General features: G+C 66.6%; 61 protein-coding genes and 1 pseudogene (1 of these 62 cut by a window edge). 20 read left to right on the plus strand and 42 right to left on the minus strand.

The genetic code is table 11. The features are described 5' to 3' along the window. Positions 1-792: 792 nt before the first annotated feature. The 3 genes from ON20_RS29265 (at position 793) to ON20_RS29275 (ending at position 1948) form a co-directional block, all read left to right on the plus strand. Positions 793-1002 (plus strand): hypothetical protein, encoded by a 210-nt coding sequence (locus ON20_RS29265; RefSeq protein ID WP_040841113.1) that lies wholly within the window; start codon positions 793-795, stop codon positions 1000-1002. After that, on the plus strand, positions 999-1406 hold the full coding sequence (locus ON20_RS29270) for a type II toxin-antitoxin system VapC family toxin (protein ID WP_040841115.1): 408 nt from the start codon (positions 999-1001) through the stop codon (positions 1404-1406). Before ON20_RS29265 ends, ON20_RS29270 begins: the two co-directional genes overlap by 4 nt. 326 nt (positions 1407-1732) lie before the next feature. Beyond that, positions 1733-1948, plus strand: coding sequence for a DUF4287 domain-containing protein (locus ON20_RS29275; RefSeq protein ID WP_040841117.1), 216 nt, complete (start codon positions 1733-1735; stop codon positions 1946-1948). On the opposite strand, the gene ON20_RS33645 is transcribed toward ON20_RS29275, so the two are convergent. Next, positions 1908-2510, minus strand: coding sequence for a TetR/AcrR family transcriptional regulator (locus ON20_RS33645; RefSeq protein ID WP_083865436.1), 603 nt, complete (start codon positions 2508-2510; stop codon positions 1908-1910). The genes ON20_RS29275 and ON20_RS33645 overlap by 41 nt on opposite strands. 57 nt (positions 2511-2567) lie before the next feature. Here ON20_RS33645 and ON20_RS29285 point away from each other — a divergent pair, with 57 nt between their 5' ends. Next, a complete protein-coding gene (locus ON20_RS29285; RefSeq protein WP_245547562.1) occupies positions 2568-3293 on the plus strand; it encodes a class I SAM-dependent methyltransferase in 726 nt (241 codons plus the stop codon). 35 nt (positions 3294-3328) lie between these two features. On the opposite strand, the gene ON20_RS29290 is transcribed toward ON20_RS29285, so the two are convergent. The 7 genes from ON20_RS29290 to ON20_RS29320 form a co-directional block, all read right to left on the minus strand. Beyond that, on the minus strand, positions 3329-5497 hold the full coding sequence (locus ON20_RS29290; RefSeq protein ID WP_040841119.1) for an elongation factor G-like protein EF-G2: 2169 nt from the start codon (positions 5495-5497) through the stop codon (positions 3329-3331). 140 nt (positions 5498-5637) lie between these two features. Then, complete coding sequence (locus ON20_RS29295) at positions 5638-5895, minus strand: hypothetical protein (RefSeq protein ID WP_040841120.1); 258 nt, start codon at positions 5893-5895, stop codon at positions 5638-5640. 120 nt (positions 5896-6015) lie between these two features. Continuing rightward, on the minus strand, positions 6016-7323 hold the full coding sequence (locus tag ON20_RS29300) for an AAA domain-containing protein (RefSeq protein WP_040841122.1): 1308 nt from the start codon (positions 7321-7323) through the stop codon (positions 6016-6018). 61 nt (positions 7324-7384) lie between these two features. After that, positions 7385-8869, minus strand: coding sequence for a hypothetical protein (locus ON20_RS29305; RefSeq protein WP_040841124.1), 1485 nt, complete (start codon positions 8867-8869; stop codon positions 7385-7387). Beyond that, positions 8866-9954, minus strand: coding sequence for a hypothetical protein (locus ON20_RS29310; protein WP_040841126.1), 1089 nt, complete (start codon positions 9952-9954; stop codon positions 8866-8868). Before ON20_RS29310 ends, ON20_RS29305 begins: the two co-directional genes overlap by 4 nt. Then, complete coding sequence (locus ON20_RS29315) at positions 9951-10742, minus strand: hypothetical protein (RefSeq protein WP_040841128.1); 792 nt, start codon at positions 10740-10742, stop codon at positions 9951-9953. Before ON20_RS29315 ends, ON20_RS29310 begins: the two co-directional genes overlap by 4 nt. A 94-nt stretch (positions 10743-10836) precedes the next feature. After that, positions 10837-11886 (minus strand): EamA family transporter, encoded by a 1050-nt coding sequence (locus ON20_RS29320; protein WP_083865438.1) that lies wholly within the window; start codon positions 11884-11886, stop codon positions 10837-10839. 71 nt (positions 11887-11957) lie between these two features. Here ON20_RS29320 and ON20_RS29325 point away from each other — a divergent pair, with 71 nt between their 5' ends. Both ON20_RS29325 and ON20_RS29335 read left to right on the plus strand, forming a co-directional pair. Next, positions 11958-12854 (plus strand): LysR family transcriptional regulator, encoded by an 897-nt coding sequence (locus ON20_RS29325; protein ID WP_040841130.1) that lies wholly within the window; start codon positions 11958-11960, stop codon positions 12852-12854. Positions 12855-13962: 1108 nt separating this feature from the next. Continuing rightward, on the plus strand, positions 13963-14634 hold the full coding sequence (locus ON20_RS29335) for a formylglycine-generating enzyme family protein (protein ID WP_040841228.1): 672 nt from the start codon (positions 13963-13965) through the stop codon (positions 14632-14634). 90 nt (positions 14635-14724) lie between these two features. Here the strand turns inward: ON20_RS29335 and ON20_RS29340 are convergent, their stop codons facing one another. The 3 genes from ON20_RS29340 to ON20_RS29350 all read right to left on the minus strand — a co-directional run bounded on the left by ON20_RS29340 (position 14725) and on the right by ON20_RS29350 (position 16497). Beyond that, the gene (locus tag ON20_RS29340) at positions 14725-15378 is read right to left on the minus strand and encodes a Uma2 family endonuclease (protein WP_040841134.1); all 654 of its coding nucleotides are present in this window, start codon (positions 15376-15378) and stop codon (positions 14725-14727) included. Positions 15379-15514: 136 nt separating this feature from the next. Continuing rightward, the gene (locus ON20_RS29345) at positions 15515-16081 is read right to left on the minus strand and encodes a TetR/AcrR family transcriptional regulator (RefSeq protein WP_040841136.1); all 567 of its coding nucleotides are present in this window, start codon (positions 16079-16081) and stop codon (positions 15515-15517) included. Next, positions 16081-16497 (minus strand): VOC family protein, encoded by a 417-nt coding sequence (locus ON20_RS29350; protein WP_040841137.1) that lies wholly within the window; start codon positions 16495-16497, stop codon positions 16081-16083. The genes ON20_RS29345 and ON20_RS29350 overlap by 1 nt, the downstream gene beginning before the upstream one ends. Positions 16498-16817: 320 nt before the next feature. Between ON20_RS29350 and ON20_RS37700 the strand changes: the two genes are divergently transcribed. Together ON20_RS37700 and ON20_RS29360 are read left to right on the plus strand one after the other, a co-directional pair. Continuing rightward, positions 16818-17183 (plus strand): hypothetical protein, encoded by a 366-nt coding sequence (locus ON20_RS37700; RefSeq protein ID WP_040841139.1) that lies wholly within the window; start codon positions 16818-16820, stop codon positions 17181-17183. A gap of 140 nt (positions 17184-17323) precedes the next feature. Then, the gene (locus tag ON20_RS29360; RefSeq protein WP_040841230.1) at positions 17324-17836 is read left to right on the plus strand and encodes a mycothiol transferase; all 513 of its coding nucleotides are present in this window, start codon (positions 17324-17326) and stop codon (positions 17834-17836) included. A 600-nt stretch (positions 17837-18436) separates the two neighbouring features. On the opposite strand, the gene ON20_RS37040 is transcribed toward ON20_RS29360, so the two are convergent. After that, entirely contained in the window at positions 18437-18865 is a 429-nt protein-coding gene (locus ON20_RS37040) for a YbaB/EbfC family nucleoid-associated protein (RefSeq protein WP_040841144.1), read from the minus strand. 368 nt (positions 18866-19233) lie between these two features. Between ON20_RS37040 and ON20_RS29375 the strand changes: the two genes are divergently transcribed. The 3 genes from ON20_RS29375 to sigJ all read left to right on the plus strand — a co-directional run bounded on the left by ON20_RS29375 (position 19234) and on the right by sigJ (position 21822). Beyond that, a complete protein-coding gene (locus tag ON20_RS29375; RefSeq protein WP_051163606.1) occupies positions 19234-19734 on the plus strand; it encodes a DUF6973 domain-containing protein in 501 nt (166 codons plus the stop codon). Positions 19735-19786: 52 nt separating this feature from the next. After that, on the plus strand, positions 19787-20296 hold the full coding sequence (locus tag ON20_RS29380; protein WP_157229106.1) for a hypothetical protein: 510 nt from the start codon (positions 19787-19789) through the stop codon (positions 20294-20296). Between the two features lie 635 nt (positions 20297-20931). Further along, on the plus strand, positions 20932-21822 hold the full coding sequence (gene sigJ, locus ON20_RS29385) for an RNA polymerase sigma factor SigJ (RefSeq protein ID WP_040841148.1): 891 nt from the start codon (positions 20932-20934) through the stop codon (positions 21820-21822). Between the two features lie 243 nt (positions 21823-22065). Here the strand turns inward: sigJ and ON20_RS38280 are convergent, their stop codons facing one another. From ON20_RS38280 to ON20_RS29455, 15 genes and pseudogenes are all read right to left on the minus strand, one after another. Then, complete coding sequence (locus ON20_RS38280; protein ID WP_218002688.1) at positions 22066-22287, minus strand: hypothetical protein; 222 nt, start codon at positions 22285-22287, stop codon at positions 22066-22068. Further along, positions 22284-23933 (minus strand): cytochrome bc1 complex cytochrome b subunit, encoded by a 1650-nt coding sequence (gene qcrB, locus ON20_RS29390; RefSeq protein WP_040841149.1) that lies wholly within the window; start codon positions 23931-23933, stop codon positions 22284-22286. Before qcrB ends, ON20_RS38280 begins: the two co-directional genes overlap by 4 nt. Next, positions 23930-24250, minus strand: a complete 321-nt coding sequence (locus ON20_RS29395; protein WP_083865444.1) for an antibiotic biosynthesis monooxygenase family protein — start codon at positions 24248-24250, stop codon at positions 23930-23932. Before ON20_RS29395 ends, qcrB begins: the two co-directional genes overlap by 4 nt. Before the next feature lie 806 nt (positions 24251-25056). Further along, positions 25057-26215, minus strand: a pseudogene (locus ON20_RS29400) (FIST signal transduction protein). Between the two features lie 141 nt (positions 26216-26356). Next, positions 26357-26662, minus strand: coding sequence for a gas vesicle protein K (locus ON20_RS29405; protein ID WP_040841153.1), 306 nt, complete (start codon positions 26660-26662; stop codon positions 26357-26359). Then, positions 26659-26874, minus strand: coding sequence for a gas vesicle protein (locus tag ON20_RS29410; protein WP_040841155.1), 216 nt, complete (start codon positions 26872-26874; stop codon positions 26659-26661). The genes ON20_RS29405 and ON20_RS29410 overlap by 4 nt, the downstream gene beginning before the upstream one ends. After that, positions 26871-27662: a GvpL/GvpF family gas vesicle protein gene (locus ON20_RS29415; RefSeq protein ID WP_040841158.1), complete on the minus strand. Its 792-nt coding sequence runs from the start codon at positions 27660-27662 to the stop codon at positions 26871-26873. The genes ON20_RS29410 and ON20_RS29415 overlap by 4 nt, the downstream gene beginning before the upstream one ends. Further along, positions 27655-28047 (minus strand): gas vesicle protein, encoded by a 393-nt coding sequence (locus ON20_RS29420; protein ID WP_040841160.1) that lies wholly within the window; start codon positions 28045-28047, stop codon positions 27655-27657. Before ON20_RS29420 ends, ON20_RS29415 begins: the two co-directional genes overlap by 8 nt. Continuing rightward, positions 28044-28379 carry a gas vesicle protein GvpO gene (locus ON20_RS29425; protein WP_051163607.1) on the minus strand — a complete coding sequence of 112 codons (336 nt, stop codon included), beginning with the start codon at positions 28377-28379 and terminating at the stop codon, positions 28044-28046. Before ON20_RS29425 ends, ON20_RS29420 begins: the two co-directional genes overlap by 4 nt. 26 nt (positions 28380-28405) lie before the next feature. After that, positions 28406-28642, minus strand: coding sequence for a gas vesicle protein GvpG (locus ON20_RS29430; RefSeq protein WP_040841161.1), 237 nt, complete (start codon positions 28640-28642; stop codon positions 28406-28408). Between the two features lie 4 nt (positions 28643-28646). After that, positions 28647-29438 (minus strand): GvpL/GvpF family gas vesicle protein, encoded by a 792-nt coding sequence (locus ON20_RS29435; RefSeq protein WP_040841163.1) that lies wholly within the window; start codon positions 29436-29438, stop codon positions 28647-28649. Beyond that, a complete protein-coding gene (gene gvpJ / locus ON20_RS29440) occupies positions 29438-29839 on the minus strand; it encodes a gas vesicle protein GvpJ (RefSeq protein ID WP_040841165.1) in 402 nt (133 codons plus the stop codon). Before gvpJ ends, ON20_RS29435 begins: the two co-directional genes overlap by 1 nt. Continuing rightward, positions 29836-31137 carry an SRPBCC family protein gene (locus tag ON20_RS29445; RefSeq protein ID WP_040841167.1) on the minus strand — a complete coding sequence of 434 codons (1302 nt, stop codon included), beginning with the start codon at positions 31135-31137 and terminating at the stop codon, positions 29836-29838. Before ON20_RS29445 ends, gvpJ begins: the two co-directional genes overlap by 4 nt. A 5-nt stretch (positions 31138-31142) precedes the next feature. Continuing rightward, complete coding sequence (locus ON20_RS29450) at positions 31143-31766, minus strand: hypothetical protein (protein ID WP_040841235.1); 624 nt, start codon at positions 31764-31766, stop codon at positions 31143-31145. 596 nt (positions 31767-32362) lie between these two features. Next, the gene (locus tag ON20_RS29455; protein ID WP_040841170.1) at positions 32363-33061 is read right to left on the minus strand and encodes an NUDIX hydrolase; all 699 of its coding nucleotides are present in this window, start codon (positions 33059-33061) and stop codon (positions 32363-32365) included. Positions 33062-33187: 126 nt separating this feature from the next. On the opposite strand from ON20_RS29455, the gene ON20_RS29460 reads away from it, so the two are divergent. Continuing rightward, the gene (locus tag ON20_RS29460; protein ID WP_040841237.1) at positions 33188-33934 is read left to right on the plus strand and encodes a maleylpyruvate isomerase family mycothiol-dependent enzyme; all 747 of its coding nucleotides are present in this window, start codon (positions 33188-33190) and stop codon (positions 33932-33934) included. Between the two features lie 156 nt (positions 33935-34090). On the opposite strand, the gene ON20_RS29465 is transcribed toward ON20_RS29460, so the two are convergent. The 7 genes from ON20_RS29465 to ON20_RS37510 form a co-directional block, all read right to left on the minus strand. Then, complete coding sequence (locus ON20_RS29465; RefSeq protein WP_040841172.1) at positions 34091-34852, minus strand: ESX secretion-associated protein EspG; 762 nt, start codon at positions 34850-34852, stop codon at positions 34091-34093. Continuing rightward, a complete protein-coding gene (locus ON20_RS33650) occupies positions 34849-36180 on the minus strand; it encodes a hypothetical protein (RefSeq protein WP_157229107.1) in 1332 nt (443 codons plus the stop codon). The genes ON20_RS29465 and ON20_RS33650 overlap by 4 nt, the downstream gene beginning before the upstream one ends. Then, entirely contained in the window at positions 36180-36581 is a 402-nt protein-coding gene (locus ON20_RS33655; protein ID WP_051163610.1) for a hypothetical protein, read from the minus strand. The genes ON20_RS33650 and ON20_RS33655 overlap by 1 nt, the downstream gene beginning before the upstream one ends. A gap of 35 nt (positions 36582-36616) precedes the next feature. After that, a complete protein-coding gene (locus ON20_RS29480; RefSeq protein WP_051163611.1) occupies positions 36617-37174 on the minus strand; it encodes a DUF3558 domain-containing protein in 558 nt (185 codons plus the stop codon). A 245-nt stretch (positions 37175-37419) separates the two neighbouring features. Continuing rightward, the gene (locus ON20_RS29485) at positions 37420-37785 is read right to left on the minus strand and encodes a hypothetical protein (RefSeq protein WP_040841174.1); all 366 of its coding nucleotides are present in this window, start codon (positions 37783-37785) and stop codon (positions 37420-37422) included. A gap of 79 nt (positions 37786-37864) precedes the next feature. Continuing rightward, entirely contained in the window at positions 37865-38071 is a 207-nt protein-coding gene (locus ON20_RS29490; protein ID WP_157229108.1) for a hypothetical protein, read from the minus strand. After that, positions 38068-38508, minus strand: a complete 441-nt coding sequence (locus ON20_RS37510; protein ID WP_169332401.1) for a hypothetical protein — start codon at positions 38506-38508, stop codon at positions 38068-38070. Before ON20_RS37510 ends, ON20_RS29490 begins: the two co-directional genes overlap by 4 nt. 17 nt (positions 38509-38525) lie before the next feature. Here ON20_RS37510 and ON20_RS29500 point away from each other — a divergent pair, with 17 nt between their 5' ends. The 3 genes from ON20_RS29500 to ON20_RS35235 are packed head-to-tail and all read left to right on the plus strand — an operon-like array spanning position 38526 to position 40049. Beyond that, a complete protein-coding gene (locus tag ON20_RS29500) occupies positions 38526-39638 on the plus strand; it encodes a helix-turn-helix domain-containing protein (protein ID WP_306306883.1) in 1113 nt (370 codons plus the stop codon). Beyond that, entirely contained in the window at positions 39635-39856 is a 222-nt protein-coding gene (locus ON20_RS29505) for a DUF397 domain-containing protein (protein WP_040841182.1), read from the plus strand. Before ON20_RS29500 ends, ON20_RS29505 begins: the two co-directional genes overlap by 4 nt. Continuing rightward, entirely contained in the window at positions 39846-40049 is a 204-nt protein-coding gene (locus tag ON20_RS35235) for a DUF397 domain-containing protein (protein WP_083865447.1), read from the plus strand. The genes ON20_RS29505 and ON20_RS35235 overlap by 11 nt, the downstream gene beginning before the upstream one ends. Before the next feature lie 104 nt (positions 40050-40153). Here the strand turns inward: ON20_RS35235 and ON20_RS29510 are convergent, their stop codons facing one another. Together ON20_RS29510 and ON20_RS40080 are read right to left on the minus strand one after the other, a co-directional pair. After that, the gene (locus ON20_RS29510; protein ID WP_040841184.1) at positions 40154-40774 is read right to left on the minus strand and encodes a hypothetical protein; all 621 of its coding nucleotides are present in this window, start codon (positions 40772-40774) and stop codon (positions 40154-40156) included. Between the two features lie 410 nt (positions 40775-41184). Further along, the gene (locus ON20_RS40080) at positions 41185-41313 is read right to left on the minus strand and encodes a hypothetical protein (RefSeq protein ID WP_281032931.1); all 129 of its coding nucleotides are present in this window, start codon (positions 41311-41313) and stop codon (positions 41185-41187) included. A gap of 200 nt (positions 41314-41513) precedes the next feature. Here ON20_RS40080 and ON20_RS29520 point away from each other — a divergent pair, with 200 nt between their 5' ends. Continuing rightward, on the plus strand, positions 41514-42251 hold the full coding sequence (locus tag ON20_RS29520) for a histidine phosphatase family protein (RefSeq protein ID WP_218002689.1): 738 nt from the start codon (positions 41514-41516) through the stop codon (positions 42249-42251). A 9-nt stretch (positions 42252-42260) separates the two neighbouring features. Here ON20_RS29520 and ON20_RS29525 read toward each other — a convergent pair whose 3' ends face one another. After that, positions 42261-42824, minus strand: a complete 564-nt coding sequence (locus ON20_RS29525; protein WP_157229110.1) for a hypothetical protein — start codon at positions 42822-42824, stop codon at positions 42261-42263. A 128-nt stretch (positions 42825-42952) separates the two neighbouring features. Here ON20_RS29525 and ON20_RS33660 point away from each other — a divergent pair, with 128 nt between their 5' ends. The 4 genes from ON20_RS33660 (at position 42953) to ON20_RS29545 (ending at position 45853) form a co-directional block, all read left to right on the plus strand. Further along, positions 42953-43684, plus strand: coding sequence for an SAM-dependent methyltransferase (locus ON20_RS33660; protein ID WP_051163612.1), 732 nt, complete (start codon positions 42953-42955; stop codon positions 43682-43684). Positions 43685-43737: 53 nt separating this feature from the next. Next, entirely contained in the window at positions 43738-44310 is a 573-nt protein-coding gene (locus tag ON20_RS29535; RefSeq protein ID WP_040841190.1) for a TetR/AcrR family transcriptional regulator, read from the plus strand. A 125-nt stretch (positions 44311-44435) separates the two neighbouring features. Continuing rightward, positions 44436-45632 (plus strand): Cmx/CmrA family chloramphenicol efflux MFS transporter, encoded by a 1197-nt coding sequence (locus ON20_RS29540; protein WP_051163613.1) that lies wholly within the window; start codon positions 44436-44438, stop codon positions 45630-45632. Between the two features lie 41 nt (positions 45633-45673). After that, a complete protein-coding gene (locus ON20_RS29545; RefSeq protein ID WP_040841193.1) occupies positions 45674-45853 on the plus strand; it encodes a hypothetical protein in 180 nt (59 codons plus the stop codon). Between the two features lie 878 nt (positions 45854-46731). Here ON20_RS29545 and ON20_RS37045 read toward each other — a convergent pair. The 5 genes from ON20_RS37045 to ON20_RS29580 all read right to left on the minus strand — a co-directional run. Further along, the gene (locus ON20_RS37045; protein ID WP_157229111.1) at positions 46732-47691 is read right to left on the minus strand and encodes a hypothetical protein; all 960 of its coding nucleotides are present in this window, start codon (positions 47689-47691) and stop codon (positions 46732-46734) included. A 312-nt stretch (positions 47692-48003) separates the two neighbouring features. After that, entirely contained in the window at positions 48004-51039 is a 3036-nt protein-coding gene (gene fxsT, locus ON20_RS29565; protein ID WP_169332402.1) for an FxSxx-COOH system tetratricopeptide repeat protein, read from the minus strand. Positions 51040-51053: 14 nt separating this feature from the next. Further along, positions 51054-52343, minus strand: a complete 1290-nt coding sequence (locus ON20_RS29570) for an HEXXH motif domain-containing protein (protein WP_040841203.1) — start codon at positions 52341-52343, stop codon at positions 51054-51056. A gap of 41 nt (positions 52344-52384) precedes the next feature. Then, the gene (locus tag ON20_RS29575; protein WP_040841204.1) at positions 52385-53992 is read right to left on the minus strand and encodes a chloride channel protein; all 1608 of its coding nucleotides are present in this window, start codon (positions 53990-53992) and stop codon (positions 52385-52387) included. Beyond that, positions 53989-55195, minus strand: partial view of an SAV_2336 N-terminal domain-related protein gene (locus ON20_RS29580; RefSeq protein ID WP_040841206.1) — the 3' portion only. It continues 1178 nt past the right edge of the window; the window shows 1207 of its 2385 coding nt (coding positions 1179-2385); its start codon lies off the right edge, out of view; it ends in the stop codon at positions 53989-53991. Before ON20_RS29580 ends, ON20_RS29575 begins: the two co-directional genes overlap by 4 nt.

Raw genomic sequence — 55195 nt, forward strand, 5'->3', positions numbered from 1 at the left:
CGAGTGTTTGGATCGAAGTGCGATGTGGGCGTCCGGGCTCAAGAGCTCTTCCCGGACCAGCGACGGCATTGGACCTACCGAATCCCGGTCGCCAAATCAGGTGAGGTGATCCATCTACTCGTTGCTGCTGAGGGACCGCCGATTCGTGGTGACGAGGCCATCATCGTCAGCTGGTCGCCATCGCCCCGGAGGTGGTTCCGCCGAACGCAGCGCTTCCGACTGGCAGACATGGGTGCCGAGGAGCTCTTCCCTCCAGGAGTCGCGCCGGTAGCCTCCATCCCTTGGTATGTGAGGCGCACACGCTCGCTTGAGAAACGATCACCTCGCGCAGTCCGATACGGCTCACTCGGCCTGCCGGACCACGACGAGTCTGAACAGCTCGAGGAGACTCGGTAGATCGCTCTCGGCCGTCCGCAATCCGTCCGCAGTGCATCCCCCCACTCTGACCAACGGTGCCAGCGTTCGAACGTGCTGGTAGGAACACTGAGTCAACGATTCCAAACGGCTGCAAACGACCAGCAGATAGTTCGAGCTGTGCTTCGACGTGTAAGCCTGCCCGCGGGGTGGGTGGAGTGACCCTGTGCAGGCAAGGCCATACGAACAAAACCGCTGGTGGGTGGAGGAAACGGGTGTGCACTGCTCGGCCGGATTCCGTTCCACCTCCACCAGTCCGCACTTTCCGGCCCTTCGGTGAGTACTTTTGGCCGTTTCAACGGCTTGATTCTCGGCCACTGGTCGTGGTCGCGTACCTGGCCAAGAGGCGGTTCTGTCCGCTCGGCATACACTGGATTCATGAGCGCGACTCACGAGGAACTTCTCCGGCTGGCTGAGGCCGTGCCCGAGGAACAGATACCGGCGGCAACGGCGTTGCTTCGCCAATTTGTGCGGCCGGTGGCTCGTCGGGAGTTCAGTTGCGCCGGCACGCTCAGCGCGGAACCCGACCTGGCGGAGCGGGCGAAGGACATCGTTCGGGAAGAACTCGACCGGAACGTGGCTGAGTGATCGTCGTGGATACAGGGCCGCTCGTGGCCCTGATGAACAATCGGGACAATCGCCACGCCGAATGCCGGGAGTTGCTGGAGAATGCGCCCGGGCCGCTGCTCGTTCCCGCGCCCGTGTTCACGGAGGTCTGTCTTCTGCTCGAAAGCCGTCGCGGCACGGTCACCGAGCGCCAGTTCGTCCACGATGTGGCGAAAGGGTTGTTCACGATCGTGGACATGACGAGCGCCGACCTCGAACGGATATGTGAACTCCTGGACAAGTACGCCGACCTCCCCCTCGGCACCGTGGATGCATCCGTCATCGCCGTGGCCGAGCGGTTCCCGATCACGGCTGTTGCCACGCTCGACCGTAAACACTTCTCCATCGTCCGGTCGACAGCGGGGCAGCTGCTGCTCGTACCGTGACCGATCAGACGGACCGGGTACGCAGAGAGTACGCAGCAGCGTCGTACGCGGCCATGATCGGCCAACGCCACCAATAGAGAATCCGCAGGTCAGGCAACTACGCCAACACGACTCACCATGACAAACGCCCTGATAGCAGTCCGAGCTGTACTTCGACGTGTAAGCCGATAGGGCACGTGTAGCCCTCGAAGCCCCGCCTGTCTCACACGGGTGGGGCTTCGGCCTTTACGTATCCGAGTTCGTTGCGGACCGACGCGGGGCGCCGATGAATGTGTGGTCTTCGCTCCGTCATCATGAGGAGTAACGCAGGAGCAAGGAGAACGATCATGGCGACCAAGCCGCAGGGACCCGCGTCCTACTTTCCGTCCATCGAGGCCAAGTACGGGCGGTCGATCGCGGAATGGAAGACCGCCATGGCCGAGTCCGGTCTGACCGGGCACAAAGATCTGGTGGAGTGGCTGAAGCGTGAGCACGGGTTCGGCCACGGGCATGCGAACGCCATCACCCAGCACTATCTGCATCCGGAGAAGTGGGGCGCCTGAGCGGGTCTTCGGCTGTTGCGAGGGCCGGTCCGAGGCCGGTGCGGCAGAAGGCTTCGAAGCGGCGCCACGCGACGGCCGGTGAGGTGGGGGCGGTGCGGTCGAGGACCGTGCCGAGGACGCCGATCAAGGCCCACGACAGGACGGCGACGGTGTCGGCGAGTTCGTCGGCCGGTATCCGGAGCCGGTCGGTGAGATGTTCTTCGAGGATGGTGGCGACACTACGCCGGTAGCCGCGTAGGGCGGTGGCGCTGCTCTTGGGGCCGACCAGGGCCTGGTAGACGTCGGGGTAGCCGGCGGCCAGGCCGATCATGACCCGTACGGGGGCCAGTAGGGAACGGTCCGGGGAGTCGGCGATCTCGCGGCGCAGGAATTCGGTGCAGCTCACCACCAGCAGATCGTCCTTGTCCCGGTAGTGGGCGTAGAAGGTGGAGCGGCCGACATCGGCGCGGGCGATGATATCACTGACGGTGACGCGCTCGTAGCCGCGTTCCATCATCAGTTCGATCAATGCCAGGTGGAGGGCGTCTCGGGTGCGGCGGATCCGGCGGTCGGGGACGGTCATCGGTGTCTTTCGTCGGTGGACAGTTTCGGCGGACCTGTTCGGAAACGGACGGTTTCGGTGGTTTTGATTCTGGTCGACGTCGGGCGGGCCGCCGACTATGAAGCCATGACTGCTATTCGATCGGCTCGCACCCCCATGTTCGTCGACCACGCCGATACCGGTCTCGTCATCGAGGGGATGCGGCGCTACAACCTGTTCACCACCGTGTTCTTCATCGGCCGGCACCGTCTGCTCCTCGACGAGCTGGTGCGGGCGAGCGGGGCGCGACCCGGCGACGACGCCGTCGATATCGGCTGTGGCCCCGGCAAACTCGTGCGAGCACTGGGCGCGCGGGTCGGATCGCGGGGCAGCGCGGTCGGTGTCGACCCGTCCGCGTCGGCGGTGGCCTACAACAGTTGTCGCGACCACCGGCCGAATCACCGGTACATCCAGGCCCCGGCGCAGGACCTGCCGTTTCCCGACGCTGCCTTCGACGTGGTGACCTGCACTTTTGTCATGCATCATATTCCCGAGCCGCATCGGGAGGCGGCCCTCGTCGAGATGTGGCGGGTGCTGCGCCCGGGTGGACGGCTGCTGCTCGCCGACGCCTACCCCACCACGTGGATGCGCATGCTGTTCACTCGCGGCGGGCATCGGCACGGGGACGCGGGCGATCCCTTCGACGCGGTCGATATCCGCCGCTACACGCAGGCCCTGCGCGCGCTCGGCTTCACCGAACCCGAATACACCCGCAGCCGCTATATGACCGGGATATCGACGGCGACCAAGCCGTCCCAGGGGTGAGGTCCGGGTAGGGCACGGTTCGGACCGCGGCCGGTTCAGGTCAACGCCTCGGCGCTCTCCTTGCGTGCCCGTTCGGCGACGGTGGCGGGCATCGGTTCGTGGCGTAGGTATCCGCGGGCGAACGATCCCGCGCCGTGGGTGAGCGAGCGAAGATCCATGACATACCTGCTCAACTCGAGTTCGGGTACCTCGGCGCGGATATGGGTGCGGCCGGCGTCCGCCGGTTCGGTGCCGAGGATGCGGCCGCGTCGGGTGGACAGGTCGCCGAGGACGGCGCCCAGATGCTCGTCGAGGACGGTGACCCGCACCGCGGCGACCGGTTCGAGCAGCCGCGTTCCGGCCGTGGTCGCCGCGTCCCGGAGGGCGAGCGCGCCCGCGGTTTGGAAGGCGGCGTCGGAGGAGTCCACCGAATGCGCCTTCCCGTCCACCAGTGTCACCCGCACATCCACCAGCGGATAGCCGGGTGTGACGCCGCGCGCCGCCTGCGCGCGGACCCCTTTCTCCACCGACCCGATGAACTGCCGCGGCACCGCCCCGCCGACCACCCGGTCGACGAATTCGATTCCGGCCCCTTCCGGCAGCGGTTCCACCTCGATCTGGCATACCGCGTACTGTCCGTGCCCGCCGGACTGTTTCACATGCCTGCCGCGCCCCTCGGCCGCCGCGGCGAGCGTCTCCCGCAACGCCACCCGGTGCGATTCCCCGTCCACCTGCACCCCGAACCGCCCGCGCAACCGTTCCAGCGCCACATCCCGGTGGGCTTCCCCCAGGCACCACAGCACCAGTTGATGGGTGTGCTCGTTGTGTTCCAGCCGCAGTGTCGGGTCTTCGGCGACGAGCCGGGTCAGGCTTTGGGAGAGTTTGTCCTCATCGGCCTTCCCGTGCGCCCGGATCGCCACGGGCAGCAGGGGCTCGGGCAGCTGCCACGGTTCGATCAGCAGCGGTTTCCCGGTGCCGGACAGGGTGTCGCCGGTTTCCGCGTGACCGAGTTTGCTCACGAACGCGATATCCCCGGCGACGGCCTCGCTCAGTGTCCGCTGCTGTTTTCCGACCGGGGAGGTGATTCCGCCGACCCGGTCGTCGGCGTCGTGCTCATGTCCGACGGCGTGCCCGCAGACGTGCACGGTGTCGTCGGCGTGCAGGGTGCCGGAGTACACCCGTACCAGCGATACCCGCCCCACGTACGGGTGCGATGTGGTCCGGATGACCTCCGCGGCCAGCTCCCCCGTCGGATCGCAGCGCAGTGGGGCGGGTGCGGCGCCGTCGCCCAGCGGCACCGCCGACAGCGGGTGTTCGACCGGTGTGGGAAACCCGGCGGTGACCAGTTCCAGCAGTTCGAGCGTGCCCAGTCCCTGCTCCGCGTCCTCGGCGGCCGGCGCCGCGAACAGCACCGGGTGGAAACTGCCCCGCGCCACCGCCCGCTCCAGGTCCTGGACCAGGGTGGTGAGTTCGATGGATTCACCGTCGAGGTAGCGGTCCATCAGTGTCTCGTCTTCGCTCTCGGCGATGATCGCCTCGATCAGCCGGTTGCGGGCCGGTTCGATCACCGCGAGATCCTCCGCGGACGGTGCGGTCCGCGCCCGTTTCCCGTCGCGATAGTCCGCGACCCGCTGCTCGAGCAGTTCCAGCAGTCCCACCGCCGGACGATGACCGTCCGGACTCTTCTCCCCGTAGACCGGCAGATGCAGCGGCAGCACCGTATCGGTCGCCCCGTCCGTCAGCAGTGCCTGACAGGTCTGCACCAGTTCCGCGTACTCGGCCCGCGCCGTGTCCAGATGTGTCATCACGATCGCCCGGGGCATCCCCACCCGCGCGCATTCGGCCCACAGTTCCCGGGTCGCCCCCGCCACGCCTTCCACCCCGTCGGCCGCCGACACCACGAACAGCGCCGCGTCCGCGGCCCGCAATCCGGCCCGCAGCTCGCCCACGAAGTCGGGGCATCCGGGCGTGTCGACCAGGTTGACCTTCACTCCGTCCCACATCACCGGGACCACCGCCACCTGCACGGATCTGTGTTGTCGCCGCTCGATCTCGTCGTAGTCCGACAGTGATGTCCCGTCCTCCACCCGCCCGGCCCGGTTCACCGTCCCCGTCGTCAACGCCAGCGCCTCCACCAGTGTCGTCTTCCCCGCCCCACTGCTGCCCACCAACGCCACGTTCCGGATGCGCTCCGGTCGCTCCGCCCCATTCGTCCGATCCACCATGTCGCACGCTCCCTCGGGTTTGACACGCGGTTTCTTCGAGCTTCCCACCGCAGGTGGGGGCACGTCCACAGCGAAAGCGGCCGCATGGGGTATTCCGTCTCGGACAGGTTCGGCGAACCGCCCAAGACATGGGGGCCGCCCTAACTGCTTTCGCAGCCGATTCCGTTTCCGTCGCGGTCGAGGTCGTATTCGTCCGGTCCGATGACCCGTACTCGCCCTGTATAGGCCGGGCCGTTTCCGCTGCCGCCTTCGCAGTCCACATCGCTGGTTATCGGAACGCACGGATCGTAGGACGGGTGGCAGCCCGACGGTTGGGCGGCGGCCGTATGGGTGGGGGCGATCAGGGCGAATGCCGCCGCGGCCAAGGCGGCGGTGCCCAGCGTGGCGAATGACCTCATGTGGCTCCTGTCAAAAGGGGTTATGGGACATCGAAGCGGTGGTCGCCTCCGACGAGCGAGTGCGTCCGCACCGGCTGCCGACCGTAGGAGGCTCCGGCGAGGGTTCGGCCGCGCGCCCGGTCAAAACCGATGTGTCGCGGCGGAAACGCGGTGCACGGCGAGATGGTCGAGCACCGCCTGATTGGACTCCCAGCCATCCGGGAACTTCACCGGCACCCCCAGGTGTACCGGTTCTGCCGACGGGTGCGCGTCGAGCAGTTCGGGAATCCCCTGCCGGCCGACGACGATACAGGCGTGTCGATGCCGTGATATGAGAACACACAGGCGGCCCGCCTCGAGGTGGAAGGCGCCGGCGTCGCGGCGTCCCGACAGTGGATGCAGGACAATAGTGACGTCGTATTCGCGCCCCTGCAGCCGGTTGGCGGTGTCCACGGTGACCGTTTCGGCGGGGGTGCCGCGTAGGGCGGTGCGAACTGCTTCGGCCTGATCGCGGTGTGCGGTGCCGACGGCGACACGTGCGGCGGTAACCGGGCGTTCCCCGTGCTCGGAGTAGGCGGTGGCGCCGCGCTCGAGAAGTCGACGGACCACGGCCGCGATGGCGGCGACGGCCTCGCTGTCGGTGCGCAGCGTATGCCGCGCGGGAAGTTCGTACCAGCCCCACCCGCATGCGGCCGCTTCGTCGAGCACATTGTCCACCGGGCCGCGCAGCCCCCGGGTTGCGAACTCCAGACGCCGCTGCCCGGGCTCGGTGCCGGGGCGGAACGGGGCGAACGGATAGAACGCCGCCGACACCACGGCCGCGGCGCTCGGGGGCAGCCGCCACGACACCGGGAGCCGGTGCGGCACGATCTCGGGATTGTTGGCGAGCATGACGGCGACCGCGCTCATGGTGGGATCCCAACTCAGCCCGGCCCAGCGTTCGATATCGACGGTGGCGAAGGGGTCGAGCTGCCCGGGATCGCCCACGAACAGACCGCGGTCGAACCGGTTCGCGATGCGCAGCAACATATCCGAGCGCATCTGGTACGCCTCGTCGATGATCGCCCACGACCAGGTGCCGTCGTCGATGGTCGCCCATTTCGCGGCCGTGCCGATCACGAGAGCGCGGTCGGTAAGATCGGCGGTGCGGCCGGAGATCCGGACGTTCGGCCGCAGCACCCGGTCGCTGGGGATATACCCGCTGCCGGAGAGTCGGCCGATGCGCAGGCCCGGATCCGCGCCGGCGAGGCGTTCGATGAGGTCGTCGACCTGTTCGTTGGTCTGCGCGACGATCATGCGCTGTTCGCCGTCCTCGGCGAGCTGCCGGGCCGCGCGCACGACCAGCGTGGATTTCCCCGCGCCGGGCGGGGAATCGACGACCATGGCCCGATGCGTCGGGTCGCGGAGGTCGGCGAGGATATTGCGGACGGTTTCGTCGGCTGTCGTCACGACCGCTCCTCGGCGGTAACGGGAACGGATGTCGGCGCGGCCGGAGGTTCGCCGGGTGCCGTCACGACCACTCCTCCTCGAACTCGGCCTCCGGTGTCCACTCAGGTGGCGGCCCGCCGTGCGTCCACGGGGTTTCCTCGGGCTCCGGCAGTTTGGTCGGGGCGAAGGACGCGCTGGGGGAGAAGCGGGCGAAGCCGACCGTATCGCCCATGTCCGGGACGGTACCGGGCGGCGGCGTGCGCCCCCGGCCCATACCGCCGGAGAGTTCCAGCAGGAGCGCGTCGTCGTCGACGGCGATGACCTTCCCCTTCTGTTTGGGGCGTTCGATACTGTGCAGTTCCTCGTCCACCGCGGCCCGGAACGGATCGGTGGTCCGCACCCGGATGAGTGGCCGCAGGACGCTGCGTCCCTTCTCGGTGGTGCCGGTCCGGGTCGGGTCGCTGTCGAGAACCGTTCCCCGGAACGCCTCGCCGGTGAGCCGGTGTTCGAGGAGTACCCGCGGATCGTCGAAGGCCCGTTCGGCCTGGAAGGCGTCGAGCGCGCGTTCCCGGTTGAGCAACCGCCGCACCGCCGATACCGCCGAATCGCGGCGCGCCTGCGGCAGCCCCTCCGGGATCGAGGCGGCGAACCACGAGAACGCGGACCGGTCCTTGCCCCACCGCCGCTCCACGCTCGCCCCCTCCGGCAGTGCCCGCAGCAACCGCACCGCCCGCCACATGAGCCGCCAGGTCGGTTCGAGCTGGCCGCGCAGCGCCCGCTCCAGCCGTTCCATCGCGACGGTCACCGCCCGTTTGTCACCGGCATTGTCGTAGGCGGCGATCAGCGGGGCGAGTTCTTCGTTGTCGAATCCGGGGTCGGTGGCCGGCCCCGCGGGCGGGGACCGCAACGGGTCCTCGGCGAGCGCCGCGGCCTGCGGTCCGGTGAGCCCGTCGGGCGGATCTATCCACCCGAGCAGCGCGGCCAGGTTCCCGTCCTCCAGGGACGACTGCCCCGACGCCCAGTGCGCCGACAGCACGGAGGTCATCGGCAGCAGCACGTTCGACCCGGGATGTTCGGCGCGTTCGGCGAACCAGGTGAGCCACCGGCCCAGCAGCGGTAGCGTTTCCGGCACCGCGTTCGGACCGTCGGCGCGATGGAACCGCACCGAACGTCCCAGCATGCGCAGGAATTCCACCCCACCCGGGTTGGGCACCAGCAGTTGCGGCGCGTCGAGGAACAGCGGCCAGGTCTCCTCGGTCTTCTTCGAGGTCGTCTCCTCGGTCGCCGTGCACCGAGAGGCGATATACGGCAACACCAGATCGGCCAGTTCCCCGATGAACCGCAACCGCAGTACCCGGTCGCGGGGTTGCGCCACTATGAGCACGGTGGCATCGTCGGGCGCGGAGCCGACCATGATCGCCAGCGGCGCCGCCGACTCCCCGGCCAATCGCAGCGGTACCAGCACCAACGGCCGTTCGGACAGGTGGTAGTGCCGGAAATCGGCGAGCGGCTGCGCGCGCTGCGCCCGCACCGCCTCCACTCTGGCCAGCGCGGTCAGCACACTCATCCGGTGATCTCCACCCGCAGCCGGTGCGCGGTGCGCAGAACCTCGGCGATATCCGCGTGTTCCGGTGCGGGCGACAGCGTTCCGTCGGCCAGGCCGAGCACGGTGTCGATGTGCTCGATTCCGCCGAGGTCGTCGCAGATACCGCGTCCGAGACTGTCCACCGATCCGCAGGCCCGCGCCTCGGCCCGACACGCGAACGCCAGTTCGCAGCCGGACATACATTCCGGCGCGTACCGGGACGGGATTACGGCGAGGGTTTCCGACAGCCGCTGCCCGGGTTCGAACGAACCCCATTCCGGTACCAGGTCGATCAGTTCGCTGATGGAGGTGAGCCGCGACAGTTGCCGGGAGATCGCCGCCAACTGTTTGCGCAGGTCCACCTTCTCGGCCGTGGGGCGGTTCGTGAAGTCCTTGGCGCACACCAGGATCGCGTGGTGCGACACCAGCCGGTCGGGGTTCTCACCCAGCTCGCGCATCATCTCCCGCAGCGCCAGCACATACACCGCCGACTGCCGGGCCGCGGCCGCGACCTGCGCCGGATCGGCCTGTCCGTCGACCACCGGGAACGATTTGATCTCCACCACGTGGAACTGCCCGTCGATCTGCAGCGCCACTACGTCCGGCTCCAGATAGGCGGGGGCCCCGGCGATCTCCAAGCGCAGCATCGGATGGTCGAAGAGGGTGCCCTCCCCGGAGGCGATCGCATGTCCCAGCAGTTGTTTGGTGCGCTGATACCGCACCGAATTGCTCGTATTGTCGCCGACCGTCGCGAGGTCGTGGTAGCCGACCTCGGGAATGGTCAATCCCAGCTTTCCTCGCAGCAGCGCCAGCAATTCGGCGCACCCGTTCTCCTTCACCATCGCCTCGAAGGCGTTACCGCGGGTGATGGCGAACGACGACTGACCGAATTGCGGTGGGTAGCCGAGTATCCGCGCGATCGCCGCCTTGTCGACCGCCGCCGCGTCGAGTAGCGCGCGGCGGGCGCAGCCGGGATTCGCCGTCAGGGCCGCGATGGTGCGGGCATTGTGTCGGGTGGTCGGCGCCGCACCGCGCAGTTGGTCGAGTTGCGCCGATAAAGTGGTCATATCGCCTCGTTTCGTCGCCGGCCGGCCAGGCCGAGCCGGACACCGAACAGTTGCGCGGCGGGGTCGTCGAGCTGGTCGGCCGCGCGTCGGGCGGCCTGTTCCCGCTGCTGTATGTCTTCATATCTGTGCACGTCGAGTTCGCGTTCCGCGGCCTCGATCACCGTGGCCGGATCGAGTTTCTCCGCCCCACCCGTGGCGCCGGGGATGGACGAGGCCAACCGCCACAGCACGCGCCTGCCGGCGGGTGAGGGCTGCGCCGCGCCGGCCAGGTGGGTGGCCAGGCGGATGGCCGAGGTCAGCAGGTCGACCCGGGGACTCAATGGGCCCACCATACGCTGCGACAGTGGCCAGGTGCTCACCGCGAGCAGCCCACGGGCCGGGGCGAGCAGGTCGGTGGTGAGGGCCGAACAGATGTAGTAGGGACGGGAGTAGGGGGCGGCGCGGAAGGAGCGTTCCTCGTCGCGGCGGAGGCTGGTGAGTCGGGCGGGCACGAGTGTGCCGGAGAAGAACGCCTCGTGCACGGCCATCACCAGTTTCGGTGCCGAGGGAACCGCGAGCAGGGTCAGTGCGCGGTGCACATGTTCGCGGACCGGGACCACCGAGGGTGCCGGATCGGGTTCCGGCGTGCTCGGCGCACCGAGAACCGCTGTGTCCCAGGCGCTTTCCGTGCGACGGAGGTCGGCCCGCAGCCGCCGCGCCGCGGCCCGATCGCCGCCGGCGGCCGCGCGGCGGATTTCCGCGCGCAGGATGGCTATTCGTTCCTCCAGCTCTTCGGCCGCCTCGGTCACGGGAGTGAATGTAGAGCCATCTTCCAGCAAAGTCCAGTAAATGCCAGTAAATGCCGGATATCTCAGGGCCGCTTCGTCACGAACCGGTTATCGCTCAACCGGGTTCACGCTCGGACTTCCGGGCCGAAACACCGGGAGGCGCCGTGACCGCCGGGCGGCGATATCGAGGACCCTCGGACGCCGGAGAGGCGATGTCCATTCCCTGATACCTCAACGATCCGGCTCCTTCTGTGTGGACCGGCCGTGGTCCCTGTCGGCGCCCATGGGCCGACCGGTTGGGGCGGACGACGGTGGCGACCAGGACCCCGACCACCACCGCCGCGCCGCCGAGCAATTCCGGAACGCTCACGGTTTCGTCGAGCAGCACATAGGCGGCGCTCATCCCCACCACGGGCACCAGCATCGAGAACGGTGCGACCATCCCCGCCGGGTGGCGCGCCATCAGCCACGACCAGGCCCCCGACCCCGCGATGGTCCCGATCAGCGCGGTGTAGGCGAGTCCGAGCAACGCCGGGCCCATGGTCGGCCGGTCCCAGTCGGTGAGCGAGGCCCCGATCCGTTCCGGCCCCTCGATCACCAGCGAGAGCGCGAGCATCGGAACCGGTGGCACCACCGACATCCACAACGTGAAATGCAGCGGGTTCGGTGCTTTCGCCCGCGCATTGCACAGATTGCCCACCGCCCAGGCGAACGCTCCCGCGAGCACCAGCAGAAATGGCGCCGGCGCGGCAGACCCCTCGGCGCGCTGCCATCCCACCACCGCCAGTCCCACGCAGGCGAGCAGCACTCCGGCGACGGCCTGCGGGCGCAGTCGGTCGCGCAACAGCACCGCACCCAGGATCACCGTGAACGGCGCCGACGCCTGTAACACCAGCGATGCGAGACCCACCGGCATACCGGCCGCCAGACCCCAGTAGAGGAACAGGAACTGAAGTGTCCCGAATCCCAGCCCGTAGCCGAGCAGCCATTTCGTTTCGACCCGCGGCCGCGGCACCAGCAACACCGTCGGGATCGCGAGCACCGCGAACCGCAAGGCGACCAGGAAAAACGGTGGAAACTGGCCGAGCGAGGCGTCGATGGCGATGAAGTTCAGCCCCCACGAAACGGCGACGGCCGCAGCGAGAAGACGATGACGGTGTGGCATACCGCGATCCTCCGACCGCCTACCGTGAAGGACAAGCGAAATATCCTTCACCATCACTGTAGGTTGGCTTAATGGATCCGCGGCACCTGGAGCTACTCCGCGACCTCGACGAACGCGGCAGCGTCACCGCAGTGGCCCGCGCGACCCACCGCACCCCCTCCGCGGTCTCGCAGCAGTTGCGTAGCGCCGAACGCGCTTTCGGTACACCTCTGGCCGAACCCGTGGGCCGAGGCCTGCGCCTCACCGACGCGGGCCGCGTCCTCGCCGCCGCCGGTCGCGACCTCGCCGAGACGATGGCCCGCGCCCAGGCCAGCTGGGACGACTTCCGCGGCGAACCCACCGGCACCGTCACCGTCGCGGCACTCCCCAGCGCGGCAACCTTCCTGCTGCCGAGCGTGTTCCGTGACCTCGGCGCACTCCCCATCGACCTCCTCTGCGCCGATTTCGATATCGCCGAAGCGGAGTTTCCGCGCCTGGTGACCGACCACGACATCGTCATCGGCCACAGCCTCTCCCGTACCGTGTCGGGCACCGCGGGCCTGATCACCGTCGAACTGGTCCGCGAACCCCTCGATATCGCGATGGCCGAACACCACCCTCTCGCCACACAACCGGCGGTGACCGCCGCCGACGTGGCCGACCAACCGTGGATCGGCGTACCGCCCGGCTACCCGTTCGATGCGGTGCGTCTGGCGGTCGAGGAGACAGCCGGGTGTCGCCTCGATATCCGGCAGCGTGTACGGGACAACCGATTGGTCGAGGCGCTGATCGCCGACAGCGACCACGTCGCCGTCCTCCCACGCTTCACCACACCCCATGGAAGCGGTGTCGTGCTCCGACCGTTGACAGGTTTGGCGATCGGGCGCCACGTCTTCGCGATCCTGCGCCCGGACCGTGCCGAGCGGCGTGCGGTACAGCGGGTGCTCGATGCGTTCATCCGGGTGGGTGCGGGATTCGCCGGCGAATAGTGGCCGGATACGGGATTCGGCGCGACCGCTCTCTCGTGCCCTCGCCCGGTGGATCTGCCGTGGTATCGCGGGCTGAGTCACCGCCGGCCGTCCGATGCCCACTGTGCCCGCATGAGCGAGGGTGTTCCGTCTGCTCTGGCGAATCGACCGGGTGGGTGCTCGGGCCGAGTCGGCGACTTCACCGTGCGAGCGAACCGGTGCCTATGCGGCAATAACCTTCCCATGTATGGCGATACGTTATCGACCGGACCGCTACTCAACGGTACGTTATTCATTGTGTAATCGGTCGTCGGGAGGCATCGTGCCCGGACCTCGAGGAGTTCGCCATGACCAGCTTTCGCCGCCACCGCCATGGAATCCGTCTGTTACATCGCGCGGTACTCGTCACGGCATTGTCATTGACCCCCGCCGTCGCCGCGGGATATGCCATCGCCGCGGGCGGCGACTCACTCGCCGCGATCTCGCAGGGGCAAGCGATATCGGACGGGTCCTCGAGCGGAGCCGACGCCGGCGCTTCCGGCGCCGGAACCGATTCCGGGACGTCGAGCTCCGGAGCCGATGCGGGAATGTCGAGCTCGGGAACCGATGCCGGAAGCCCGGATGGGGCCACAGATCCGGGTGCGTCGAGCGCGGACCACGGCTCGACGCCATCAGTGGGAACCGACCCCGGCCCCGCGGCCCCGAGCGCCGACAGTCCTTCCGGTTCTCCGCACTCGAATACCGATGCGGACAACCCGCAGCCGGATGCCGGGCCGGACAGCGGCGTAAGCACCCACGTTCCGGACCGCCACGGCCCCGTCCTCCCGGTACCGAGCCCCGGGGACCGGGACTATTACCCCACCTATCCCGGCGAACCCGGCCACCCCCTCTATCCTGGATACCCGATCCCCAGCGGCGATTACCCGACCGACCACTCCTCGGACCACGACACCGATTCGCCCGGCCCTCGCCCGCGTCCGGCGGTGCCGCCCGCACCGCGCTGGTGCCCGCTGCCGTCAGCGACCGTCCTGTCACCGGCAATCACGGTGCCTCCGCTGTGCGTGTGGTGATCTCGCGCCGGCGCCATCGGTAGCATCGGCCCCTTGTGAACGCTGCTTCGGAAATCGAGATGGTCGCGATTCCGCCGGGCCCGGTGACCCTGTCGGATCGGCGCACCCAGCGCAGGTGGTCGGTGGAGGTCGGGCCCTGTCGGATATCGGCGTTTCCGGCCACCCAGGAGCAGTACGAACAGGTCACCGGCCTGCGGCCCAGCGCTTCCCAGGGTGCCCGTTTGCCCGTCGAGAGCGTGTCGTGGTGGGACGCGGTGCGATTCTGCAACGCCTTGTCCCGAGACGCGGGATTGGCGCCGGCCTATCGCATCGACGCCGACCTCGAAACGGTTGAATGGGATATGTCGTCGCGGGGGTATCGACTGCCGGCCGAGGCCGAATGGGAACACGCGTGCCGTGCCGGCACCACGGACGCGCGTTATGGCCCGCTCGACGAGATCGCCTGGTTCCGAGGGAATTCGGAAGGGCGGGCCCACGAAGTGGGCGGGAAGCGGCCCAATGCCTGGGGCCTGTACGACATGCTGGGCAACGTATGGAACTGGTGCTGGGAGATCTACGATGCCGAGGTGTACGGCACGTATCGGGTGCTCCGCGGCGGTGGGTGGTTCGACGAGCACTGGAGTTGCCGGGCCTCCGTGCGACGCCGCAGTCATCCGGCGGTCCGGCTCGACGATGTGGGATTTCGTGTCGCCCGCTCCGCGGCGGGTCCGGCTACGACCTCCGACGGATGACCGTGACCGGCGAACGGCTCGGAACCCGACCGGCCGCCGGTGATCGGATCAGGATCTTCGACGGTCGTGACAATGCCGTTTTCTCGGTGATCAGTATTCGAGGTCCGACCAGTCGATGGTGATCGGGAACGGGAAATCGATTCGCACACCGTTCTCGTCGGCCGGTATCCACTCACCGGCCATGAGGTAGTTGGCCGGATGCAAAGGCCGCACACCGTCGGGCAACCGGGCATGACCGGTTTCCAGCGCATACGCGCGGACCACGGCAATCGTGCTCGCATTACGTGCCAACGTGACCTCCCAGTACCAGGGGATACCGGCGCCCGCATACCGACTCTTCTTGGCTTCCATATCGGATTGCGTGTTCGACGGTGACAACACCTCGCCCACCAATAGTGTGTCGGCGGCCCGGACATCCTGGTAGGGGGACTCGAGACACTGATGTACCAGGAAGTCCGGAGTGAGGAAATCGGACTTTCCGCTACTACCGAGAAAGACGTTGGTTTCCACATTGACGCGCCAACAGGTCTCGGGTCGTTCCGACATGGCTTTCCGGGCACAGCGTTCGAGCTCGTTCCGCATACGAACGGTGAACATTTGATGCTCGGCGGGGCCACGGCGCACCCACACCACGCGACCGTCCCAGAGTTCGATCCGCTCGGCGATCTCCTCGGGCAGTTGTTCCAGTTCCTCCCAGGTCATTCGCTCGGGAAGGTTCGACTCCTCGATTCGTGGCATGGGCATGTCGTCATGATAGGCCGTGGACCGGGGCTTCGAGAGGAGTCGGATACCGGCAGGTGGGCAGCAACCGGCCCGAACGCAAATCTCTGGCGGCCGTTCTACGCCGCGCCTTCTGTGGCCGGCGCGGTCGTGCGGGCCTTTATCGAGTGATGATGCGCAGTACGGCGTCGACGGATTGGTCGGCCAGTTCGTCGTGCAACGGCAGGTGACCAAACAGCGCACGAAAGTAGATCGGCGCGGCGACCGCGTCGAGTACGAAATCCAGGTTTATATCCGGATCGACCTCGCCACGTGCCATCGCCGAGCGCAGGGCCGCGGCGGTGGTGGCGCGGCGGGGCTCGAACACGGTGGTCAGCAACCGGTCGCGCAGTGTCGGGTCGTCGGCCAGGTCCGCGACCAGCGCGGGCAGCACCCGGCTCAGGCAGGTGTCGCGCAGCGCCCGGACCAGGGCGCGCAGGGACACCGTCAGGTCGGCCCGCAGATCACCGGTATCCGGTGTCGGCGCTACACCGAGCAGGTCGGCGACCACGTCGACCACCAGGTGTCGTTTCGACGGCCAGCGCCGGTAGATGGCCGGACGGTGGATGCCCGCCATGGCGGCGACCTGCCCGAGGGACAGGTTGGCGTATCCGCCTGTGTCGAGCAGTTGCCGGGCGGCGGTCAGGACGGCGGCGTCGATCCGCTCGTCTCGGGTGCGGCCGGCCATCAGAACACCGGCCGTGGTACGAGCATGACCAGCCAACCGTCGGGGTCCGCGAAGGCCAGGCCCCCGTGTGCGGCCCAGAAGGGGTTGTCCACCGGTGTCGGTTCCGCGCCGTACTCGCCGAGCCGGTGTACCGCGTCGTACATCCGCGCCTCCTCGGTGAAGTACAGCACCAGCAGATTCTCCTTGCTGGGCGCGTCACCGGGACTGCCGTCGGCGTGGTGGGTGAACTCCAGGTGGTAGTCCGTGCCCGGCAGTCCCAGCATCACACCGTCGTAGCCCGCGTGGTTCTCGAACCGGTACAGCTCGCGTAGGCCCAGCCCGTCCACGTAGAACCGCACCACCTCGTCGAGTCGATCGGTGGGACGGGCCACCCGCACCTGGGCCACCCGCAGCGTGTCGGGCCAACTATCGCGCATTGTCGTCACACTGAAACAGTACAGTACGTACCGAATCGAAATAGCGTGCCCGTCTTCTCCGGGTGGACCATGGGCCGCCACACCGGCACCTGGGCGGAATCGCTGTACATGCTGATCCTCGGTCTCGGTATCGGCCTGACCATGCAGGTACTCGTTATCGTCGTCCAGAACACCGTCCCCTATGCCCAGATGGGCACCGCCACCTCCGGTGTCACATCCTTCCGCACTCTGGGCAGCGCGTTCGGCACCGCGGTATTCGACACGCTGTATTCCAACGAGCTCGAATCGAGCCTGGCGGACGCACTGGCCGGGTCCCCGGTGTGCCGGCCGCGGCGGCCGCCGATCCGGAAGCACCGCGGACCCTCCCACCGCAACTCGTCGCTCCGATCGTCGACGCATACGCGGCGGCCATCGATTACGTCTTCCGTTCGGTGGTGCCGGTCGCGTTGGTCGGATTCCTGGTCGCCTGGTTTCTTGAAGAGGTGCCGTTGCGCGATAGCGCACGAGCGAACGCCGGCGATATGGGGGATGGTTTCGCGATTCCGCATCCGGCCGACCGGATACTGCTCGAACAGGCACTGGAGAACATCGCCACCACATTGCTCGAGGCCAGGGCACAGGAGGTGCTGCCTTCCCGCCGGCCGAGTGGTTTGTTACCCGAGGATCTCCCGACCGCCGGAGGGTGATCCTCGTCGTCCCGTGGTCATATTCTCCTGTTCTTCCCGTCCCCGTATTCGCGGTCCTGTCCGGCCACTCGACGCGGCCGACTCTCGAAACCCGGTACTCGGTCCGGTCAACACCGGTCGCGATGTGCTTGCATGACACCATGACCAGTGCTGACCTGTTGGCGGATGCGTTCGGCCGGATCAAGGAGAGCGTGCACGGCGCGGTCGCCGGGCTCACGCAGGACGAGCTCGCGGCGCGCCTCGATCCGGAGTCCAATTCGATCGCCTGGCTGGTGTGGCACCTGACCCGGGTGCAGGACGACCATGTCGCCGACGTCGCCGGCGCCGAGCAGGTGTGGACCGAGCAGGGTTGGGCGCGGCGCTTCGATCTGTCGCTCGACGACGCGGACACCGGATACGGGCACGACTCGGACGATGTCGCCCGGCTCGGTGCGGTTCCGGCGGATCTGCTGCTCGGCTACCACGACGCCGTGCACGCCCGGACGGTCGAGTACGTTTCCGGGCTCACCGACGCCGATCTACCGCGCGTGGTCGACACCCGGTGGGATCCACCGGTCACCCTCGGTGTGCGATTGGTCAGCGTCATCGATGACGACGCCCAGCATTCCGGTCAGGCCGCCTTCATACGGGGGGCATTGCTGCGCCGCCGCTGAGCGCGGGGTCGAAACCGCCGTCGATACCTTCGAGTGTCCGCTCCGTGCCGAACTTCCCGAAAATCTGCCCACCGTTTCGGCACCGCCCGCGTGCTCGGCGACAACGTGGCCGGTCTGCCGGCGGTGCGGGTTCCCGCCGATGCGATCGGTTGCGTTCAGCTGTTGTCGCTGTGCCGAGCCTGAGCCAACAGTCGGATGGCTCGAGGACCGACACCGTGCAAACGCAAAAGGTCCTCGAGTTGCCCCGGCAGGTCGCCGATCGATCGGTACCCGGCGTCGAGTAGAGCACCTGTCGCCGGCCGGCCGACCTTCACACCATCGAATACGGGCCCTCGATCCGCGTTTGTGGACATTATTCGAATCTACCCGGCCCAACTCATCTCTCGAGCGCTCTCGTCGAAGCCGACGGAGAGTAGCCTGGTCCCCTCTGGTCGTTCCGGCCTTCGAGAGTCGAGGGTTGGCCGGGTAGCAATCCTCCGACCTCGAGAGATACCGCCCAGCTATCCGTCGCGATACCGACGGGCCGTGGATCGGACCGCTCGGACCGAACCACGGGGTCGGATCACTTCCGCTGATCAACGCCGGACGGTTGGACGCTCATCAAGACTGGAAGAAGCTCCGGTTCCGTCGCTCGTTGAGTTCGGTCAACTCCTCCTCGGTGAGCCCGTCATCGGGATCGATGAACCGAGGAGTGGAAGCGGGTGCGGGCCGAGGCCGTTGGGTCGCATCGCCGAGCGCCTCGACCACCGACCGGATTCGCGGATCGGCGGTGAGTTCTTCGATCCGTTCGCGCGCATTGTCGCGAACCTGGTTCAGCGCCTCGCGCGCCAGTTCGACGATGAGTGCGCCGAGTTCGGCACCATACGGCGTGACGGTCTGGTCGATGTCGACGGATTCCACTGTTCCGTCGGCCCGGACCCGCACGGATACGCCGTACCGTCCGGTGGTGGCCGTTTCGGTGAGGAGCGCGCGCTGGACCGCCATCATCCGACCGCTGATCGGATCGATATCCCCGCTGTCGGGTCGCATGCTCGGCTCGCTTTCCCCCGCTGTCCGCCTGCGGGCCGTGCTAGCCCAGCAGCCCATATCGGGGAGGTATCCAGTGAGCGAATTGTATGTCGATCCGCCTGCGGTGGAGGGGATGATCGGGGCTTTGGGGCAGTCTCGAACTGCTCTGGACGGTGCGCCTACACAGGGCTTCATCCCGCAGATCGAGTCGGCGCGGAATGCGCTCGACAAGGTGTTCGCCGAGGTGCCGATACCGCCGGCGGCGGAGTTGGAGTCCATTCTCAACAGGTATCAGGTGCAGGCCGATCCCGGCGGCATGGTGACCTGGCCGAACGAGGGACTGCTCGGGTTCCTCGGGGAGGCGATGGACAAGGCCAAGCCGGTGACGGGTGGCCGAGGCGGAGATGCTGGACCGGCTGAGTATGGGCGACAAGATCCGCTTCCATCGGATGATGGTCGAGGCGGAGGACACCGCGAAGGATATGTATCCGGGTGATGTGGACCAGGACGACCAGACCGACGCGTTCCGCCACGTGTACTGGAATGCGTTGATGACGCAGGAATTCGGGCCCGAGTGGACGCAGGAATACGCCTCGAAGCACGAGGGTCGGCCGGACAATGCGGCCGTGCGTGAGGCGATGGATCTGCACAGCAACGAGATCGGCCGCAATATCGCACTGCGGAATCCCGATGCGAGCCCGGAAGAATTGCGAGAACTGGCCGGACAGGCGGTGGAGAAGGGTGACGGCGTGGTCATCAACCAGGACCGTACGTTGAGTTGGTCCAACCAGGTGCCGATCGGACAGACGGTGGATTCGGCGGTGCTCGACGCGAACGCGACATTCCTTCCGGGCTCGCCGGTTTCCGATAACAAACCGTCACCGAAATGATCGGATGGCAAGAGAGTTGATGATGTCGACACGGTTTCGAGGCGGTCGGTCGTTGCGCGTATTGCTCGCCTCGGCCCTGGCCGGGCTGGTGCTGGTGACGGTCCCCTCGTGCGGGTACCTCTTCGGCGACAGCGTGGAAGTCGATCTGCAGGGCGATAATTCGTTGAATGCCGCGTTTCAACATGTCATCGACACGCGGCAGCCGATTCGGCTCGGGGATGTGATCGTGGGCGCGGGGCTGCCGGTGCGGACCTGGGACCGGATGTATGCCTTCGATTCGGTGCGTGACGGCGAAGAGCTCAATGCGGCACTGGGCGTGGATGTCGAGTGGAAGGGTGTCTCCGGTGGGTCCGGTTCCACGTTCGTGCAGGTGTTCACGAACGAGGGGGAGGTCGTGTATGCCTTGGCGGATTGGCCGCCGCGCTACTCGGTGGGTGATGGACGGTACGGCACACCGGATTCGGTGGTGACTCCGGTGCAGAAGGAGCAGGTCAACCCGATCAACCACCTGCCCGAAGTCGTGTGGGATGTGCGGATCGAGGATTTCGGCCGAGATCGGTGAAAGTCGCGCCGCATGTGGCGTCAGGGATCCGAGGGCGGGGAAGACCGGAGGTGACCGGTTCGGTCGACGAACAGGGCCGGTGAGGCGGTGAAACCGTGCGGGGCGTTACGGCCGGCGATAGGGTCGCGGCCGTCGCGAGCCGGTGCCGTCAGGCGGCGAACCAGCTCCGCCACGGTGCGCGTATCCCACCGTTCTGTGCCGACCGCGGAGTCCGGCCCTGCCGGGGAAGGGCGACCGCGTGGCACGCGGTGCGTCTTCCCACGCGCAGCCGGGAGGAACCCGAAGAGAACATCGATGAACGGTTCGGTCGGTGACCATGCCGCGATGGAAAGAAAGCTTCTTCGGTCTTCTGCAGCGCGGATATGCTCGACCGGCAGCGGTGGGAGACCCGCGAACGACTGCGGACCGCGATCGGGAGCCGGACCACACGGACCTACCACCACCGCCACCGGTGGCAACCCGCCTTGGCGTCCGGGACCCCCGAATACGAGGCAATCATGGCCCCAGTGGTCGGTCAGGCCGCATAATCACTGTCGCCCGATTGCACAGCAGCCCCTTCGGTGGCTGCACAGACCTGACAAACCGTGGCTCGATTTCGTCTATATAGGTGGAGGCTCGGATACAAGGAGGCGTGAGTGTCGGTCGAGCCAAGCGAACTGGTCGCCGAAAGGCGCAAACTGGTCGATCTGGCCTACCGCCTTCTCGGCTCGCTGGCCGATGCCGAGGATGCCGTCAGCGAAACGTATCTGCGCTGGTATGGGCTCACTGAGGAGCAACGTGATGCCGTGCAGTCACCGATCGCCTGGCTGATGAAATCAACCGGCAGGGTCTGCCTGGACATGCTGGGTTCGGCGCGCGCTCGCCGAGAGCACTACACAGGCCAGTGGCTCCCAGAGCCCTTGCCGGACACACGACGATGGCACAGCAACGCCTCCGCACACCCGGACCCCGCTGACAGTGTGACGTTGGACGAATCGGTGGGAATGGCGCTGCTGTTGATCCTGGAATCGATGACACCGGCGGAGCGTGTCGCGTTCGTCCTTCACGATGTCTTCCAGTACCCGTTCACCGAGATCTCCGCTATCCTGGGCCGTTCCGCAGGCGCATGTCGACAGCTGGCGTTTTCCGCCCGCCGGCGTGTGGAGGCCGACCGTCCGTTGTCGGCATCTACGGCCGAGCGCTCAGCGCTTACCACCAGCTTCAAACATGCCTGGCAAACCCGAGACCTCCGAGTGCTGATGACACTTTTCAACCCCGACATCACCGCGATCACCGACGGAGGCGGCAAGGTCACCGCCGCAGCCGAGCCGATTTACGGCAGAGAGGCCGTCGCACTCTTCTTCATCGACGTATTCCAACGACAACCAGACCTGCGATTGGAAAAAACCTCCGTCAATGGGCAACCGGGGTTGGTAGCGTATGCCGAGGGCCGTGTGCTGGCCGTCATCTCATTCGGTGTCATCGACGGACTCATTCATCACATCTGGGTTATGAGAAACCCGGACAAACTGAAGCTATGGGAATAAACGCCACAACGGAAGTGGCGGCATAAGGGCGGAGCCGGATCTCGGTTCGCTGAGCTGGACCCGACAGGTTCGGCTACTCGCGCGCGATTCGTGCCCGAGGACGATCTCCCGGCGAGCAGGCCACATGGTACACGCCACCGCGGTGTTCGATGTCCGTGCCAAACCCTGGGTTCGGGGGCGAGCGATCCCCGAACCCAGGACTCTACGCCGCCAATTCGTCCACCGCCTTCGAGGAACGCGGCATTAGCGGGTGTGCTGACAGAGTAGCCTGTATGCGCTCTGCGAATCCTCGGGGAACACCAGGACAACGACGTGGCCGCCCCAAGCCGTGACCGCCGGCGCGGGGCCTGCGGTAGATCGGATGTTATTGGCCCGCAATAGTTCCCGTATCCCCTGTGCGACTGTGTAGTCGGTGACGGTTGCGGCGGGTACCAGCAGGCCGTATCCGCTGTCACGACGTGTCATCGGATTGCGTCCTCGGGTTGGTTGCCCGCACGGTCCTGAACAGCGCGCAGCGCCGCGAGCTGGGCTTGTTCGCCGTGGTGGGCGTGGCGGGTGAGTTCACCTGCCTCGTCGGGAGGATCGGCGCGCAAGAACGAGCCGATTCCCGGTGATCCCGCGGCACCGAGCTTGTTCATCTTCTTCGGCACCGATGCGCCCGCGTACTCGAGTGGGACGGGGTGGCCGTGTTCATCGACGCGTCCCAAGGACTGGTGCACCTCGATGTATTCCCCGTGCAGCAGCCGTTTGATTATCCCGGTCTCGATACCGTGCTCCAGGACGGAGCGGTCGCTTCGCTGTAGTCCAAGACAGAAGCGGTAGGTCGCGTAGTAGGCCAGCGGTGGTGCGACCAGGAGCCCGATACGGCCGGCCCAGGTGAGGGCGTTGAGGGAGATGTCGAATTTCAGCGCGAGGATGTCGTTGACGCAGGACAGGGTGAGCACCAGATAGAACGCGATCGCCATTGCCCCAATGCCGGTGCGCACGGGGACGTCACGTGGCCGCTGCAGGAGGTTGTGGTGGGCGTTGTCGCCGGTCAGTCGCCGCTCGATCGAGGGATACACGAAGATCACGGTGAACACCAAGCCCATCGTGACCGCGACCCAGAAGGGTGCGGGGATGGTGTAGCCGCCGAGGTAGATCTCCCATGCGGGCAGGAGCCGCGCCAAACCGTCGGTCCACATCATGTAGAAGTCCGGCTGCGACCCGGCCGAGACCTGCGCAGGGTTGTAGGGTCCGAGATTCCAGGTTGGATTGATCTGTAGCAGGCCACCCAGGAGCGCAACCGTCCCGAGGGTGAACGCGAAGAACGCGCCCTGGTCTGCAGCGAAAACAGGAACGATGCGGGAGCCGACCACATTGTTCTCCGCGCGTCCCGGTCCGGGGAACTGGGTGTGTTTCTGATACCAGACGAGGGCCACGTGCACGACGATCAGTGCCAGCATCAGCCCCGGCATCAGCAGCACATGAGCGATGTACAGACGCGGGATGATGATGGTGCCGGGGAACTCGCCGCCGAACAGCAGCCAGTGTAGCCAGGTTCCGATGACCGGGATGCTCATGGTGATACCGCCGAGCGGAGAACGCAGACCAGTGCCCGAGAGCAGGTCGTCGGGCAGGCTGTAGCCGAAGAATCCTTCGAACATCGCCAGGATCAGCAGCGTCGAACCGATGATCCAGTTTGCTTCGCGTGGCTTGCGGAACGCGCCGGTGAAGAATATCCGCAGCATGTGCAGGATCATCGACGCGGCGAACAGCAGCGCCGCCCAGTGGTGGACCTGCCGCACGAACAGCCCACCGCGCACCTCGAAGGAAATGTTCAACGAGGACTCGTAGGCGCGCGACATCGTGACACCGCGCAGAGGCTGATAGGCGCCGTCGTAGACGACCTCGCTCATGGACGGGTCGAAGTACAGGGTCAGATACACCCCTGTCAGCAGCAGGATGATGAAGCAGTACAGGGTGATCTCGCCCAGAAGGAACGACCAGTGGGTGGGAAAGACCTTGTTGATCGAGCGCTTCACGAACGCGGCCATGTGATAGCGGGAGTCCGCCTCCCGCGCGGCCTGCGCCACACGGGAGGCGGAGCTCGCCGGTACTCCGGCACTCATCGAGCGCGGGCCTGCGAGTCCACAGCGGCGAACTCACCGACCAGCTTGTAGACACCCGCGTTCGGCTCGCCGATATCGGCGATCCGCTTCGCGAAGGCCTGTGCCGCCGGATCGCCCAGAGTGGCCTTGGCGTCTTCGGGCGTGGCCCACTGTGCGACATTGAGCACCTTGGAACCGTCCAGCGCGGCCAGCAGGGTGACGGAGACGAACCCGGGACGGTGCCGGATCACCTGCTCGGTACCCTCGGTCAAAACCTCGATCAGCTGCTGCTGCTCGGTGGGATCGACGTCGATGATGTTGATGAAAGTGGCAGGCACAGTGTTGCTCCTTGTCGTCATGGATTGTCGATGCCATCGAGCCGCCTCACAGCACGGCGGCCCACGGCCCTCACCAATAAAGACGACACAGCGCCCGGGATTGTCAGGTGCGAGTCGGCATCACTGACAATCCGAGACGCTGTGTCGTCTATTGGATGGATATGCGTAACCACGCAGAGGAGAGCGCCATATAGGACGAATGGGGCCCCACCGGCAGAGCTGCGGGCAGTCGATTCGGAACGACGCATTCCGATGAACCTGTCCTACCGCATCCTCGGCTCGCGGCCGCGGAGAACGCCACATCGGCCGATGGCTTCCCGAACCACTCCCCGGTACCGGCGATCAACCCGTCGGTGGCCTCGCCGACCGCATCACTCTCGACGAGTCGGTCACCCTCGCCCTACTCTCGGCGTTGGAATCCATGCCCCCTGCCGAACGGGTGACCTTCGCCCCGCACGACGTGTTCCAGCACTTGTTCGCCGAAATCACCGAGATCGTCCGCCGCACGGCCGGGTGCCGCCAACCGACACACTCCGTCCGCCGCCGCATCCCCACACCGTTGGACCGCACTCACTGCCACTCTCCGAGCGGCATGAACAGCGGGCGGCCTACCAGCCCCGATCCGTGTACTCGACAGCGCCGCCTCCGCCGCACACGATGCCGTGGTCACTCTCGCTTCTGCGCTGCTGTCGACCACCAAGAGGGCACCTCGTGTGGTTCGTAGTTCTGGCTATTGAAGGTCGATTTATAACGCTCGCTTCGGCTGTCCTCCGATCCACACAGCGCCACGTCCGGACCCGGGTGGTTCAGTCGACGAACAGTGCCAGCGAGGCGGTGAAACCGTGCAGGGCGTTGCGGCCGGCGATGGGGCCGATCTCGCCGCCGGCGAAGAAACCGGCGAGCGGTATATCGCCGAGCATGTCCTGGATGGTCGTCGCATCGTGGTCGGCGGTGTCGAACAAACGCCTGCCGCGTCCGACGCAGGTGAACAGTAGCGCCCCGGCGGGGCGGCCGGGCAGGTCCGCGCTTGCCTTGGCCAGGGCCGCCCGTAGATCCTTGTCCGCGCCGAGCGCGTCCCGCACCTGGAACTGGACGGTTGTGCCGACCTCCACGAGTTCGCCGACCTCGATCGCGCCGAATGTGGGGTCGGCGCCGAGCAGGCCGCGGACGAGGAAATCACCTTGCCCGGGTGTCGCGAGATGTTCGTCGACGACTATGCCGATCTGCAGGCCGTGCGCCACCAGTTCCCGCTGGTCGGGCGGCAGTATTTCCACGATCTCCCGTAACCGCTCGATCGGCGGGCGGCCGCCGAGTTCGGTGATCACCGCCCCACGGGCGGCGGTGACGATGTACGGTGCGCCGATCGGACGGCAGCCCTGGGAGACGATCGGGACATGGTGCACGCCGGGCAGTCGGACACCGACCGCGCCGGCGGTCACGACATCGTGGTCGCGGAACATTCTGCAGCCGGTGGGCGGTGGTGCGCTGCTCACCAGGCCTCCCATGACGACGGTGCCGGGGAGGGCGGTGTCCAGGTGGTCGAGCAGGATCTCGGCCGGGAAGGAGTAGGGGTCGGGGAACAGGAGGTGGAAATCGTGGGTGGTCTTGTCGAAGGGGTAGCCGGCGAGTAGGCCGCCCGTGGCGGTGCGGACGAACGCTATTTCGAAGGTTTCGGCGGGGACCGGGAGCCCGGAGGCCAGCCATACCGCGACCGCCGGCTCGTCCTCGATCTCGCGGCGGCCCGCCACAACGGCCTGCGCGACACATCCGACGAGGGCGGGCACCTCGATGGTTGTCGTGGACAGCATCGAGGAGTTCCTCGGCGTCGTCGGTGTGGGTGGGGCCGGCGATCAGGATGGCCAGCGACGGCGTCTGATCCGCGAGTTGGGTGCGTGCGGATGTCGCGGCTTCCTCGCCCGCCCGAGGGGCCTCGGGCGCGCTGGAAAGCCCGACCGCTATCCGCACCCTTCCATCGTAACCACACGTCCTCGGCTCGGGTACAGCATTGCGGTGCAGGGTTTTTCAGGGCTGTGACACGATGTGCCGGCGCGCCGAAGACGAGCGTGGGTCCCGGGCCGGGAAGACCATGGTCGCCGAGTGCGTGGGTTACCGGTCGGTCGGGTTTTCGGGGAGGAGGGGGCCGAGGGGGCCGAGGTCGATATTGAGGTCTTCGGGGGAGAGGCCGAAATGGTTGCGTAGTTCTTCCATGCGTTGTTCGAGCAGCATCAGGGTGGTGCCGATACGCTCGACCTGCGCCTCGCTCAGGTCGCCTTCGTCCACGCGCCGCAGCGCTTGACGTTCCATCAGTTGTCGGAGAAGTTCCACCAAGGTGAGCACGAGGGTGACCAGTCCCCGTTCGACCGATTCGGGGTCGGTGTCGATTCGCGGTGATATGCCATCGAATTCGGTCATCCGGGCAGCTCCGGTGCGCGAGGGGACGTGGAGTCGAGCGATTGTGCCGACAGCGTGCTGATGGAGGAGATCAGGGCCCGCAGCGAGATCTGGACCAGGTCGACGTCGGCGATGGCGAGCTTGATGTCACCGGAGACGACCACCCCCCCGGCCAGCACCCGGTCCAGCAGGTCGACGAGTGCGACGCGGCGTTCGCCGTCGACGCCGCTCATGCCGGCTCGCGTTCCACACCCGCGAAGGAATACGGTGGCCACGGCCCGGTGAGTTCGAGCCGGATACCGGGGAATTCGTTGCCGAGCGCGTCCACGGTCGCGGCGAAATCGTCGGCGCGGTCGTCGTCCACCAGGTAGGTGCCGTTGAGCACCATCCAGTCGCGGCGACCGCTCAGCGCCGGATCCGTTGTCGCCTGGCGCCGTCCGGCCGCGGCCTGGTGGACCAAGCGGGTGTGGATCGTGTCGGCGCGCTGCGCCGCGTCGCGTTCCACGGTTTCCTGTGCCGACAGCTGCGCGCGGCGCCGGGCCAGGTATGCCGCGCCGGTGCCTTTCGCGTTCCCTTCGCTCGCAGCCCTGGCCTCGGCCACCGCCGCGGTGAGGGCGCCGCGGTCGCCGTAGGCCTTCACGCCCCATTCGGTGCGGCCGCTCACCAGGGTCAGCGCCGCCTCGAAGTTCGTTCGCCGCTCGTCGAGCAGGTCGCGCACTCGTTCGTCGTCGAGGAAGACGGTGGCCAGGCGCAGGGGGACGGTGGGGCCGCGGCCCACCGTGGCGGATACGACGGCGTCGTGCGCCCGAGCCGTGGCGGCCAGCCAGTCCAGGTCCTCCAGGTGCCCGCTCAGCGGCTGTTCCCCGAATACCTCGAGCGGCACCGACCCGACGATCGCCGCCAGCGAGCCCGAGACCACGGTGCGTACCGTCTCACCGGCCACTCCGGTGAGCGCCTCGAGCCCCTCCGCGGCGTCCGCGGTCGTCACCGCGTACAGCCAGACTCCGAGACCATCAGTCACGGCCGCTCGCTTTCTTCGGTTCGCGGCGGCGTTCGATGGAGGTGCGGCGCTCGTTCGCGGCCTCGAGTTCGGCGATCCGCTCACGCAATTCACGGTTCTCGAGTTCGAGGTCGTGATCCTGCCGTTCGAGCGCGTGGGCCTTGCTGTTGAGCCAGGGGTCGGTTTCCCACCAGTCGATGCCGACCGCCTTGGCCGTCTCCAAGGACGCGACGACCAGGCGCAGTTTGATTGTCAGCAGTTCGATATCGAGCAGGTTCACCTGGATGTCGCCCGCGATCACCAGGCCCTTGTCGAGGACCCGTTCGAGGATATCGGCCAGATTCGTCGACCGGTGCCCGCCGCCGTAGGGCTGCGGCTCGTACGATCCGCCGCCGACCACCGTCATCGCTGGTCTCTTCGGCCGATATCGGTGCTGCCGCGGACGTAGCGTCTGGTTCTGCGGTAGGCCAGCAGATTCCCGTCGACGTCGATCTCCACTTCGTAGAGGGCCAACATATCCGACGACGAGGGGATGCGGCGGTCCTCGAGCACTTCGATCTCCACCAGTCGGCCGTCCTCGGTGGGTTCCATCGAGGTGACGCCTTCCACCGATTTCGAGGTCAGTTCCATGAGGTGCTCGATCGCCGCCGTGGCGGCCTCCCGTGCGGTGAGGGGAGGTGGCCCACCCGATTCGGACTCCATGTCCTCGGAGTCCTGGGTGGTTGTTCTGCGGCTCATACCGATCCCTCCTTACTCGTCGGCGGCTATATGCCGCCGGGCGGTCGGATCATGCGGCCGAGGACCGCCTGCTGCGCTTGTTTGCGTTCTTCCTCGGAGATGTGGCCGGCCGCCGCGGCCTCCTCGATCTCCTCGAGCTCGCGCCGGATGGTGGCCGGGTCGTGCATCCGCTGTTCGACCTGGTCCTGGATCAGTTCACCCAGCCAGAGCACGCCGCGGACCGGGGCGAGCGGCAATGAGAGGATCGATGTCAACAAGCCCATGTCCTCATCCTTCGGGTGCGCTTCTCATGACGAAGTCGTAGGGCGCCATGGGGCCGAGCAGGCTCAGCTCCACCCGCTCGTCCCATTCCTCGCCGAGCTCGGCCAACGCCCTTTCCAGGTCGTCCTGCCGGGACAGTTCGATGAGTACCGCGAGGTGGGCGGCGTCCTCTTCGTGGGTGGGCGGCCGCTCCCGCACGATCGGGTCGAGTTCGTCGAGTGCCGCGACCAGCCGGCGCGTGTCCGCGGCGCGTTTGGCCTCGATCGCCTGGTTCACGATCTCGCCCAGGGCGATTCGCTCGTTTCGGGTGGCGTCTTCCGGTTTGTCGCGGATCTCGTCACGCAGCCGCGCCGCCTGGGGGTTCTCGTCCAAGATCTCGGGCAGGATCGTGTTCTCGGTATAGCGTGCCTGGATCACGAACTGGGCGCGACCTTCGAGTTCGCTCAGCGCGGTGTGGAACTCGTCGTGGTTGGGGGTGAGCAGTTCCTTCTCTACCGCCTCCGTATCGGTTACCACGCCTCCGAACTGCAGGGGTAGCACCGGGGCGACAGCGGCCGTCCCGTCCAGCAGTCGCGCGTGGGCGGTGAGGTCGTCGGGTGTACCGAGCGGGCGGTCGAGCGTGATTTCGCTGATCAGCGCGGCGATCTCGCCATGCCGCACGACCGCGACATCGCTCGGGGGGTCGCCGATACCGGTGGCGTGCGGTTCGGGTTCCACGTCGGCGGGCACGATGCCGTAGACGTACACCGCGGCGCGCTGCTCGGGTTCGGTCTCCTGGGTTGCTCCGGCGGTGGACATCAGTCCTCCCTTCTTCTGGTGGCCCGGCCGGATGTTTTGCGCTTCTCGTCCACGTCGCCGAGGAAGTCCATGACCTTCTCACCCGCGGCTTCGATAGCGCCCTTCGTCTTGCGCTGGGAAAGGCCCTGGGTGGTGTCGCCGACCAGGTCCGCCAGGCCCTTCGGCTGGCTCGAGATCTCGAGCCGGTTGACGGCCTCGGCGAAACGCAGATATGTGTCGACGCTGGCCACCACGACCCGGGCATCGATGGTCAGCAATTCGATACCGACCAGCGAGACCCGTACGAACGCGTCGACGACCAGTCCCTTGTCCAGGATCGTGTCGACGACGTCGGCCAAACTGGACGAGTTCGGGCGGGCCATTGTGCCGCTTCCGCCACCGCCCGAAGGTTGGATGGTCATGTGTGTACTCCTCGCTTCTCACGTGACCGGCGTGGCACCGCGGTGCCCCGCCGGGCGGCCGGGCGCCGGCGGGGCGGCTCGGGTTCCGCGGCCTCCTCGTCTTCGTCGGTCTTGTCGTGCTCTTCGTCCTCCGGTTCCTCGTCTTCCAGCTCTTCGTCTTCCGGTTCTTCGTCTTCGTCGGTCTCGCCGTGTTCTTCGTCTTCCGGCTCCTCACCCTCCGGCTCCTCACCCTCCGGCTCCTCACCCTCCGGCTCCTCACCCTCCGGCTCCTCACCCTCCGGCTCTTCGTCCTCGGGTTCTTCGCCTTCACCTTCCTCCTCGGCGTTCTCCTGCTCCTCACGCCGCGCGGTCTCGTCGTCCTTGACGACTTTGCTGTCGCGGATCTCGCCGTGCCAGCCCACGATGTCATCGGGGTGCAGCACCGCCTCGGACATGACGTAGCGCTCGAAGAACTTGAGTTCCAGGCGGCAGCGGCGCCCGGCCGCCCGCCACAGGTTGGCGGTCTTCTCGAAGAGCCCGTGGGGGTGGTATTCGAGCACCACGAGAATGCGGGTGAGGTTCGGGGTGAGCTCGTGGAAGGTCACCGCGCCGTCGATATAGCCCTTGGCGCCCTTGGAGCGCCAGACGATCCGCTCGAAGGGCACCTGCTCGAGGATCGTGGATTCCCACATCCGCCGGGACCAGAACACCTTGCCGGTCCAGGTGAGTTTCTCGTCCGAGACCTGCTCGACCTGTTCGACCTTCTTCATGAACTTCGGGAATTCCGCGAACTGGGTCCACTGGTCATAGGCCAGGTCGATCGGAACGCCGACATCGATGTGCTCGACGATATTGGTCAGCTTGAGTTTCTTGGTGCCTTTGCCCTTGCCCTTGCCGCCGGTCAGCGCTTCTTTGGCCGATTCGAACGTGTCCTTGACCGTGCGTCCGAGCTTGGCCTTGCCCGCGCTCATGACCGCCTGCATCGGGGAGGCGCCGCCGGCAAGCTTCTCGACCCCGGTCAGCGCCGCCAGCAGGTTCCCGCCGCCGCTGCCCTCGGCGTACTGGTTCAACCGCCCGGCCGCCTGCGACACCTTGCCCGACAGGCCGGACACCGCGCGGTCGGCCAGGGTTCCGGCGAGGTTCTGCACCGATTGCTGCAACACCTCGGTCGGGGTCGATGCCTGGGTTTTCTGCCGGCCCGCCGATCCGGCCCGGCCCGCGGTTTTCGTGGCCCGCGCCGCGGTGCCGGTTGCCTTGGCCGCGGTGTCGGTGGCCAGCTTGCCGACTCCGGCCGTCGTATCGCGCAGAGTCTTCGCCATCGGCCTCACCTTCTCGTGCGTCGCACGGGTGCTTCGTCGGCTTCATCGCGGGCCCGGCGTCGACGCGGCGTGGGTGTCCGGCGTTCCGCGGTGTCGGACGCCCGGGATGAGGTCCGGGAGCCGGTCCTGCTCGCCCTGGCCGGGCTCGCTCGGCGGGTACGTGCCCGCGTGGTGGGCCGCTCGGTGTCGTCCTCGTCTTCCTCCTCGGCCGGGTACTCGTCTTCGAGGTCCTCCTCGGCCGATTCCTGCTCGTCGTCACGCGGCTCGTGTGCGTGGTCGTCCTCGTCCGTCTCTGTCTTCCGGTCGCCGCCGCGGTCCTCGTCGTCCCCCTCGGGTGCGGCGGACTGCTGCTGTAATCGGGCGCTCAGCGCATCGATGCGGTTGCTCGCCGCGGTCACGGCGGCGGACCGCACGGCGCCCAGCAACTCGCCGCGAACGGTATCGGTGATCTGGGACAACTCTTTCGACTCGAGCAGCGAGGTCCCGCGCTTCACCAGTTCCCCGGGGGCTCCCGCACCCCGTCTGGACATCGCCGCACCCGCCAGCGACAACGCAAAGCGCATCTTGCGCGTGCGGCCCAGCAGGTAACCGATGCCCACCCCTATCGCAATTCTTGCTCCGCCTTCCATGCTCAACTCCTTGCTCGCCGCGACCGCCACCGCCCCGGGCGAGGCCGGCCGCCGAGACTCGACGCCCCTGGATGTGGGGTAGGCCACAGTGCAGTGGCCAACTTCAGCGTATGCCGGGTTACCGGATGGGTCGATAGGAGTTACCTGCGAAAAGTCAGCGGCGGCGGGCGTGGGGAGCCTTCCGCAGCGAACGGCGGCGCCGGCGTGACGAGAAAGTTGTCCCTGCGGGGAAGCGGAAACGTAGGTCTCGGATCGACCGGGTCGCACATTGTGGAGCGCGGTGAACAGGGGTTCGTCGGCCGGCTCGGCGAAGGTGAAGACCGGTCGGTGAGTTTGCCGGCCCCGGGCACCGACAGCGGTTCATCGACGATGCACGGGAGCCATCTGTTCAACGGTGTGCTGCCCGAAGGCTATGCCTTCGACCCGAGCGGTGGATACTTTCCGGCCGTGGTCTTCAAGGCCGCGACGCTGACGGACGAGCCGGGTGTGCGGGTGTTCCGGTTCGGACCGGAGGAATTCACAGTGCAACGCATCCCCGTCCGCGCGGCGTGCAGCGCGCCGCCGTGGGTAAGTGGATGTCAGCGAGGTGGCGGACGTCAGCGGTGGGTCCACACGGGTTGGCGGAAGTGGGCGACCCGGGCCTCGTCGGGGGCTCGGCCGAGGAGGACGATTTCGCGGAACTGCCAGAGCAGCGCGCCAGTGGGGGCGTGGATGGTCATATTCGGGCCGAGCCGCATCTGGAGCAGACCGGATTCGTCGCTCGGGGTGATATCGGCACGTGGCGAGTCCTGCGGTACCGCGTCGTTCGGGTGGACCCAGCGCGGGGTGTCGTCGGCGGCGAGCCTGGCGAGGTCGACCAGATGGACCGAGTAGACCTCGTCGAGGTTGGGGAGCAGGTCGGTGGTGTCGGGCAGGGTGACGACGATCGGGGTGATGGCGAATCCGGAGGCGGCCGGGAAGTCGTCGAGGGCGCCGAGGATGTCGTCGGGGTGTGCGCGCAGGCCGAGTTCCTCGTGCAGTTCGCGTATCGCGGCCTGCTCGGGGGTTTCGCCCTCCTCCACCCGTCCGCCGGGCAGACCCCACTGTCCGGCGTTACGGCCCTGATAGGCCCGTTTGATGACAATGACCGACAGCGGTCCATCGGTTTCCTGGACCACGCACAGCACCACCGCCGCTCGGCGCATACCCGGGGCGTCGGGGACCGCGACCCGTGGGAAGCGCTCCAGCCGGGAGTACGCGAGTGCGTGGAAGTCGGCGATGCTGTCGGGGACGTGCGATCCGGGGGTGGTGCTCATGTATCCGATCTTGCACCAGACCGGCGGGCCGCTACCTGGGGACCGGGGGCGGGGAGAACACGACCCGCGCTCGGCTCCATCGGTCGACTCGGTGGGATGACGGTGGCAAACGGTACCTTGGCGCGCATGAGCGCTTCACCGAGTCTCGACTACCTGTCGCTGCTGGCCGAGTACCATAACGAGTTCCTCGCCTCGATTCGCGACGCCGACCCGAATGCGCCGGTGCCCGCGTGCGGGGACTGGACGGTCCGCGAGCTGGTGGAACACATCGCCTTCGTCCATCACTGGGCGGCGGCCCAGGCCCGGGACGAGAAGGCTTCGCAGCTGGGGGACGGGCCCTTCGATCTCGCATCGCACTACGAGGCGTGCGCGAGTGAACTCCGGGAAACGCTGGAAGCGTTGAGCCCCGGGCAGACCGCCCGGATCATGGGGCATCCGAGCCCCATGGTGCCCGGCACGGTGTCGTTCTGGCATCGCCGGCAGACGCACGAAACACTCGTGCACCTGCACGACCTGCGGGCGGCGATCGCCGGCAAGGCCACGCTCCGGCTCGCGCAGGCCGCGCCGGAGGTGTGGGCGGACGCCGTCGACGAGGTGGTGACGATATTCCAGCCGCGTCAGGTGGCGATGGGGCGGATGGCTCCACTGCGGATTCCGCTCGGTCTGGTGGCCGCCGATCTGGCGGGGGCGCCCGGTTGGGTGCTCGGCGGCACGGGAGAGAGTATCGACGATGTGCGATCGCGGGTGTCCGGGAGCGCCGAAGGGCTCGCGCTCGTGCTGTGGGGGCGGTTGACGCCGGAAGAGGCGGGGTTGACGGTGCTCGGGGACCGGGGCGAGGTGGACGCGGTGTTGAGCGAACCGATCGTGCCGTGAGCGTGGGGCCCGGCTCGGCCGTGGGCGCCGTGTGTCCGGATCGAGTTCGCCGGGGATCGGTTTTCCCTCGAAGGCATACCGAAGGCGGAGTCGGGCGTATCTCGCGTTGGCTTCCCTCCGCCCTGAAGGGCGGCGCCCGCGCGCTGCGTTCCTCGGTTACCGGCCGGGGGAGAGGTGGCGGGCGGTGGCGTTGATACGGCCCTGGAGTTGACGGAGGAAATCGTCCGGGGCGGCGGGGGTGACGGTGAGGCCCTGACTGTTGTGGTGGAGGAGATAGCGGCCGTCGTCGGGGTAATCGAGCCAGATGAAGGCGCGGCCATCGACCGTGGGTCGGGAATCGATGGTGTAGCCGGGGTAGACGGTGATCTCGCCGGTGCCGGTGCGGGGGCGGCGGAAGAAGCGTTGGAACTGTTCCTGTGGGCACAGGCGGGTGGGGTGCTGGGAGTAGACGGGTGCGTGCAGGTCTTCGCGACAGCCCTGGAAAGAGGGATGGGTGCCGGGTTTCGCGGCGGGCAGGCGGACGATCAGATCCGCGGCCAGCCGGGAGGCGGGATGCCGGGTGATGACGACGTCGCGGCCGTGTTCGCGGGTGGGGCCCGGTTGTTGGAGAGCGAGGGCGGCGACATTGTCGACGATGCCCGCGTGCATGCGCACCACCTGCGACTGCCGCGGACCGTAGAAGCCGTGGACCTCCACGCGCAGCTTCGGTTCCAGCAGGACCGCGAGCGCGTCGTAGAAAGGCCGGTCGAGGACCTGCTGGACGCGTTCGGCGGCGCGGCGGCGCAGCCGCTCGAAATCCTCGGCGCGCTCACAGAAATCGGGGCGGAAGGCGAGCGGGTATGGAAGACGGTCGCGGCCGAACGCCTCCAGCGCGACGGTGAACGCGAGACCGTCGAGCTGCCAACGGTTCTGGGTCATCCGCCGATGACCCCTCCGGGCGGGAGGACCGGAGGCAGATCGCCGATCAGCTCGCCGGCGCGCTCGTAGACCAGGTAGTCGGGGGTCTTGTGCTCGTCGTCGTCCTCGTTACGGCCGCGGGCGCCGGGGGAGGCCATACCGGGCATACCGCTCGTACCGCGGGCGGCGGTGGTGCCGGGGGTGCCCGTGCGGGTGGCCGGGGTGCCCTGGTTCGTCCGGCCCGGTTGGCCGGGGACGCTGCGTCCGGGGCTCGGGGTCTGCGGGGTGGAACCCGGGACGTGGGAGCCCGGCGTGCCGGGGGAGGTCGTGGTGCCGGGGGTGTTGGTGGTGCGGCCGAGCGGGTCCTCGAGGTAGTTCCTCGTATGGGGGGTCTCGGTGGAGGCGGAGGTGGTGTTCGGCGAACTCGGTTGAGTGCCGGTATCGGTGGTGCTGCTCGGCTGGGTTCGCTGGTTCTGATCCTGGTTCGGGTTCTGCTCACCCGGGGCGGTGGGGGTGCGAATGGTTGGGCCGCCGAGAGTGGTTCCGGTGGGTGTCTCGGTGCCGGGGCCGTTGTCGGTGGTGCCGTTGACAGGGTTGTGCGGAGTAGGCAGCACCGGAGTGTGGCCATCGACCTCGGTGACACCGGGTTGGTAGATCCGCATCATGATGTCCTGGGCCGCGGCTTCGGCCTCATTGGCGCGGTGCGCGTTCGCCTTCAGGACGCCATTGCCCGGGATATGGCCCACGAACTCGTCGAATCCGGACGTTTCGACCGGCGGGACCACCGATAGCTGCGCCTGGCCGAGATAGCCCTGCATGAGATCGATACCGTTGGCGACCATCTGGAACGACAGCGGCAGCAGCTTGGCCTTGTCGGTGTAGGCGATGGTGGACTGCATGGCGGTAGTGGCGGTGTGGCCGCCCCACTTCTCGGTAATGGCGGTTTCGATTTCCCCGCGGAATTCGTCGATGGCGGTGCTGGTGGATTCCTGCAGCCTGCGCCAGGCATCGGCACCGGCATTGATATCGCTCTCCTTGACCGGGCCCTTGTCGGCGAACTCGCCCTGGCCGTTCAAGGCTTCCCAGATCTTTTTGTGCGACCAGGTTTGGAAGGCTTCGCAAGGAGCCAGCGCGGGAGCGTATTCCCCTGTGAAACCTGCACTGATACGGGTCCATTCGGAACTGATGATCTGACGGTCACCGGTCCACTGCTGCTCACCGGTCTCGCGGGCGCGGTTGGCATTGTCCTGGTTCTCGCGGGATTGGCTGTAGTTGTCGACGATTCCCATAACGCCGCCCGCGGCGGCGGCGATGGCGGCGCCGACTCCCAAGATGGCTGGTAGTGGCATCAGCGGATTCCCTCACCGGTGTTGGTCAGCTGGGTGCCGGTCTCCTGATCGGTGGCCTGGAGTTTGCCGATGGCGGCGAGGTAGGTGTCGCGCATGAGTTCGGCGAGTTCAATGTGCTGTTCCAGGCGTTTGACGGCGTTGTCGTCGGGATTCTGACTACCGCAGACGGCCTTCTGCTGGAATTTGTCCTGTACGGCGAGGGCGGAGGGCAGGCCACCGTAGCCCGAGAGGCGGCTGAGGTCTCGAGCGTTCAGCTTCAGGTCTTCGAGTTTCTGACGATAGGTTTCACAGGCTTGCGCCAGCTCTGTACCGATACCGTCTTCCAGTCGCATCTCACCGCTGATCGCCTGCTGTTTGAACTGCTGCCATTGTTGCAGCTCGTTCTGAACATATTCTGACATGTCGCCCCTGCTCTGACTCCGTGCGGTCTCTGTGCCTATTCGGGTAAGTGGGGTTCGATTGCGGTGGCGTACTGCATGGCGATCGCACAGATATCGCCGTCACTGGGCTCGCCGTCTACCCACGTGGCGCCGATCTCGAACATCCCTTGCTGAGCAGAGAACGAGATGTAGCAACCTTCGCCCTCGGGGTCCGACTTGTTACGCGAGAAGATCGCAGGACGGCCGCCGACAGTGGTCTCTCGGATATCGGTGTGGTTTTCGTTCTTCCGTGCTTCGTCCAAGGTATGGCTGGTAGAGAACACAGTCATCGCATACTGCCGGTGTGTGGGCTTCCAGTTGCAGACACGCCACGAGGTCGGTCCTTCTGCGGCGTTGGTCACGATATTCTTGGATGAGGGGTTCAGACCCATGGATACCAGCACGTCGTCGTTGATCTGGGTGCATGGGTCGAAGACGACGATATTGTCGATGTCGCGGGTAGTGGTGACGGAGGTCGCGGTGGTTGCGTCGCCGCCTATGGCACCGCACCCGGAGGCCAGCGTCACTACCGCTGCCGTGACCAGCATGGTGTGGAGGGTGGTGGCGATACGCATGGATCTCTCCCCTTGGGCCGTGGTGCGGGATTTCCCCCGCTATGACTATAGGACGCAACGGAGTCCGCAGCGGTTCCATCGGTTTTCGACAACATCGGCCGAGAGGCGGGAGCCGTGTGCGTGAGGTGGGATGCGAAGGGAAGAAGTATCCGTTTCGTCTGGTAGCGCGCATATGGCTGGTGGCCGCATCGGGTCGCCGGCGCGGGGAAGCGATGTCGATGACCCGCGCCGGTGTGGCCGGTCCGCTATGGGCTGTCGGTCGCGCTGCTGCCGAGTCGCGGTAGGAACGTGCGGCCCGCGACGATGTCGCAAGCCGGGCGCAGGGCGGCGCGGGTGGCCTCGGGGAGATGATCGAGTTCCGGGATGAGTAGCGCGGTAGCGCCGTCGTGGAGAAGGGTGACCAGTAGGCGAAGGTTGTCGCGCGGAGAGTCGGCCGACATGACGCGGGTAAGGATATAGCCGTGTGCTATCGCGGACAGTCGCAGCCGGACGATCTCGAAGCCGAGATCGGGGCTGAGGTCTTCGCGTAGGTAGCCGACAGCGAGCTGGCGGGTGCGGGGCGAGAGGGGCGAGGGCTCACCGGGTGCGGGCGAATGGGAAGCGAGGGCCACGTGGTCCTTTCGTTGAGGATCGGCTACTGCCCGAGCGGACGGCGGGATGGTCTGCCCGAGCTCGGTGGAGCGGCGGGGATCAAAGGTAGAGACGTTCGCAGGGGAGCCTGGGAAGGTTGGCCGGCGGGTCGGGGAGGATGGTTGCGGCGCCTGGTTGCCGGGCGTTCCATTCTGTGAGGAACAGACGGGCGGCGGAGCGTCGGGCGGCGTAGTCGAGACGGGCGTCGTGGAGGAAGACGCTGAGGTGGACGTCAGGGTCGTCGGCGCGCGGTGCGGGAGCGGTCATGCGGCGCATTCGGTGAGGGCGTCGAGAAGAGTTTTCAGGGTCGGTCGGAAGACATCGCGGACAGGATGGACCCAGCGGCGGTAGGTATCGGGGTCGCGAGGAGAAGGCAGGGCCACGATGCCTTGTGGTGGGACGATCTGGGAGTTGGTGCGCAGCAGGATGCGGGAGTAAAGCGAGTAATCCTCGGCTTCAACCGAATACGAGGCCAAGAAGGTGTAGCGACGAGAGCGGTGCCAAAGGATCGGACCGACGAGAGAACGCGCTGATAAGAAGTCACGCATGGCACAGCCGAGCGACTCCGGAGTGGTGAGAGCCTGAAGAGTGCCTCCGATGGTGACGGCGATTCGGCCGGATTCATCTATATGGCATGGCAATCCACATACGGTTCGGTAGTAATGGCAGCGCCCGAGTGACCCGTTCTCGGTGGGTATGGACATGAAATTCCCTGGTATTTATGGTCATGGGTGCGCCCGGACCGAAGGCGGATCGGTACGGGGTGGTGGAGGGGATGTCGGTATTGCCACCCCTACCGGGCGCGGGTTCAGGACAGCATGTCCGCGTCGTGCAGTTATCGGATTTCGTTCTTCCCGAAGAAGTCCCGACGAAGCCGCAGGACGAAACCCGATCGAATGACACGTTCGATGGAACAACCGATGCGTTGAAAACTAGAATGGGGGCTCGTCACATGTCAGAACTCGGAAGTACTCTGCCTCGGCGTCAGCTCGGGCGTTATCTGCGGGACCTGCGGTTGCAAACCGGAATGACGATTCCGGAGGCTGCCCGGCGAATCGAGCGCGGGGCGAGTACGCTTCAGCGGCTCGAAACCGGACAATCGGAGCGGATACGGTTGCTCGATGTGCGGCAGTTGTGCGGTATCTACAATGCCGGCAAGACGGAGACTGAAGCATTGATAGGGCTGGCGCAGCAGGCGGCGGTCAAGTCGTGGTGGCACGAGTACGGGAGTCTTATTCCGGACAACTTCGATGTGTATATGGGGCTGGAAGCCGCAGCCTGTCAGCTGAGCTCGTATACGCCCGACGTCGTGTACGGCCTGTTGCAGACGCCGGACTATGCCCGAGCTCTTATGCGTGCAGAGTCTCCACGTGCCGGCAAGGACGAGATCGAGCGAATGGTCGAGATGAAGATGAAGCGCCAAGGACTGATCGTGCGCAAACGTTATCCGGCCGATCTCGTTGTGGTGCTGCTCGAATGTGCGCTCCGGCGGGTCGTTGGCGGCCCGAGGATCATGGCAGCGCAGCTCAGGCGCATTGCCGACATATCCACTCGTCCCAACGTACGTGTCCATGTGCTTCCGTTCCGGGCGGGCATCCCCTTGGGGGACCCTGTGGGACAGTTCGTGATTTTGGACTTCGGGACCGACAACAAGGGCAAGCCTGCCGAACCACCTGTTGTCTATCTGGAGAGCCTCACTGGAGACATGTATTTGGAGAAACCCAACGACGTCGATCGTTATCATGGGGCACACCAGGCCCTCATGGATGCGGCTCTGGACGAAACCGCAAGTAGGACTCTGCTTCGGCAGGTAGCTAGGGAGTACGTCTCATGAGCGACAAATGCAATGTCGATCTATCCGATGCGGTGTGGTTCAAGAGCAGCCGCAGTTCGGCCAGGAAAGAGTGTGTCGAGGTGGCGTTCCTCGACGGAGGATTGACCGGTGTCCGCGACTCCAAGAACTCATCCGGTCCGGCTCTGGTTTTCGCCCCGCTGGAGTGGACAGCTTTCACTACCGCTGTTGCGGGTGGCGAGTTCGGACATGGCGGCTGATCTGTCCCGAGCCGGCTGGTTCAAGAGCAGCCATAGTTCAGCTACCAGGGAGTGTGTCGAGGTCGTGTTCCTTGACCAGGATCTGGTCGGTGTTCGTGATTCCAAGAACCCACATGGGGGAGCCTTACTCTTCACTCCCGAGCAATGGGATGGCTTCCTCGGCGGTCTCGCCGGCGGAGCATTCGATCGGTGACCTGTGAATGGTGGCGGGCCCCTCAGGTGTCCGCCACCATTCACAGGTTCTTGACCCTGTCGTACCCGGCCCTTCAATACACCTTTGTGATGCCCGGTGCCGAACTATGAGTGTGAAGCCTGACCTCTCGGTTGCTTCGGACTCGCGTCGCTTCCATCGAGAAGCCGCTCGGCGGCAGCGGTGAATCGTTCGTGCGCTTCGATATCGACCTGCCGCATATCCGGGGAGATTTCCGCACGAACGAATGTTTCTCCCGCCCGGAACAAGCTCATGATGACGAGCATCCCGATCGGAATCCACCCCGGCAGGAAGACGAACATCGCCCATTGCGGCGGCCGGATACCCTGCAGGACGAGCAGTACCATGGCCACGACACTCAGCGCCGCCAATACGATCAGCGCGGCTCCCACGCGGCGATAGAACCGGCCGGGACGCAGACGCGAAGAGCAGACCGGCCATTCTCCGTGCAGCACAATGTCCGGGCCGATGTGCTCGACCACGGTCAACCGCCAGACCTGTATCAGCTTCCACAGCAGGCGCACAAAAGTGATCTGCCGCCCGCCGCGTCGGGTGGCGTAGAAGGTCACCTGACCCTCTCGACGCTCCACTGTTTCGTGCCCGTGACGACTGCATTCGTTCGGCAACGGATCGGTGATGACGAGATGTTGCGGTGATCCGGGCGTGGGTATGCCGGTCTCCGGATGAGCGGCGAGGTCGAATTTCATACAAGCCATCCGCGTTGGTTGCGTTCACGGAAGTACTCGTCGTCCGCCTCGATGGTTTCCGGCGGCAGTTCCCGAGGTGCCGAGGGCTTCGGTGGAGGGGTGGCGGAACGGCTGGTTGCCGCGACAGAGTCTCGGATACGTACGGCTCGTTCCGGAGTTGGTCGAGTTCCCTGCGGCCCTGCTCGGCGAGCGGTGCAACTGCTGGTCGGACAGCTGTTTCGCTGCCTGCAGCGCACTCGGCAGGGCTCGGTCGAGGATACGGTTGAGGGCTTCCCCGTGTGCCAGTGCACGAACGCTTCCCCTGCCTGCCAGGACTTCCCGGATCTGTGCCTTCAGGTTCGGATCGGGTGTGTTGTCGGCGAGCTTCGCCAACTTCCCGGCGAGTACATCCAATGCGGCCGGGTCGACTTTCAGTGGTTCGTTCGCGTGTCCTCCTTCATGACGGTCCTGTGGTCGTCGTGATCGGTAACCACGGGTTCGGTGGAACCGGCTGCCGCCGAGCGGCGTGCGTAGGCGTCGATGTTCGCCGGGTTGCTCACGCCCTCATCGGGTATGACGTGGTACGAGCCGGAACGGTTCCATCGAACTCGGGCTGATCGTGAAAGAGTGCTCGAGATGCCGATACGAGGTAGCGAACAAGCCGGAAACGACCCATACCTCGCCCCCTGTACCTTCCCTACATGACCGGGAGAGCGTACCGGTTTCTGCCCGGCCATACGGCGCGGAAGGGAGAAAGATCATGTCCGGCACCGATGACGTGTTCGCGGACGACGGTATGGCCATGCCGACAGGCCTTGCGGGGTTGTGGGCCGTGCGTCACGGTCGGAGCACGGCGAATGATCTGTACGCGGATCCCACCGTCGATGCGCCCCTGCCGGGGGTGGATGCCGGGGTGGAGTTGTCCGAGCTCGGTATGAGACAGGCGGTGGCGCTCGGTCGATGGTTCGCGGGGCTGGAGCCCGTGGAGCGGCCGGATCTGGTCGTCTGCTCGCCGTATCGGCGGACCCGGCAGACGTGGGAGGCGATGAGGTGGGCGGCGAAGACGGTCGACCCCACCGTGGGTGGGGTGCGGGCGTTATCCGACGAACGGCTGCGCGATCGCGAGATGGGGGTGTTCGAACTGTTCCCGCCGGCCGTTCTCCGGGCTCGGGCGCCGGAGGAGGGTCTGCGTCGGGAACGGGTGGGGAATTGGGTGTATCGGCCGCCGGGTGGGGAGTCGCCGGCCGATGTGGTGCTTCGGGTGCGGAGTTTCCTGGCCGATCTGGAGCGGGTGGCCGTGGGGCGGCGCGTTCTGATCGTTACACACGACGCGGTGGTGACCGCTGTTCGGCATATCGCCGAGGGGCTGGGGGTGTCCGCTCCGAAAGGGTTGGATCCGGTGCCGAATGCTTCTGTGTCACAGTGGCGAAACGCGGGTGGGATACTGGCCCTTGTCCGATGGGGGAGCGTCGCGCATCTGGAGGGTGGATCGGTGTGAGGTTGTTTGTCAGCGGGGGTCGTCGGAGTGGCGGGGCGGGTGGTCCAGGTGTCTGACTCCGGTGGGGAAGGTGAGGTGGCCGGTTACGCGGTCTTCGGATATCTGGGCGTGACCGACCTGTTCGCCCGTGGGGTCGTAGATCGTGACCACCACATGCTGTTCACCGGGGTTGCGCCAGCCGTCCGGGTCTCGGCGGATTCGGGTCTTCGCCCACTCGATGGCGTCTTGCATCAGTGTGTCGACGAGTGTGTCTACGGCCGGTGCGGCGATACTTCCGCCGATGAGCAGGGCTATGGTCTCCAGCGCCGGTAGGTTGATCGCCCGCATGTATTCCTGGGCGTGTTGCGGCTGCCGCCGTTGCCGCTGTGCGGTAGGGGGGTGCTCGAACCGCAGGTGAGTGTCGATGCCGTAGGAGCGCAGCGCTGCGGGGAGTTCTTCGATCAGTGCTCGGCGCTTCGACGAGACGAAATCCTCTCGACCCTCGATCTCGATGGTGACGGCTGCGTCGGAAAAGTCTGTCTCGGCGGGTGGCTCGGCGTGGGAATTCGCCGCGGGGTCTTCGGTCGGAGACACGGAACCGATTATTGTCCAGCGGTTGCGGTCCTGCCGATTTTTCATGACGCCGCCGCCCATACGCCGGCAAGGAGGGTTTCCTTTGCTTACGGATTGTCAACTCCTGGGCGGGCGTTCGCCGACCCGGAATGGCGGGCACCCACTATACATCAGATCGATCATCCGGCACGAGAACCGAGCTCCGCGGGATCATCTCTATCGATATCAATCTGCTGGGATGCTCCATCGGTGCCGGGCTGGGCGCGGACCTGCTGCTCTCGATCGGCAGCGGTTGCGGTCAGGTGGTCCTGCTCACCGCGGGGCTGGACACGTGGGCTCTGCGGCTGCCGTGGCCCAGCACGGTGACGGTGTTCGAGCTCGACCTGCCCGAGGTGTTCGCGTTCAAGGAGGCGGTGCCGGCCTGGCGCGGTGCGGTGCCCACGTGTGAGCGCCGGATTGTTCCGGTCGACCTGCGCGGGAATTGGGCGGACGTGTTGGCCGCGGCCGGATTCGATCTCACCGTGCCAACCGCGTGGCTCGCCGAGGGACTGCTGCTCTACCTGGCAGCCGACGAGGCCGCGCGTCTGCTGACCGCAGTCGGCGAGCTGTCCACTCCGGGCAGTCAACTTGCCTTCGAGCACGGCGGAATCGCCGGCGCCGCGCTTCTGGCCCAGGCTCGCGGCATTCCGGCAATGAAGCAGTACACACCGCTGTGGCAAGGCGGCCTGGGCGAGGACGCCAAAATCGCGGCGGTTCGGGATCAGGTCGATGGCAACCTTCGCGAGTGGGTGGGTGAGCTGCGGAGTCGAAATGTCGGCTGGGAACGTATCGGTGCCTCGCTCGGTATGACCAGGCAGTTGGCATGGAAGCGGTTCAAGTGACACTGCGACGCATATTTTGGACTGATATGTCCAAAATATGTTAGGGTGCGCGCATGGCGCGACCCAGGCAATTCGACGAACAGCGGGCGGTGGACGCGGCGATGCGCGCGTTCTGGGATACCGGTTACGAGGGGACGTCGACGCAGGACCTCTGCGCCGCGACGGGGCTGGGGCGCAGCAGTATCTACAACACCTTCGAGAACAAGCGCGATCTGTACGAGCGGGCGCTGCGCCGGTACATGGACGACAAGAACGCCCGCGCCTTCGCGCTACTGGACGGTCCCGGTTCGGTGAAGGACCGGATACGGTCACTGCTGTGGTCGGTCGTCGAGCCGCCGGAGGACGACCCGCTGGGCTGTCTGGTCGTGAATGCCACCGTCGAACTGGGACAGCGCGATTCCAAGGTGGCGCGACTGTTGGCCGAGGATCGGGAGCGGCGGCTGGCGGTGCTCACGAGTGTGCTCGAGGCCGGGCAGGCGGCCGGTGAGATCGACAGGTCGAGGAGCGTGGCCGATCTGGCGAACTTCGTGATCGCCACCATCGGCGGGATGCGGGTGGCCGCCCGGGGTGGGGCGGCCCGGCGGTCGCTGCAGGCGATCGCGGACGTCGCCCTGGGTTGTCTGTGATGTCGTCGGTCGTACCTGTGCTGTAGTTCCCCTCCTTCGACTTCGACGTCCAAGTGGTGTCGTGGGGGAATGTCTCCGGCCGCTCTTGTTTTGAACTGAACGATCTAAAACGAAGGGAAGCTTCGATGTCGTTGGCCGTCTACGTTCTGGGCCTATCGATCTTCGCCCAGGGCACCTCGGAACTGATGCTCGCGGGACTGCTCACCGAAATATCGAGTGACCTGGGCATATCCGTACCGCGGGCGGGGTTGCTCATCTCGGCCTTCGCCATGGGCATGCTGGTGGGCGCGCCGATTCTGGCCGTCGCGACACTGCGCTGGTCCCGCCGTAACGCCATGCTCGCCTTCATCGCGGTCTTTCTCGCCGCGCACGTCGTGGGCGCGCTGACCTCCGACTATCGGGTACTGTTCGCGTCCCGGGTCATCGCGGCCTTCGTCTACGCCGGTTTCTGGTCGGTGGCCGCCGTGACCGCGGTCGCCCTGGTGCCGTCCACCGCACGCGCCAGAGCGATAAGCGTGGTGGCCGGTGGGCTCACCGTTGCCATCATCGTCGGACTACCGGCGGGCACGTTCATCGGTCAGCACCTGGGCTGGCGCGCGGCCTTATGGGCGGTCGCCATACCGACGGCGTTGTCCGCGGTCGGCATTCTCGTGAAGATCCCCGATGCCCGCCCCACCGAGATCCCGCGGATACGGAACGAACTGCGCGCCTTGGCCACCGGCCCGGTCCGGCTGCTCTACGGCACCACCATGGTGGCCACCGCCGCGCTGATGGTGAGCTTCGGCTACCTGGGCGTGCTGCTGACCGAGGCGACGGGACTGGCCGACGACTGGGTCCCGGTGGCGTTGGCGGTTTATGGTCTCGGCAGCGTGATCGGTATCGCCCTCGGCGGCCGTATCGCCGACACCCATCCGTTACGCACCCTGGGCGTCGGAATCGCCGGACTCACCATCACCTCGGCGCTTCTGGCCGCGACCGCGCAGCACATCGTGCCGGTCGTGGTGCTCACATTCCTGCTGGGTGCCTTCGGCTTCGGCATCAATCCGGCCCTGAACAGTCGCGTGTTCACGCTGGCCCCCTCGGCGCCGACGCTGGGAGTGGCCCTCAATGTCTCATCGTTCAATGTGGGTATTACGGCCGGTCCGTGGCTCGGCGGTCTGGCGATCGGAGCGGGGATGGGGTACCCCTCGGTGGCGTGGATCGGTGCGGCGCTGGGAGTGGCCGCACTCGGAATCGTGAGGTGGTCGACTGCCCTGGCCCGCAGGGCGATCGACGACCAGGCCGGTGCGACCGAACATGAACTATCCGTCATCGAGGCCTGACGGTCTCGGTGAGTTCCCACCGAGAAATCAGGAGTACTCCGATGAGCAATGTGCGTACCGTTGTCGAGGAATTCTTTCGCCGCGCCCGAACGGGCGAATTCGCCCGCATCGGGGAGATATTCACGGACGAGGGCGACCGGTACATCTACGGAGCGGACGCGGTACCGTGGACCGGCCGCCGTGTCGGGGTCCAGGAGCATTCGCGAGAAAAGTCACGCTGAGGAGTTACCGCAGAGAGTGCGCCACTATCTTCGGTAACGCCCTCGGCGTGATTTTCGCGCGGATGTTTTCCCCGCGCCCCTGAACGCGCTCGGGCTGCTGGATGACTCGCGTCCGCTGCCGGGTAAGCCGGCCGAGGGTATGGATGCCGTATTCTCCTTCACCCCTGGAGGGATGGTCGGAGCTCGGGGGCTTTGTGCACCTCCCAATGAGGTCCGGTGATACTTCCAGCGCAGCGGACGGTTTGTCGAAAACGATATTGTAGCAGGCTTTCGGTTCGGCATGGGCAGTCTTCAGGAAATGCTCGTTCGCGGACAGGACGCGATCGAAGGTTCTTCCGTCGACAAACGCCCTCCGCTCGCCGGCCTCGAGCAAGCATTTGTTCTCATTGGCGTGTGCGCGGGAAAAAAACCATTGCTTTGTTCTTCGCCTCGTCGGCCCACGGGGCCGGCAACGATCGGCCCCGATCGAACAATTACTTCGAAGGCTCGAAATAATTTAGGAATTTGACCACGTAGTGCTGCTGTACTCACTCGAGACCGACGCGAGTCCATACCGGAGGGCGGCGGACTCGGAACCTTGTAGACGATCAGCAGCATGATACGTAGGCGGGCTGTGCCCATTGCTCCGCAGCGCGCCTCGGCGCCGGACGGCTACTCGCTGTCGTGTTCGCGTCGGGCCAGTTCTCGGGCGAACTGTCGTCGGGCTTCCGCAACGAGTTCGTCCCCGGCGACTGGATATGCCAGGGCTATCGCGATCAACGCCCTCTCGACGTGGGGTCCCAAGCCTGTGTGAGACGGTGGAGTCAAGCCCTCCAGCGCTCCGGCCAGGCTCGTCTCGAAGTTCCGCCGCACCTGATCGATCGGTAGTCTTCGACCCCTCATATCAATCCTTGTTTCCGCCATTCCGACTCCGCTGTGTCCACCAGCAGCTTATGCAGCACTTGTGCGGGTTCGCTAGCGCGGTCGCGGTTAATCTCGACGTCGGTGAACGCCTCGGATAAGGCTTCGGCCTCATATAGATCCTCATCCCAGAAGCTGTAACCACTCAGCTGAGCCCGCCATTCTTTGAATGAATTTTCCAGGTCGACCTCAACGGATTTCTCGGAGCCGTATCTTCGCATGAAGTGATCGCGCAAGGCGCCATCGGCTTTGTCAAGGGCTTTCTCTCCGCCGGCATTTGCCAGTACATGACCGAATTCGTGAACAATCGTGGTATATGCCGGTCGACGTTCTGATCCTGAGTTGAAATACCCCCCCTGCACCAAATCTGTCACACTCTTGGACAGCGCTGTTGGATTCTTGGCCCCCTCTGCGGAGAATGATATTCGAGAGCCAACCCGATTGCTACCGTCGGTTGTCGTCCAAAGCCTCTCTGTCAGCCCGAACTCGCTTCGTAAGCGGTGGATACCCACCGATACAAGTTCTGTTTTCGCGTTGGGATATTTCGTGAGCATGTCGTCTACGGCCAGCGCGATTTCGCCGACCGTGTGTGTGTCGAGTCCAGGCGCCTCGAAGCCGAACACCTCGATGCCGTGCCGTGCAGCAAGGCCTTCCCCGATTCTCTGGTTGACTGCTGGATCGGAAATCGCCGGTTGTGAGGATTGGCCGGCAGGCGCAGCCGGAATTGTCGGTTTGCTGGGCGAAGCCTCCGGGGGGAGATGTTCGGCACGAGAAAACCACTGGAAGGGCTCATTGGTGCGGGACAATCGTCCGATCGCCTGGGCGACCTTGTCGCTGAAATCGTGCCATGATTTGCTCTTGCACTCCATCGCTGCACGAAGTATTGTATGCAGTTCGGCGGTAACAGCGCGTAATTCTGTATCCGGCCCACGATACATCCAGCACTCCTTGACGGATTCTATTCATCTCAGGGGTGCGGACAGGATGATCCGGCTACCCGGATCCCAATGTTCTGTCGAGCGGTGAGCCTCGGCAGTGATCTTGACGATATGGCAACGGAATCGAGCGTGCCCCCATCGCCTGAGAAGTTTTAGAGCAGAATTGTATCAAAGGTGGTGATCGGGGATGGCGGGCGATGGCCAGGGCCGGCAAGGGATCGGATGAACTGGGCTATCAACCCATGGGCAGAGTTTCACCCCCGGTTTGCCCGAGTGAAATGATTATCTTCCTGATAAGATTTTGATTGGATATCACATGGGTGGCGGCTCGATATCGCAGACGCCGCGAATACGGGCTTTCGCCGCTTGATAGTCGGGATGGTCGGTGCCGAGAGTCTCCGCATAGCGGTCGAGCGCGTCCTGTTCGAGGGCGTCGGCCTCCTCGACCCGTCCCAGCGCACGCAGGTCGAGCCCGAGATTGATCGCGCTCTGCAGGGTATAGGGATGATCCGCGCCCCGAACCCGGCGGCTGCGGGACAGCACCTCCGTGCCGAGTTCGGCCGCCTCGGCCACCCGGCCCAGCCCGGCCAGATCCGAGGCGGCACCGGTCTGTGCGGCGAGGGTGTAGGGGTGGTTCGCGGAGAGACGGGCGGTGAGAATCCCTACCGCCTCCCGGTCGAGTGACAGGGCTTCCTCGTACCGGTCGGTGAGCCGAAGCGCTGCCGCATGGTTGACCGCGCACACGGCCGTGTACGGGTGAGTGGGGTGTGCGGTCGCGTATCGGCGGTACGCCTCGGCGGCGAATTCGAGAGCCCGCTCCGCGTCGCCGGTCATGCGGTAGTCGTTGGCCGTGTTCGTGCGCGCGGCAATGGACTCGGGGTGGTCGGGACCATATACCTTCAGGTGGTCGGTGAAGGTCTCGTATTGCAGGCGGAGAGCATCCGCGTAGCGGCCCGCCTTGCGGTAGGAAACCGCCAGATTCTTGCGCGCCCGCAGCACGTTCTGCTGCAACCGACTGCCCAACAGGTCGAGGAAATCGTCCACCACCCGCTCCTGCAGGGCCACCGACACCTCGTAGTTGCCGAGCTCCCGGTGATCGCGGGCGACGTTGTTCACGCAGTGCAGCCGCAGGATCGGATCGGAGGCCAGCGCCGGGTCGTTCTGGAAGCACTGGTAGTTCGCGGCGTCGAGAGTCATCGCATCGGCGAACCGGCCCATCATCCGATAGGCCACCGCCAGATTGTGGGCGGCGCGCACGGTTTCGATATTGCCCTCGCCCAGGTACTGGCGCGCCCGCTCATAGGACTGCTCGTGGACCGCGATCCCGCCGGCCCAGTCACCGGCCATACGCATACACGCGGCGAGCAGGTCGGCCGCCCAGACGTACTCCTCCGGGTACCTGTCGCGCTGATCCGCGACGCCCGCCAGCGCTGCCGCGGCCGCCTCGTGCGCGCGCTCCCACTCCCCCCGCTGCCACAGGACATTGCCGGTCACGACGCGGATCCGCACCACGTCGATATGGGTATCGCCCAGCAGCCGCGACCAGAGTCGCGCGGCCCGTCGCCCCAGACTCGCGGCGGCGGTCAACTCACCCTGCACCCGCAACGATTTGACGATATGGCGGGTCAGTTCCGGCAGCTGCGAGCACGGGTCCTCCGGATCCGCCACCCGCGGACAATCCAGCGCGCCGGTGTGCTCCACCTGATGCCACAGCCATAGATAGCGATTCCACAGGGCCGGCAGATCGGTGCGGTTCGGATCGGCGTCACAGAGCAGTTGATGCGCGGTGTGCCGGTTCGCCTCGGAGACATCCCGGGGCAGGAAGTCGTGGATACCGTGCCAGGGCACCAGGTGGATCTTCAGCGCCGTGCCGTGTTCGACAAGCGGGTCGGTGCATATCTGCGCCACCGAGTCACGGATGGCCAGGTCGACAATGGTCTTGCGTCGCTGCTCGTTGGTCAGCGCCTTGGCCAGCGGAGCCGGCAGCCGGGTCCCCCCGGCCGGGTTGGTACCGGGTAGCCGGGAGGTCAACAGATCCAAGGAGACCCCCTGGTCGGGGGTGAAAGCGGTCAACAGGCGCAGCAGCTGACCGGCGGCCCACGCGTCCGAACCGACCGGCTCGTCGAGAAACGGGCGCAGTGAATCGCCCACGATCGACGCGGTCCGCCGGTAGGACTCGTCCCGCAGTGAGGCGAACGGCTCGGCACGCACCTGCTCCAGCAGCGTTTCGTCCAGTGAGGTGCCGCGGGAACCCCGGCGGGCGAGGGCGTTGAGCAGGACCGGGCTGCCATCGACCGCGACGCTGAACTGCCGAGCCAGACCCTCATCGATATCGATATGCCGGCGCAGGAAATCGCCGCCCTCGGCCGAGGTGAACATGGGCACCGGAATCGAGTTCGGAGAGTCCCAGTCGGTGGTCTTCGAGGTCAGCAGGATATGGCCGGAACCGTCCCAGGGGACAACCTCCGACAACAACGCCGGGTTGCTCGGCAGCAGCATCTGCTCCGGGGGCGGCCGATGATGGTCGGGAACCACATTGTCGTAAACGAGCAGATACCGCCGTGTGGTAACGCGCAGGGCGGCAACCACATCGCGGTGCCTGGTGGCGCGCGGCAGCGAATCGGGCAGTCCCAGCGGGCCCGCCAGACGGCCCAGCTCGGTCCGCATCACGGCGTCGTTGCCACCCGAGATCCACGCGATGATGTCGTACTGGGAGCGAAAACGGTGTACGTAGGCAGCGGCGATCGATGTCTTGCCGCAGCCGGGCTCACCGGTCAGCACCGCGGCACCGGATATGTCCAGGCGCTCCCGCACGGCCTCGAGTTCGCGTGCCCGACCGTAGAACCAATTCCACTGGTGCTGAGGCACGGTTGTCGACTGGTAGTCGACGAACATCTGCTGGTTCGGGTACCGCACCCGCGTCCGGCTCGCCGGCCCCAAGGTCGCCCTCGGCACGGTCGGATCGGTGCGGCCGAGCGCACGCCGGATCCTGGTTCGGGCCTGCTTCTCGTCGGGCAACTGCCGCAGGTCGGCGGCCGGTATCGCGTGCATGGCCGCGGGGATCTCGGCGGATGCGACGACTACGGCCAGCAGCCCCCTCGGATCGGCGGCGTAGCCGGCCCAGCCGTCCGGTGAGAAACCGACGGTCCGCACGAAACCGTCGCTGATCACGAGAACGAGCGTCCCGTAATCGGGACGGTCGGGTAGACCAGCGCCCGGCTCGATCCGATGCAGCCGCAGGTCGAAGCCGGAGTCGGCGCCGAGCTGCTGTAACCACAGCGCCCACACCGTGTCCGCGGAGGTGTACGCGACGACGATCGGACCGGTCGGAGCCGGCTGCGCGGACATCGGCACCACGTTCGCTACTCCCATCCCACTGTCGGCCCAACCGTTGCGCCGGTGTCGTCGGCGGCAACGGAGCGCCGCATCACGGTCACGAAACGTCGACCGCTCGGGGTCAGACGATTCGAGTCGAGCAGAGTCTCACACCCGGTACGAACATCTTGTTCGACCGAGCATGCATCGAGGCCCCGGGACCCGTCCCCGGCCGCCCGGCGCAGGAACCTGGCCACGGCAAGATGCGCGTACGCGCCGTGGAGAACGGCACCGGCGGTTCTGGGTTCGCGCCGCCACGGCGACGGCAGATCGGCCGGACCCTCCTCGGCGACGAGCGGCCGAAGCTCCATCAGCACGGCCAACTTCGAATGCTGGAACTCGTGCAACAGGCCGATCGCCAGCGTCACCGGGTCGTCCGGGCGGATCATGGTGGCGGCGCCGAACGAATCCACCAGAGTGGACGTCAGGAACCCGCCCGGTTTCCGCCCACGCGGCAGCAGGGCATGCATCCCCTGGACGAGCGGTGCGGTGAGTTCGGGTACGGCGGCGGCCATCAACGGCAACGCTGCCGCGAACAGCCGCTGCCAGCGGCGGAATTCGGTGCCGTCATATGGGTGCCAGCGGTCCCTAGAGCCCGTGGGCACGGCGTCCGGCCAGGCCGAGGGGGTGGGCGGCAGATCGTCGAACTCGACATCGGCCACTCCGAGCGGAGACGAGGCGGTCAACCGCCGCAACGGCACCCAGCGATATCCATCCGGTCGCGGTGACGCGCCACCGCGATAGCGCACCGAGACCCGGTCGGCGACAGGGCCGGTCCAACAACCCAGTCCGGGCAACACCACCGTGTCGCCGACCTGGGGGAGGTCCAGGTCGAACTCGATACCGGCCCGGATGGCGGCCGCGGCGGCGAACGAGGCGAGATACGCCCCCTCGGTCGGACCACCGGTCGAAGGGCGGGTGGCGGTTTCGGTCGCGCATACCGCCGCCCACGCCCCGAAGCGATGGTGGTGCAGAATATCGCGCACCACCTCCGGATCGCTGCGCTGAACCGCGACCAGGATCTCGAATCCCGCCGGAGCCGACCGGGACGGCGCGTCGCCTCGGCCATGCGACCGGGCCGGTTCGGCGACGGGGCGGCCGATTCGGGAGCTCGGTGCGGAGTTCGCATGGACGTCGTGCAGCAGTGCGGCGAGGAAGGCCATATTTCGGCCGGCCCGCGCCCGCTGCAGCAGGGTCAGGGTGCCCGGGTCGTCCGCCAGGCAGGCCAGGGCGTCGAGTTCGGCGTCGGATATGGTCAGGACGCCGTGTCGGCTCATTGTGCGGGTACGCTCTCTTCCGGCTGCTCCCGACATGCCGATCACGCGACCCTGGGCCCGCTGTGGCCCGCCAGGACGATCCCGGCAGCGGTGCGACGGCGCAGCGCGGTGTGGAACGCATCGATCACCTCGGGACATGGATCGTCGCGCAGCTCCTCTAGCGTCAGATCGGCCAGATCCGGCACACCGCAGGCGGTTTCGGTTTCCATCGAGCACCCCTCCCTGGGCGGGGCGAACCGGTTCCGACGAACCTGCCGAGGTCCGCCCACCGTTCGGTTCCTCCATGCGGCAGCTGTTTTCAACATAACCGAAACAATCGAACGTCGGGAGAAACGGGGCGCGGGCGCCGTCTGACTCGGGAACAGGGTGATATCGCGGGTGGCGAGCCCGGCGAGCAGCACCGCCGCCACCAAACCTGCAGGGGGAGACAGATATCCCGACACCTCGACGGCGAAGACGACCGCGGCCAGCGGCGCGCGCACCGCCGCGCCGAGACAGGCGGCGAGTCCGGTGAGGGTGAAAGCCGCGACCGGGCCGGGTTCCAGGCCGAGATCCGTTGCGAGCCGCCAGCCGAACGTGCCCGCCGCCGCACCGATGACCATGGCGGGACCGAACACCCCGCCCACGCCCCCGGTGTTCAGGGTGACGGCCGTGGTCGCGATCTTGACGAACGGCAGTACCGCGAGCAGCCACAGCGGCAGTGCGGCCGCCGAAGGCTGCGAAAACCCCAGCACCACAATGCCGTATCCCGTGCCGAGCGTCATCGGGATCACGATGCCGACCGCACCGATACCGAGCCCGGCGACAGCGGCGGTGAGCCATGGTCGTTGCCGCGCCGGGGCGAACAGGGCGCCGAGCCGGTGGAACGTCCACGCGTACAGGCGGGCCAGCAGCGCGCAACCCAGGCCGACCACCGCGAGCAGGGCCGTGATGAGCGGGTTCCACAGGGGACCCAAAGCGGTGCTGCCGAATAATGGATGATAGCCGTACAGGGCCACGTAGACGCCGAACGCGATCGGGGCGACCGGCAGCGCGGCGCACAAGGCCGACCAGCGGATACCGCGGCGTCGCAGAAGTTCCCCCGCCAGAATCGCGCCACCGAGGGGCGCCCCGAACAACGCTCCCACACCCGCGCCCATGGTCGCGACGACCACGAGGCTCGCGTCCGCGGCGGACAGGCCCAGCTTCCGGGTGAGCGCGGCGCCCAACGAGGCGGTCACCTGTGCCACCGGCCCCTCGGTGCCGCCGGAACCGCCGGAGCCCAATGTCAGGGCGGTACCGGCGAGTTTGGCGACGGCGCCGCGGGCGGTGAGGTCGGTGAGCTCACGGGTGTTGACCGCGTGGATGACCCCGTCGGTTCCGTTCACCTGCGGTCCGCCGAGCCGGGACAGCGCCACGGTCACCACCATGCCGACCGCGATCAGCAGCGGGAGCATCAGCGCCCGGCCATCGGGCAGCGGCTCGGTGGGAGCGTGCCACAGCCCGTCGGCGACCGGTTGGAGCGAAAGGGCGGAGCCCAACAGTACGCCGGTGGTGAGATCGAGGGCGGTGCGCAGCGCGGCGGCTCCGAGCCCGGCGACGACACCCGCCGTCACCAGCGCGGCGCCGAGCGCCCTCGCACGGCGAAGTGGCCGGTCCCCCTCGGTCATGGCGAATCGTTGCTGGTCGCGACATCCTCGAGGATGCGATGGGCACGAGACAGCGCCGGATCGGTGTCCACACCGGGAACCGTCGCGAGAATATTCACGAGCCGGGTAGCGACAGGAACCGGCAGCGTATCGGAGCGCACCGCGTACACCGCCCGCTCGGCGGCGGCGAGCAGGGCCGCGGACACCGTGGCCGGCGGCGGGTCCGTGAGCCCCGCGGCCCCGTACCCGAACTGCTCGACGATACGGGTCTCCACGTCGCGCTGCGGGTAGGCCGACATCGCCACGATATCGAGATAGGCGCGCACCACCTTGAACATCAGAGCCGGACGGGCGGTGTCGTCCTCGGACGCCTGACCCGCCGCGAGATACCGGTCCACGGCTTCCCAGCCGTGCAATGGCTCACCGGTGCCCTCACAGCGCCGGACCAGGACGTCGCCGAGACGCTCGGCCAGCCGGGGCCGCATCGGATCGGCCGGTTCGACGGTGTCCAGGGCGGTACGCAGGACGCGGGTGGCGTCGGTCAGGAAATCGGGGCCGCCGGCGGTCTCGTAGCGGCGCAGAAGCAGATCACCCAACTCGACCAGAGTGGGCGCGGTGTCGTCGGCGAGTTCGGCCAAGGCCATCTTGGCCATTGCGATCGCCTCGTCGAGATAGCGAACCTCATTGGTGTTCTCCCACCGCCCTCGCAGCAGACCCGTGAGACGTTTCACCAGCTCCGACCGGCGCGGATGGCCGCCGGGCAGGGTCTGCAGGGCGTGGCGGGCCGCTTCCAGCGCGGCCTCGCCGTCATCGCGGCGCAACGCGACGGCGACGGCGCCGACCGCATCGGCATAACGCTGCTCGTCCTCGGCGCTCGGCGGCTCGGTGGGCGGAGCGGGGAAATTCGGCGCGATCCGGCGCAGCGTGGCCGGCGACAGGTATGCGAAGGGCGCGCGACCCTCGGAGGGTTGCGAGACGGTGGCGCGGAACACCGAACCGGGCACGTCGTAGCGCTGGGCGATGAACCGCGATACGACCGTCAACACCTCGGCGGCCTGGCTGCGCGGAATGGCGCTGCGCAGCACATCGGCCACCCCCGGCCGGAACGCGAACATCCGGCTGTCCTCGGGAACGGTGTACGGCGGCGCGGACCCCCCGGTGGCGTCCTCGATCAGACCCCCGGCCAACACCTCGGCGAGCACACTGCGGCCGGTGCCGGGCAGC

The organism is Nocardia brevicatena NBRC 12119, assembly GCF_000308495.1.
Taxonomy (GTDB): Bacteria; Actinomycetota; Actinomycetes; order Mycobacteriales; family Mycobacteriaceae; genus Nocardia; species Nocardia brevicatena.

Coding starts and splice junctions, on each gene's coding strand:
- ON20_RS29265 (WP_040841113.1), top strand. CDS start 793: ATGAGCGCGACTCACGAGGAACTTCTCCGGCTGGCTGAGGCCGTGCCC.
- ON20_RS29275 (WP_040841117.1), top strand. CDS start 1,733: ATGGCGACCAAGCCGCAGGGACCCGCGTCCTACTTTCCGTCCATCGAG.
- ON20_RS33645 (WP_083865436.1), bottom strand. CDS start 2,510: ATGACCGTCCCCGACCGCCGGATCCGCCGCACCCGAGACGCCCTCCAC.
- ON20_RS29290 (WP_040841119.1), bottom strand. CDS start 5,497: ATGGTGGATCGGACGAATGGGGCGGAGCGACCGGAGCGCATCCGGAAC.
- ON20_RS29295 (WP_040841120.1), bottom strand. CDS start 5,895: ATGAGGTCATTCGCCACGCTGGGCACCGCCGCCTTGGCCGCGGCGGCA.
- ON20_RS29305 (WP_040841124.1), bottom strand. CDS start 8,869: ATGAGTGTGCTGACCGCGCTGGCCAGAGTGGAGGCGGTGCGGGCGCAG.
- ON20_RS29310 (WP_040841126.1), bottom strand. CDS start 9,954: ATGACCACTTTATCGGCGCAACTCGACCAACTGCGCGGTGCGGCGCCG.
- ON20_RS29320 (WP_083865438.1), bottom strand. CDS start 11,886: ATGCCACACCGTCATCGTCTTCTCGCTGCGGCCGTCGCCGTTTCGTGG.
- ON20_RS29325 (WP_040841130.1), top strand. CDS start 11,958: ATGGATCCGCGGCACCTGGAGCTACTCCGCGACCTCGACGAACGCGGC.
- ON20_RS29335 (WP_040841228.1), top strand. CDS start 13,963: ATGGTCGCGATTCCGCCGGGCCCGGTGACCCTGTCGGATCGGCGCACC.
- ON20_RS29340 (WP_040841134.1), bottom strand. CDS start 15,378: ATGCCCATGCCACGAATCGAGGAGTCGAACCTTCCCGAGCGAATGACC.
- ON20_RS29345 (WP_040841136.1), bottom strand. CDS start 16,081: ATGGCCGGCCGCACCCGAGACGAGCGGATCGACGCCGCCGTCCTGACC.
- ON20_RS29350 (WP_040841137.1), bottom strand. CDS start 16,497: ATGCGCGATAGTTGGCCCGACACGCTGCGGGTGGCCCAGGTGCGGGTG.
- ON20_RS29360 (WP_040841230.1), top strand. CDS start 17,324: ATGACCAGTGCTGACCTGTTGGCGGATGCGTTCGGCCGGATCAAGGAG.
- ON20_RS37040 (WP_040841144.1), bottom strand. CDS start 18,865: ATGCGACCCGACAGCGGGGATATCGATCCGATCAGCGGTCGGATGATG.
- ON20_RS38280 (WP_218002688.1), bottom strand. CDS start 22,287: ATGACACGTCGTGACAGCGGATACGGCCTGCTGGTACCCGCCGCAACC.
- qcrB (WP_040841149.1), bottom strand. CDS start 23,933: ATGAGTGCCGGAGTACCGGCGAGCTCCGCCTCCCGTGTGGCGCAGGCC.
- ON20_RS29405 (WP_040841153.1), bottom strand. CDS start 26,662: ATGACCGAATTCGATGGCATATCACCGCGAATCGACACCGACCCCGAA.
- ON20_RS29410 (WP_040841155.1), bottom strand. CDS start 26,874: ATGAGCGGCGTCGACGGCGAACGCCGCGTCGCACTCGTCGACCTGCTG.
- ON20_RS29420 (WP_040841160.1), bottom strand. CDS start 28,047: ATGACGGTGGTCGGCGGCGGATCGTACGAGCCGCAGCCCTACGGCGGC.
- ON20_RS29425 (WP_051163607.1), bottom strand. CDS start 28,379: ATGAGCCGCAGAACAACCACCCAGGACTCCGAGGACATGGAGTCCGAA.
- ON20_RS29430 (WP_040841161.1), bottom strand. CDS start 28,642: ATGGGCTTGTTGACATCGATCCTCTCATTGCCGCTCGCCCCGGTCCGC.
- ON20_RS29435 (WP_040841163.1), bottom strand. CDS start 29,438: ATGTCCACCGCCGGAGCAACCCAGGAGACCGAACCCGAGCAGCGCGCC.
- gvpJ (WP_040841165.1), bottom strand. CDS start 29,839: ATGACCATCCAACCTTCGGGCGGTGGCGGAAGCGGCACAATGGCCCGC.
- ON20_RS29445 (WP_040841167.1), bottom strand. CDS start 31,137: ATGGCGAAGACTCTGCGCGATACGACGGCCGGAGTCGGCAAGCTGGCC.
- ON20_RS29450 (WP_040841235.1), bottom strand. CDS start 31,766: ATGGAAGGCGGAGCAAGAATTGCGATAGGGGTGGGCATCGGTTACCTG.
- ON20_RS29455 (WP_040841170.1), bottom strand. CDS start 33,061: ATGAGCACCACCCCCGGATCGCACGTCCCCGACAGCATCGCCGACTTC.
- ON20_RS29460 (WP_040841237.1), top strand. CDS start 33,188: ATGAGCGCTTCACCGAGTCTCGACTACCTGTCGCTGCTGGCCGAGTAC.
- ON20_RS29465 (WP_040841172.1), bottom strand. CDS start 34,852: ATGACCCAGAACCGTTGGCAGCTCGACGGTCTCGCGTTCACCGTCGCG.
- ON20_RS33650 (WP_157229107.1), bottom strand. CDS start 36,180: ATGCCACTACCAGCCATCTTGGGAGTCGGCGCCGCCATCGCCGCCGCC.
- ON20_RS33655 (WP_051163610.1), bottom strand. CDS start 36,581: ATGTCAGAATATGTTCAGAACGAGCTGCAACAATGGCAGCAGTTCAAA.
- ON20_RS29480 (WP_051163611.1), bottom strand. CDS start 37,174: ATGCGTATCGCCACCACCCTCCACACCATGCTGGTCACGGCAGCGGTA.
- ON20_RS29490 (WP_157229108.1), bottom strand. CDS start 38,071: ATGACCGCTCCCGCACCGCGCGCCGACGACCCTGACGTCCACCTCAGC.
- ON20_RS37510 (WP_169332401.1), bottom strand. CDS start 38,508: ATGTCCATACCCACCGAGAACGGGTCACTCGGGCGCTGCCATTACTAC.
- ON20_RS29500 (WP_306306883.1), top strand. CDS start 38,526: ATGGTCATGGGTGCGCCCGGACCGAAGGCGGATCGGTACGGGGTGGTG.
- ON20_RS29505 (WP_040841182.1), top strand. CDS start 39,635: ATGAGCGACAAATGCAATGTCGATCTATCCGATGCGGTGTGGTTCAAG.
- ON20_RS35235 (WP_083865447.1), top strand. CDS start 39,846: ATGGCGGCTGATCTGTCCCGAGCCGGCTGGTTCAAGAGCAGCCATAGT.
- ON20_RS29510 (WP_040841184.1), bottom strand. CDS start 40,774: ATGAAATTCGACCTCGCCGCTCATCCGGAGACCGGCATACCCACGCCC.
- ON20_RS29520 (WP_218002689.1), top strand. CDS start 41,514: ATGTCCGGCACCGATGACGTGTTCGCGGACGACGGTATGGCCATGCCG.
- ON20_RS33660 (WP_051163612.1), top strand. CDS start 42,953: ATGGCGGGCACCCACTATACATCAGATCGATCATCCGGCACGAGAACC.
- ON20_RS29535 (WP_040841190.1), top strand. CDS start 43,738: ATGGCGCGACCCAGGCAATTCGACGAACAGCGGGCGGTGGACGCGGCG.
- ON20_RS29540 (WP_051163613.1), top strand. CDS start 44,436: ATGTCGTTGGCCGTCTACGTTCTGGGCCTATCGATCTTCGCCCAGGGC.
- ON20_RS29545 (WP_040841193.1), top strand. CDS start 45,674: ATGAGCAATGTGCGTACCGTTGTCGAGGAATTCTTTCGCCGCGCCCGA.
- ON20_RS37045 (WP_157229111.1), bottom strand. CDS start 47,691: ATGTATCGTGGGCCGGATACAGAATTACGCGCTGTTACCGCCGAACTG.
- fxsT (WP_169332402.1), bottom strand. CDS start 51,039: ATGTCCGCGCAGCCGGCTCCGACCGGTCCGATCGTCGTCGCGTACACC.
- ON20_RS29570 (WP_040841203.1), bottom strand. CDS start 52,343: ATGAGCCGACACGGCGTCCTGACCATATCCGACGCCGAACTCGACGCC.
- ON20_RS29575 (WP_040841204.1), bottom strand. CDS start 53,992: ATGACCGAGGGGGACCGGCCACTTCGCCGTGCGAGGGCGCTCGGCGCC.